Raw genomic sequence first — 57,671 nt, 5'->3', positions numbered from 1 at the left:
TTCTTCTTGGGCTTTGATTTTTGGTATGATCAACTTCATATCTGGTTATTTGACAATGATTATTGGCTGTTAAATCCTGAAACTCATAATCTAATTAGAATTTTTCCAGTACCTTTCTTTTACAATACCATTTTCAGGATTGTTTATCGAACAGTGGCTCACCTGGCAATTCTGTTATTAATCTCTTGGACTATTCCCAGAATCCCTGTCAATCCTTTGAATAAAGGCTAGTACTTCTGCTACACCTTGATACAGTTCTTCGGGAATTTCTTGGTAGAGGGATAGCTGGGATAAAGTATTAGCCAGTTCAGGGTCTTGGTAAATATAAATCCCCTCTTCTTCGGCTCGTCGAATTATTTCGTCGGCAACTAAACCTTGACCGGCAGCGATTAACTGAGGGGCTTGATTTTTATCTTGATCGTACTTTAATGCAGCAGCACGTTTGAAATGTTTGGGCTTGCGCGCCATTTTAACAACCTCCAAATTATCGTTATATTGGTTTATCGTTATAGTGTCTAATTGTCATATTTGGATATTGAAAGTCTGACAATTAGATTTTGTAATCTAGATTCCCTTCAGGTGTAAAAGGTGTCCGGGCCAATCTGGATTGTAGCTCAGGTGTTTCCATACGAGCTGTTTGTGTTTCCGCCCTGGCAACAGTTAATCCTGACTTATTTAACTGCTGTTTTAGCGAGGGCAGATGTTTTGATATCAACTTATTGGTATCTTCAATATGAGATGTGAACTGCAGTGACAATACCTTAGATTTAAAATGAATTCTGATCACAAGGGGTCCTAACTGTCTTGGGTTCAAACTTATTCCCAGGGTAATTTCGGAAGAGCCCTGTTTTGCATTGTATCCAGGTCCTTTTTGCTGTCGTTGGAAGCGGGAGATATAAAACTCACCAGGAGCCTTTTCACCATTTAATTGAAGTAAAAAGAAACCGAATAGGGGTTCTTGAATCAAATTGGGTTGACCAGATTCGTTTCTTATAGCGTTTATAGCCCTGGACATTCCCAGTAATGCCAAAAGATTGTTTTGATCCTGTCCTGATGACTCCAGTCTAAAGGGACTTAACTCCCTTGTTCCTGGGCTGGTTTCAGTGACTTGGACTTGGGGACCAGGATGGTTTTCACCGTTTTCCCCCTGGCCCCCCTGAACTGCTTGACCTTGAAGGTTTAAACTGCTTGACTGGTCTTGATTTGTTAAAAACAATTTAAACACATTGGTCAGGGAAGTTTTAATGCCCTGAGTATTAAGACCGCTACCCTGGCCTGGCAATCCGTGCTCACCCCAGTTCTGGGCTTGGGGTATCAGAAATACATCTCCTAAAGGAGAGGTAGATAATTCCTGGGAGTTTAAGGTAGCAGAGTTTAAAAAACTCTTGGCTGTAGCTACTGTACTATCATTAATAGGTAATTTATTTAAATGTAAAAAAACTATTTCTTCTAAATTATTTAGCGAAAAAGTACCGCTTCCAGCTGGCTGGTCCTGGGAAACAGTTGGGAAAAAGCTGGCCAATTCAGTAATCAAATTTGGGCTGGGTTTTTTACCCATGGATATCACGGTTTTAGCAATTTCTCTGTGAAGGGGAGTATCTGAAATTCTAGAGCCCTGTTCTTTAAAAAACCGATCCGTCTTAGCATTTAATTCTGCTTCTTCTTGGGACTCTAGGAGCTGGAGATAGGTCGTCCCCGAACTATCTATATAAACACGTCCTTTAATCCAGGTACCTTCAGATAATGGAATTTCTGACTTTACTTGAAATAGATTATTATTGAGATCTAAGATCACACGATCTCCTTGAGACTTGGCTACTCTGGCTTTGACAGTATTGCCAGGTTTGAAAATTTCTTTAATTTTATCTGCAATGGAGGTTAACTTAAGATTGTTTTGCCCTGTTAAAGGAGAAGAAGGGAAGAATTTGATCATACTTTATCACTCTCCAGTATTTGATACTAGGGAGTATTATTCTCTTTTTGTATGAAAATTCCTGTTGTCTGTGAAAATTAACAATGGCTTATTAGGGAGGGAGAAACCATGGAAAATCCTGAACAGGTTCATATTGATTACAACTTTAGAAAAGCGGGTTTTCAAGACCGTGATGAAATAATTACGATATGCGATGAAATGGGTAAAGATTATTTACCCAGGGTAATTGATAATTGGCTATCTATGGAAAAGGGTGGCTTATACCTGCTTGAAGACCAAGACCAAAATAACAACAATATTGTAGCTTTTTGCCAGATCAAATTTCACACTGAAGACCAGGCTTGGCTGGCAGGGATGAGAGTTAGACCTGATTATCAAAACTTGGGAGCAGGGAGTGTATTAACTGGAAAGTTGGCTCAAAAAGGTGGCGAAGAAGGCGCTTCTTTTGTTCGGCTAACTACTACTCTGGATAATTATCCAGCTCAAAAAGTTGGGGAAAAACACGGTTTTTATAAAAACTCTCGGTGGAGAATCTTTTTTCACGAAGAACTGCCTGCTGAAAATGTAATAAAAAGTGATGAACCTAGATCAAAAGAATCTAAATATAGACTAACATGGCAAGAATTCCCTTGTGTAAAAGACTGGTTTGAACAATGTGCTGCGGGTAAATTTGAGCTGGAGTTGGGTTATAACCGGAAATTTCTGTTCTTAACGGATTTTACTTTTGTAGGTTTGTCGAGCTCAGAAGTGCAAACTTTGGACGATAAAACCCGATACTTGTTATCAGTTTCAGGTGAGGACCGGATAAGTTTTCTTGGTGAAGAGACTTCAGATTCTGAGAACCGCCCAGTATTTGCTATAAACAAGATCCTATTCACTGATAATGAATTACAACAGGGGAAAGGAGACCGACTAGATTTTCCCGCTTTAATCCGTGCTTTACTTTTGGAATTGAAAGCACAAGGATACTGGGGCTATACCATAGCAATTCCGTATCAGCTCTGGGTAAAACATAAGGAGGAATTGACCAGGTTTATGCCAGAAGATGAGGGTGAGGCCTTTTATCTCATGGAACGATCCTTTAAATAAAATTTAATGAGATCCCGTGTGGTGATGTGAAAATGGAGCCTGAAGAAAAGCAAAGCAGTCCCGGTAATAGTTTAGAAGGGAGAATTGCCCCTGACAGAGAAAATATCTTAAGAAACCTGTGGAAACTCAGTTGGCCGGTAATGTTGGGGATGATGCTTCACTCCACCCTGGCAGTAGCCGATACTTTTTTCGTAGGTCGTTTGGGGGATTATGCCGTTGCAGCTATTTCCTTGTCGGGCAATATCTTTTGGCTATTGATCACAATATCTGAAGTCATTAATGTAGGTACAGTATCCATGGTAGCAAGATTTATCGGTGCCGAAGAACCAGGAAAGGTTAAAAATACCATTCTCCATTCAGGACTGTTTGCCTTGTTGTTATCTCTGTTGGTATCTTCTTTGTTAATCTACTTTTCGGCACCTTTTTTGAGTTTATTTACTCAAGATGAACAGATCCTGGCTTCTGGAACTGCCTATCTTAGAATCATGGCTGTGGGTATGTTCATTCTATTTTTGTATATTGTTATGAGTGCATCGTTTCAGGGTGCTGGAGATACTAAGACACCAATGAAGATGCTATTTTTTGCCAATGGCTTAAATATTATTCTTAATCCAGTTTTTATCCTGGGCCTGGGTCCTGCCCCGCGCTTAGAAGTCATGGGAGCCGGGGTAGCTACTTTGGTCTCCAATTCCCTGGCCCTGTTAATATTGGGGCGTTGGTTTTTCCGGACCAATAAGTTGCCGGCTATTAAGGTAAGTGATTTTCAGTTTAATAGGTCTATAGCAAGAAATATCATGGCTATCGGATTTCCGGCTGGAGTTCAAGCCATATCCAGACCATTGACGGGTATGATATTAATGTACATGGTCTCTATCTTTGGTGATGATGCCATTGCAGCTTTTGGCGTGGGTCAACGGGCCCTGTCTTATGCTTTTATAGTATCAGCAGGTCTAATGGTGGCCACTACTACCATGGTAGGACAGGGACTAGGTACAGGAGATCTGGACTATACTAGAAGTATATCTAGAAAAAGTATTATAATCGGATTTTTATTTCAAGGTGCTATAGCTTTGGTTTACTTTGTCCTGGCACGGCCGATTATGGATTTATTTATTACTGAATCCCAATTGGCTGTAGAGATGGGTGTCAACTATCTGCGAATTATTGCCCTGGGCCTTTTATTTGCAGGTCCAATCCGGGCTTTTGTAGGGACTTTTAAAGGAGCAGGTGACACGGTTCCGGGTATGGTGGCCGCCTTTATATCTAATTGGATAGTCAAACTTTCTCTGGCTTATCTAATGGCTTTCCATATGGAAATAGGAACTAATGGTATCTGGTGGGCTATTACTATTTCTATTGGAATAGAGATAGCAATTTTATATTACTGGTACCAAAAGGGGACCTGGCTGTATCGCAAGATACAGGTTCAGGAATAGGGTAAATAAGATAAAGAGGAGTTTTAACACAGATCAGGTTTAAGGAGAAAATTTAGATGACTTATAATCTGGAAATTGCTTTAAATAGTTTAATAGATCGATCAGGGGCAAAGCTAATTGGAAAGGGTTTTCTCGTGGGTGGCAGTCTTCGAGATCTCCTTAGCGGCAAAATCCCCGTTGATCTGGATCTTGTCTTTAATCGGGAGGACTTAGAGGTTATTGTAGAGAATTTACAGTTATCCCAAAGGAGATCTGATAAAGGGGATAAATTTATCATTCTGGATCAAGGCAGGCAAATATTCAGGTTCATACCTGCTGAACCGGAAACAAAGATTTTTGTCGATCTAATGCCTTTGAAGGGCAGGGACTTGCAAGAAGATTTGGGGTGTAGGGATTTTACCATCAATGCAATGGCTTTATCCCTCGACAAAATGATAGTAAAACCAAATCCGAAGCAAGGATCAGTAGACGAAGGGTCTGAACTCCTGTTTAAAATTCCTAATAGCACTAAAAAAATGGAACAGTTAATAATCGATCCCTTTCAGGGGAAATTAGACCTAAAACATAAGGTTGTCAGGCCAGTATCCCAACGTATTATGGAAAATGACCCCCTAAGATGTTTGAGAGCATTCAGATTTTTTGTCTTAGGCTATGACTTATCTAGGGAAATTTTAAACCTAATTGAAGAAGGTGAATATTCCTGGTCTGATATTTATGGCCAGATAGCCCAGGAAAGAATTTATCATGAAATGAAAGCTATTTGGGCTTCGAATAGTTCTTTACAGCGTCAGGCTCAGCTCCTTCAGTTAATGCAAGTACTGGGCTTTGATGAGCATATTAATTTCAGACAAAATAATCTAATTACGCTATCATCTATCTTGGAAATGTTGTTAGACAGCTGGTCCTGGTCCAAAACATACCCACAAATAAACAGATTTGAACTGGCTTTTTTATTATGGGACTTAGCAGGATTTAATTTTTATGAAGAATTGACTTTACCTAAATCCTTAAAGAGCTTACAAGAAGGAGTTTTAAGGGGAAGGCAGCAAATCCCTGTAAATGTCTGTTCTAAATGTCGCTACCGTTTTTATGCCCGAGAACTGGTTAAATTCAGGGATAGTACCTGGTTAAAATTAGAGTCTCTGGGATGGTTGTTGAATTTTGCCAGGACTCAAGTTCAGGAATTTAATAGTAGTTCCAATGTTGAATTTAATAATTCCAGGGATATGGAGGGAGTAATCAAGCTGAGCTTGAAGAAAGAAGCACAAATCATTCCTTTACTGATTACAAGATATAAGCAGATTAAGGAAAAGTATGATGGCAACTGGTTGTTAGAGCATAGCGGAAAAGACCCTGGCCCCTGGTTGAAACAAGCTCTTCAGGACTTGCACTATCAAAAATTGATTGGCGATGAATCGGGGGAATCAAATTATGAATAAAGCTATTGAAAATTTTACAGTATTAACAACGAAGTATAACAGAGCCGTGAATAAAATAACAGGAAAAAGTTTTATAATAAATTTTATGGCTAATTTCTGTTAACTGAGCAGTTAATATGGTAAGCTATAAGTGTTGCAGTTTAATCGGGGAGAGTGAGATGAATTGACATTAAATCGAGGCCAAGCTATAAAAGCAGCCGGTGCTATGACTATAGTATCATTACTGAGTAAGGTGTTTGGATTTCTCAGGGAAATGGCCCTGGCCAGAGAATTTGGAGCCACTTTTGAAACTGATGCTTTTTTAATTGCCATTATGATACCGCAGATACTATTTGCTTCCCTGGGAGCATCCATTGCTACGACATTTATACCACTCTATACTGAAGCCAGGTTAGACAACAAACATGAAGTGAACTCCTTTGTCAGTACTTTTTTCAAAATTATGGTGGGTTTAAGCAGTATCATTGTAACTGTGGCCCTGCTTTTTACTCCTCAGCTAATTTCCGTAATCAGTCCTGGTTTTACAGGGGAAGTGCGTGAATTATCTATTCTGCTAACTAGAATCATGCTTCCTGTAATAGTCTTTTTAGCTGCTGGTGGTGTCTTAAAGGGGATTTTACATTCACATAATGAATTCTTGATTCCCGTGTCCGTAGGTGTATTTCAAAATGTGATTATTATAGCCTTTATCTTGATATTAGGTCCAACTTACGGGATAGAAATGGTAACAGTGGGCAGTTTAATCGGTTTTTCCATGAACTTTTTTATCTTGTATCCGAAAGCTCGCAAATTAAAAGTGCCTTTAATTGATAAACTGAAACCTTTTCATCCCCTGGTTAAGCGAAGTTTTTACTTAATGCTTCCCATCCTTTTTGGTAATATGGTTCTTCAGTTAAATAAGTTGGTAGATAGAATGCTGGCTTCTAACTTGGAAGAGGGTAGTATATCTGCTTTAAACTATGCATCTAAGATATTTACATTACCTCACGGAATTTTTGTCATGGCAGTGGCAACTGTACTGTATCCATCTTTCAGCCAGTTTGCTGCCAAGGGTAATGTAAACAGGGTTAAAGAAACCATGGTAAGCGGTTTATCCAGTCTTGTCTTTTTAATTCTACCTATGATGATAGGTGCCCTGGTTTTAAGAGAGCCAATTATCAGGGTGTTATTTGAACGGGGAGAATTTGATGCAACAGCGACGGAGCGCACAGCCTTTGCTTTGTTTTTTTACTCTCTGGGAATGCTTTCAATATCATTAAGGGAAATTATCAATCGGGTGTTTTACTCTTATCAAGATACAAAAACTCCTATCAGGATTGCTACTATCTCGGTTTTTATCAATATCGGATTGAATTTTCTCTTAGTCGGCCCTTTGGGGCACGGAGGACTGGCCTTTGCTACCAGTATATCCATGACCATCGGAGTAGTTTTATTATTTATTAGTGTCCGGCGCTTCCTAGGACCCTTTGGTTTAAGGTCATTTACAGTAAATGGGCTCAAAATGTTACTGGCCGCGGGAACCATGGGAACTATTCTCTACGGAGTCAATTTAATTTTACCGGAAGGTACAGCAGCTATCTGGAGGCTTGTGATACCGACTATCTTTGGTGGCTCTGCTTATTTAGCGATCTGTAGGGCATTGCAAGTCGAAGAAATGGATATAGCCAAAGATATGTTGATAAAAGCTCTCAACCGATTCCGAAAATGACATTGATAAACATGATGGACATAATTAGAAATAAATGAACATAATTAGACAACACCGATGAATGATTCGAATAAGATAAGGACTTTTAATTTATAGAAAATTTATTTAAATGGGGCTTTAGTAGCATTAAAGCCCCATTTTCTTTTGGTAAAATATGTAGAAAAGAGTCTTATTTTTTCGGGGGTGGTAATGTGGTCTGGGGTTCAATTCCTGATAAAGATCGCAAAAGGCGAAGATTTTCTGATGGTATATCTGAAGAAGATGAGGTAATATCAGAAGAGGAGGAGCATCATCTAGGTGGTGATGATGCTTTTGATCGTTCAGTTAAAAATGTCGGGATAGATCTTGGTTACGGATATGTTAAATTTATCGATGGAAAAGAACCAAAAATGTTTCCCAGTGTGGTGGGTTACGGAAATTCACAAAAATATAAAAGTGCCCTTCAACTTGATTTAAATCCTTTAGATGATCTGCAAATTAAGATTGGTGACGAGCATTTTTTTATAGGTGATTTGGCTATCAGACAGAGTGAAGTGGCATCCCGAAGTTTAGGTAAAGATAGATCCCAGGATAAAAACGCCCGGGTGCTTATGTTAACTGCTCTCAGTTTATTGAGTAGTTGGGATAAGCAAGGATTTAACCTGGTTACTGGACTTCCTACCAACTTTTATGCTGCCTTTGCAGAGGAATGGGAATCAACTCTGAATGGTGAATTTAAAACCAAAATGAAAATAGGTGGAAAGACTCAGGAGCGATCATTTCAGATTGAAGAAGTCACTACCCTGCCACAACCTTTTGGAACTTTGTATGATCAGGTGTTGAACAGTGTGGGTAAGGTAGTTGATCGAGACTTGACTGATAGTAAAATTGGCATCGTAGATATCGGGTTTAAAACTACTGACCTGGCTGTTAGTGACGGTATGGAGTTTATTAATCCCCTGAGCTTTTCTACTACTACAGGTCTGAGCAATGTAAATCGGCTTGTGAACGAAAAACTCCGCCATGAATTTAAAATTGACCGGGAAGAGCATCAATTAGATGACTGTATTAACAGTCAAAAAATCATGGTGGCCGGTAAGTCGGAAGATATCTCATCATGGGTTAGAGAAGCCCTGCAAACTGTATCGGATAAAATAAGTGTAGAAATAGAATCAAAATGGGATTATAGGGATTTTGACACATTACTGTTAACTGGCGGTGGTGGAGAAATGCTGTATCCTTATCTAAAGGATAAGTTTCCCAACCTGGTTTTGGTTGAAGATCCTCAAACTGCCAATGTCAGAGGTTATCAAAAATTAGCTAATAATTTATTTAATGCTTAAATTCTTAAGCAGTATATTTCTTAATTAGCCATCTTTTATCAATTTCCGCCCCATCGTGCGTAATCACAGGGGCGGATTTTATTACGTAATTTTTTTCAAATTTCCATACAACTGACAGGAGATTAAACTCAACTTGTAGAATACACAAACGCGAAAGGTTTTGTGATATTTTTCTCAAGGAAGATTTAAAATTTGAAAAAAATTGGGGGGTTAACAAGTGACTGCGCTCTTTGAGCCCAAAAAAGTAAAAGATTTTCTTTTTAAGAATAGAATTATTATGCCGCCAATGGTGAGTGAGAAAGCAACTGAACAAGGACAAGTCACAGATAAAAATGTCGAATATTATTTAGACAGGGCAAAAGAGGGCCTGGCAGGGGTGATAGTGGAACCTGCATTTATTTCTGAAAATGGACGATGTAGTAGACATCAACTGTCAGCTGCTGATGACGATAAGGTTGAAGGTTTAAGTCGCTTGGCATCATCCATAAAAAACACTGGAGCCGTTGCCATACTCCAGCTAAATCATGGCGGAGCAAAGGCGTATTCCAAAGATAAAAGCGAACTTTTATCACCTTCTGGTGTACTAGCCCCTAATGTTACACAGGAAGTAACCCCCCGCCAGATGACTTTAGGGGAGATAGCCCAAGTTAAGGCAGATTTTATCAAAGCTACGGAACGGGCTATGGAGGCTGGTTTTGATGGTGTAGAAATTCATGGAGCCCATGGGTTTTTGTTAAATCAATTTAATTCACCTTTGACGAATTTTCGCCAGGATAAATACGGAGGTTCTCGAAAAAATCGAGCCCGACTCTCTCTGGAAGTAGCCAGTGATCTTAAAGAGGTTGTGGGAAATAAGTTACTCCTGTATCGTTTAGGCGCTACGGATGGATATGATAAAGGGTTGACTATGCCCGATGCCATTTGGATAGCAAAAGAGCTAGTCCGAAATGGTGTAGATATTATAGACGTTTCCGGTGGTCATGGGGGATATCGTGGTCACACAAGGAGTCAAGGCTACTTTGTTCCCATAGCTGTGGAAATTAAACAGAACCTGACTCAACCTGTCATGGTTGCAGGCGGCATCAGCAGCCCACAATATGCCAATGAGGTAATAGAAGAAGAAGGCCTTGATTTTGTAGGAGTGGGAAGAGCCCTGTTATCTAGGCCTGACTGGCCTTATATGGCTAAGCAAGAATTGATTAATCGTAAGTAAATAGATAGATATAGATAAGGTCCGCAGTAGGGCCTTTTTTTAAATGTAGGTGCTATTATATTTCAGTATTAATACAGTAAAGTCTTCATGTCAAATTTTCAATTGAACTAATTATGCAAGTTTTGGCATTGTTAAAGAGCACTAGTCCGGATAGATTTTTCTATTAATATAACTTATAGTATAATTAAGGTAAATTCAGCTATTTAAATGAGAAACTAATTCTCTACAATTTATTAAAATTGAGGTGTCAATCATGGGGTCAAGAAAAATTTATCTGGATAATAGTGCTACAACCAAAGTTGATAAAGAAGTGGCTGATGTTGTTTATAAAATAATGACAGAAGGGTATGGTAATCCTAGTTCTTTGCATGGTTTAGGTGTTACCGCTGAAGATAATATTACGAAAGTACGCTCTTTTTTAATGAAAGCTCTGAAAGCCTCACAGGGTGAGCTAATATTTACTTCTGGAGGTACCGAAGCTAACAATCTGGCTATTAGAGGTGTGGCTTATCGAGAAAACAGGCAAGGTAATCATCTGATAACTACAGAAGTGGAACATCCCTCGGTTTTAGAAGTTTTTAACAGTTTAGAAGATCAGGGATATCAAGTCACTTATCTGCCAGTTGATCATAAAGGTATAATTGACCTTTACCAATTGCAACAAGCTGTTAATGACGATACTATTTTAGTCAGTATTCAGGCCGTCAATAACGAAACGGGGACGATTCAACCGGTCAAAGAAGCAGCGAAACTGGTTAAGGACGTTTCGCATAAACCTGTATTTCATTGTGATGCCGTACAGGCAGTTGGTAAAATTGAGCTTGCTCCCGAGGACTGGGGAATTGATCTGTTGACTGTAAGTGCCCATAAATTTCATGGCCCCAAGGGTGTGGGTAGTCTGTATATTTCTCCTAGAACCAGATTAAAACCTTTGTTCTATGGTGGTGGTCAGGAACAGGACTTGCGACCAGGAACAGAAAATGTCCCTGGAATAACAGGTATGGGAAAAGCTCTGGAAAAAATGCTAAAGAACAGGGAACAATTTAAAGAACTCTATTCTTTGAAAAAACACTTATATGATAAAATCACCTTAAAACTAGGAAATGAAGTCATGCTGATAGGTCCTGAAATTCAGGAAGGTGTTCCCTATATCATGTCTCTGGCATTTTCTGGAGTCAAAGCGGAAGTTATGATTCACGCCCTGGAAAAAAGAGGTGTGTATGTATCCGCTGGGTCTGCCTGTACTTCTAATAAAGAAGGTGAAAGTCATGTGTTAAAAGCTATGAAAATTCCAGATGATTTTAGAGAAGGTACCATTAGATTGAGCTTTTCATATCATCATACCATGGATGAAATAGATTATGCGGCAGATCAGGTGATAGGAGTTTATCAAGAGTTAAAGCAATATGGCCGGAGGTGATAATATGTACAACTATTTACTGATTCGTTACGGTGAAATAGGCTTAAAGGGTAAAAACAGATCGTATTTTGAAAAGAGCTTGGTAAAAAATATGCAGTCAGCCTTAAAAGATTTAGAGATAGGTAAGATTAAATCTACCCAGGGACGCATGTATATACCTCTAAGTGGTAGTAGTGATGAATTGACTAGAGTTTTAGACAGGGTGACCAGGGTCTTTGGAATCGAAACCGTCAGCCCTGCCGTAAAAGTGGAGTCCGATTTGGAAGTCATCAAAAAGACGGCTTTACAAGTCTTTAAAAATCACATGGATAGTATAAGCCCACAAAATCAGGTTTCTTTTAAAGTGGATTGTCGCCGAGCTGATAAATTATTTTCCAAAAATTCCATGGAAATGAATCAGATTTTGGGTGCACACATACTGGACCATGTTCCAGGTCTGAAGGTAGATGTAAAGCAACCACAGATTCTTCTTCAGGTAGAAATTAGAGAAGATGGGACCTATATTTTTACGGAAAAAATTCCAGGACATGGTGGTCTACCTATTGGTACTACTGGTAAAGGAGTGTTAATGTTATCTGGAGGTATAGACAGTCCTGTTGCAGGATGGCTTGCCATGAAAAGAGGGATTCAAGTAGTTGGTCTTCATTTTCACAGTTACCCCTTTACCAGTCAGCGGGCTTTAAAAAAAGTTGAAGATATCTCCCAAGTTCTTTCACGTTACGGTACAGGTCCAACAGGTGGCTTTAAGTTGATTACCAATCACTTCACCGATATCCAAAAAGCCATTCAGAATTACTGCAGTGAAAGCATGTGGGTTACAGTAATGCGCAGATTCATGTTTTATATAGCTAATCGAATGGCTCAGAAAGAACAAGCAATGACAGTGGTCACGGGTGAAAATGTTGGGCAGGTAGCTAGCCAAACCCTTGAAAGTATGCATGCAGTCAGTCAAGATGTTGTAAACCTTCCCATTTTGCGTCCCCTGGCTGGATTGGATAAAAAAGAGATCATGAGCAAGGCTGAAACTATTGGCACCTACGATATATCTATCCGTCCTTATGAGGACTGCTGTACATTGTTTTTACCTAAAAATCCTAAAACTCGTCCTAGTCTGGAACAAACTAAGAGGGAAATAAGCAAACTGAACTTTGAGGAACTGGTGGAAGAATCCCTGGAGAAAACTGAAATTAAGTATTTTGAACCTTATCAGGACATTACAGAGGAAGAATTGACCTTTGATGTTTAAGTTCATCTGATGGGAGAGGAGTAGAATAGAAGGAGGGGACATATGAATCTAGATTATTTTGATTCCTTTTTTGTCGTAGTGGAAGAAGGCAGTATTACTAAAGCTGCTAACAAGCTACACATTAGTCAACCTGCCCTAAGTGCACAAATTAATTGTCTAGAAAAGTATTTTCAGGTTTCCCTGGTAGAAAGATCTTCTAAAGGGGTTAAATTGACACCTGCCGGGGAAACCCTCTATGAAGAAGGTAAAAGATTTACCAGTTTATTTAAGAGTATGAGTAATAAAATTAGGGAGCACGCCGGTGAAGGCACTAAAAAATTATATATTGGTGCTTCTTCCACTATAGGTAATCATGCTCTGCCCTGTAGTATATTTAACTTTAAAAAACGTTATCCTCAATATGACATCAAAATGAAGATAACTAATAGTGAAGAAGTAGCCAATTTGGTGATGGAAGATAAAGTTGGAATGGGAATAATTGAAGGTCCTGTAGACAAAGAACTACGGGAAGAATTCAAAATAAGTGGGATTCAAACTAAGCGGTTGTTGTACGATAGATTGAATGTACTAGCCCCCTATGGACCCCCCTGGGCCAAGCGGGATTTTATTACAATAGAAGAACTTTTTAATCAAGATTTAATTTTGAGAGAAAAAAGTTCCGGGATTAGAAAAACTATTGAACAAACACTAACTAATCAAGGTTTAGACCCATCTAGACTAAATATGAATATGGAGTTGAACAACTCTTGTGCTATTATCAATGCAGTTAAAACTGGAAAAGGCCTGTCCATCCTACCTAAAAATGCTTTTAAACAGGATTTGGTTTATGAAGCGTTATCTTCCCTTGTAGTAGAAGGGGTTGAGTTTTATCATCCTTACACACTTCTATATCATCCTTCCAGATTGAAAGATTTTCTTCACAGAGAATTTTTTGAACTACTGATTAATGAAGAATATTGCTTTTGTTAAAAAATATTGTTATTGGTCCAAAAAGCGTGAAGGTGGAAAATAGTCAAAAAGTTTGGTATTCTTTTCCATGAAGGGACTAATATTTACCAAAATATAAGGAGGTACTCTAATGAGTGTGAAAATTTTTGAAGAGATGGAGAAGCACGGTCATGAGCAGGTAATCTTTAATTACGACAAGACTACCGGGTTAAAAGCCATCATTGCAGTACATGATACTACTCTAGGTCCCGCTTTAGGTGGTTGCAGAATGCTTCCATACGAAACCGAGGAAGAAGCTCTAGACGATGTGTTACGCCTTTCCAAAGGGATGACTTATAAGTGCAGTATTTCCGAAGTAGATTACGGTGGTGGTAAAACTGTTATAATCGGCGACCCTGAAAAGGACAAGTCTGAAGGTATGTTTAGGGCCTTGGGGCGATTTGTTGGAACTATGAAAGGCCGCTACTATACCGGTACCGATGTTGGAACAGTACCCGATGATTTTGTGCACTCATATCGCGAATCGGATTATTTTGTGGGTTTACCTGAAGAGTTCGGAGGCAGTGGCAACTCAGCTATAAATACAGCTTTTGGAACTTTGATGGGCATTAAAGCCTGTGTTAAAGAACATTTTGGCCAGGTTAATCTAGAAGGAAAGAAAATTGCCATTCAGGGCTTGGGTAAGGTTGGTCAAAATTTGGTTGATTTCCTAATGGAAGAAGGAGCTCATATAATTGCCACTGACATCAGCAAAGATAATATTAATCAAGTCAAAGAGCGACATTCAAGTGTCGAAATGGTAGAACCTGATGCGATATACGAAGTTGACTGTGATATATTTAGCCCTAATGCTCTGGGAGCTGTCATCAATGATTTTACTGTGGAAAAATTAAAATGTTCAATTATAGCAGGGGCAGCCAATAACCAGTTAAAAGAAGAAAAACATGGCCGCATGTTGTTTGATAAAGGTATTCTTTATGCTCCAGATTATATTGTTAATGCTGGTGGGCTAATACAGGTTTCGGATGAGATTGGTGGTCATAATAAAGACAGGATCAGAAAAAAGACAGAACGTATTTATGATATTTTATTGCAGGTATTCAAAATCTCCCGGGAAGAAAACATCACTCCACAAGAAGCTTCCGATAAACTGGTTGAGGAGCGAATAGCAACAGTTAAAGGATTGCAATCTAATTACATGGGTTAATATAATTAGCGGTAAAATTTGGCTTGAAGGAGGGAGTTAATTTGAAAATACTAGTAATCAATCCGGGATCAACTTCTACGAAGATTGCCCTTTATGAAAAGGAGCAATCCAAACTGGAAAAGACTGTTCGTCATGATAGTGAGGAGCTAGAAAAATTTTCAGAATTGGCAGATCAGTTCGAATACCGTTTAGGTCATGTGAAAGAAGCCGTCCAAGAAGGAGGTTGGGAGCTTCATGAGCTAGATGCAGTAGTTGCCAGGGGAGGACTGTTAAAACCAGTCCCTGGAGGCACTTTTGAAATTAATGAAAAAATGGTTGACGATCTTAAAAAAGCCCGTTACGGTGAACATGCTTCCAATTTGGGTGCCATTATGGCTGACAGTTTAAGGGATGAACTCAATATACCTGCCTATATAGTAGATCCGGTAGCTGTGGATGAATTTGAAGAAGTAGCCCGCCTTTCGGGTTTGAAGGACCTGGAAAGGATAAGCCAATCCCATGCTCTTAATATGAAAGCTGTAGCTCGTGAAGTTGCAGAAAACATGGGTAAATCTTATTTTGATGTCAATTTGATTGTCTGTCACTTGGGCAGTGGTATTTCAGTAGCTCCTCATAAAAATGGAAAAATGATTGATGTAAACAATGCCAATAATGAAGGCCCCTTCGCTACAGAAAGAGCTGGTACTCTTCCTGCCTATAATTTAGTAAGACTCTGTTACTCAGGGCGCTACAGTGAAGAGGAAATGGTTAAAAAAGTGATCAAAGAAGGCGGAATTTACTCTTATATGGGGACAAAGGATGTCTCTAAAGTGGAAGAACAGGCAAAAAGTGGTGACGAGCGAGCCAAGCTGGTAATAGATGCCATGATTTATCAGATAAGTAAGGAAATCGGGGCTATGGCAACTGTTCTGGAAGGTCAGGTGGATGCTATAGTTATTACTGGTGGTATGGCAAACTCCAAGTACATTATTGGCAAAATTCAGAAAAGAGTGGACTTTATAGCTCCTGTGAAAATTGTTCCCGGTGAACGGGAATTAGAGGCTTTGGCCCTGGGGGCTTATCGAGTCCTGTCAGGAAAAGAACAGCCAAATATTTACTAATAAAAGTTAAATAAAAGTATATCCTGGAATGTAAAGGGGGAACACTATGTACAAGGATTTTTCAGAATTGCTGGCTAGTGCCAGAAAAATGAATCCTGTTAAATTGAGTGTGGCTGCAGCCGAAGATGAACATGTTTTAGAAGCGGTTAAACAAGCCATTAAGGATAATTTAAATTTAGAGTTTTCCCTGGTGGGTGATGGAGAAAAGATTGAAAAATTACGCCAAAAGATGGGGATGGATCAGCTTCAGGCTATTTCAGTTATAGATGCCAAAAATCCAAGACATGCAGCGGAGTTAGCTGTAAAAGAGGTGTCTCAAGGAGATGCCAACTACTTAATGAAAGGTTTAGTATCAACAAAAGACTTCTTAAAGGAGGTTCTGCACCAAGAATATGGTCTGAGAACCGGTAGAACTTTAAGTCATATAGGTGCTTTTGAAATTGAAACTTATCCCCGGGTCTTTTTCATGACTGATGGTGGTATTAACCCCAACCCCGCCTTAGAGGATAAAGAAGTGATTATTAAGAATTCTGTGGAATTTGTCAGAGCATTGGGGATAAAAGAACCTAAAGTTGCAGTCCTGGCAGCTGTTGAAACAGTAAATCCGAAAATGGAAGCTACCATTGATGGTGCCAATCTTGCAAAAATGCAGGAAAGAAGCCAGATTAAAGGTGCCTGGATAGATGGTCCTTTGGCACTGGACAATGCCATTGATGAAAATGCAGCCAAACACAAAGGGATTACTAGTCCTGTTGCCGGAAAAGCCGATATTTTACTGGTTCCTGATATAGAGAGTGGTAATTTATTAGGCAAATCTATCACCTTTTTGGGCGGTGGCACCATGGCAGGTATGGTTGTTGGTGCCCAGGTGCCCATTGTTTTGACCTCCAGGGCTGACAGTGTCAGAAGTAAAATGACATCTATGGCACTAGGGGCTCTTGCCAGCCAGGGGAATGCATAATATAATCTAACTAAAATAAGCTAGTCTACAAAGGTTACTAAAAGTTATTTAAAGTTACTTAATGTGTGAGTTCCTTGTTAGTTTCTTATAGGGAATTTTCGTACCAGGCTAGTCACGTGGAAGGTGGTAAAAAATGGCACGAAATTACAAAAGGAAAAAGAAAAAACTCAAACTCAAAAAGCTCCCCCTGGCGATTACGTCGCTGATTTTAGTCCTGCTGGTTACCGGCGGTTTATATGCCATATTAAGTGACGATGAGGCTGCAGAACCATCTATTCCGGAAAAAGAAGAAGAAAAGGAAAAGGAAGAGCCTGACCCTGAGTTGGAACTTGTAGAAGTTCCTCGTTGTGAATACTGTGGAGGAGAAATGGAAGACGAAGAAAAGGAGCTGTCACGACCGGTGACAGTAACCTATGGAAACACTGCCAATGAGCGACCCCAGTCCGGGATAAATTCTGCTTGTATAATGTATGAAGCTCCGGCAGAAGGTAGTCTAACTAGGCTTCAGGCTGTATTCAAACATCAGCACTCGGAAAAAATAGGCCCGATTCGCTCGGCTAGGTACTATCTCGTCACTTTGGCTCTAGAACATGATGCTTTGTACGCCCATATCCAGGGCTATCAGCCGGTGATGAACAAAATCAGGGACAAAAATGTTGCTACTCTAAATGAATATGGTGATGCGAGTTATTTTTGGCGCTCAGAGGATCGCCGGGCTCCTTTTAATGCTTATACAAATATAGAAAATTTATTGGAAGCGGCCGAATCTAGAGGATACCGCCCTGAGGGCCAGCGGGACAATTTTATTACATACAACGAAGAGTTTTCCAAAGAATTTATAAATCATGCTATAGCAGTTACAGAAAAGGATGACGAAAAGGACCATACCGATATAAAAACCAGTTTTATAGCTACTGAAGCGGGTCAAGCAGAGGTGGAATCTGCAGAAGAAATAACAATCAATTACGGTAGGGGTAATCTTGTGGAATATCAGTATAACGAAGAAGATCGAAATTATCAGCGGTATATCAATGAAGACCCCCATGTTGACCAGGCAGATGAAGAGCAAATTACTGCTCAGGATCTGATAATCCAATATGTGGATTCTAGAGTAATAGACGATCAAGGAAGACGCAGGCTAGGAATGATAGGAGAAGGAGAGGCCAAATATCTAGCAGATGGTAAAGTTGTGCCCTTGACTTGGGAAAAGGATGACCACGACGAACCCACCGAATTTTATCACGCGGAAACGGAAGAACCTCTGGAATTACGTCCTGGTTTAACCTGGATAAATATTGTACCCTACGGGACAGAAATTAGTTATTAGTAATGGCTGTGTATTATGCAAAACAGCAGCAGAAAGCCCACTGTTTGACTGTGGGAATATATCAAAGTTAAATGCTTATAACTGTTATAAAAAAAGCCCCGGCTGGTAGTCTAGACAGAGTACAATCAAGACTTAGCCCGGGGCTTTTTATAGTTAATTAGTTAATTAGTTAAGATTTTTTTGGTCAGTTCAAATCATTAATCAACTGGAATTTTTCGTTCCGGATGATAAGGGTGGAATAAAGCTTCTTCCATAGAACCCTGCTTTTTAAACCGGACACTTGCCTGATGAAGGAAGCGTTTACCCATGTGATAGCGCAAATCTATAAATATCACCAAATGTTTGTCATCAGGAGTACGCTTGTGCTTGACCAGATAATAAGGTGTAAATTCGCGAAATAATTTTCCGATTTTACTGTTTAATGCCTTATTAACAAATAGTTTGTCCATTTCTTTTTCGATTTTTTTAGAAAGTTTCTCTTTTATCCAAAAAACTCGTCTAAATATTGGGGCTTGTCCGATATAGACACTGTGACTTGTTTCGGCAATAAAATCCCAGTGAAATAAACTGGTAGACGCCGGTAATACTACTAGGCGCTGCAAGTCCCCTGCTGAAAAATTAGCCTTGAGATAACGAGTGAAATTTACTCTGGAAATATACCTGGCAAACAGGTATACTGCCATAAGGCCTAGGGCTATCCAACCAAGATTGGAATATATTACATATCCGGGGTACGCAGCGTGGCCCGTGTAACCCGAGAAATCAATGGCATAACTGTAAGAAAATGAAAATATCATTATTAAAGATAGGGCAACAAGTATAGGTTCAATTACAACCAGAAGATTACCGGAATACATTTTTGATGACAAGGGCCAAAACAACTTGACTCCGTAAGAATTACACCAGTCCAAAAATAAATGGGTGGAAACTCCCAGCATTCCATATGCCCAAAGAATAAAGAAACTATGAGCAAAGATAAAACTAAAAATCATAGCCGTCAGGGCGGATAAAAATAATCCTCCTAGGATTGAATGGCTTACTCCCCTGTGATTTTTTAGATAAGGAATATGGCCAAAAATTTGAAAAATTGCATCTCCATCGGGAATTAAGGCGCCTACTGAGGCTACCAGTAGTTCGGGATTATCTAATGAAAGCCCTTTATCAGATACAGCAGTATATATGCCTGTGTTAACTACTAAATGAGTTACTGGATCCACCTGCATCACCTCCTCTAAAGCAATATAATTATACCATGAAATGTCTGAAATGGAAGCGGCAATTTATGTAATAGTACAAAAAATTTGACAAGCATTGTCATTTTTATCGAATTTAAGTGCAAATTTATGTCAATTTCCTTGTTTACTGATTATGTATTTATGATATAATTTTTTAGATAGGAACAAATATAAAACGGGAGATAAATAAATTTACCTATAAAGAAAGTACAGGATTCTTTATGAAGGAGAGGAAGAAACCATGAACAGAGACAGAAAGTTTGAGAATCAAGAGACTGATCAAAAATTTAGCCAAGACAATAACAAAGTTGACTATACCTTTATGTACCGTCACGAGGTAGATAAATTAATTGAAAAACTTTTAAAACAGGAACACGACATGGAGGAGTTACAAGCAGTAGCTAAACGCATGCATAAAATGGAAGAACACGTTTATCGAGTGATATCTGAACGCTTCAGAAAAGCAGAAGCTCAAGAAGCCAATGTCCTTAGTCAAGTGTTAATGATGATGGAAAATAAACAGGAATTAGGGGACAATTTATTTGGGATGTTATTTGACCCACAAATTCCAGACCGCAACAAAAATTATTTGTTAAAGGTTATGGACTTTTTAGGTTTTCGCCCCGAAGTGTTTTCATACAATGAGGTCTTTAATGACCCGGAAAGAGCTATTCGAGAAGCGCGTCAAACTTTGATTAGGCAGATAGGTGAGAATTCACAAATTATTCCTCAGGTATTATCAGAAATGATAGAACTATCACCGGCAACCCAGGATACTTTAATGGAAGATTTAGCCAGGGAAGAAGATACCGAACTAGTGCCTTTTTTAGAATCCATTGCCTATCTGGATGAAAGGGATCTAGCTTTAAAGGCAGTTAAAATCCTGGGAGAGCAGGAAACACCAGAAGGAAAAGCAGCCCTACGCCAGTTGGGAAATGATATGGACAGACAGTTCTTACACCAGGAAATCCATCGAGAAATCAATCGTTTGACCATGAAGGGAATTGAAGACCTGATAGATTATAGATCCTTCTTTGATAAAGAACTGGCTAAACTTGGGGAATTTTATGAAGGTGCCGTTTCTCAAATAGACGGACATGGTAACCGGATAGTAACCTTTGCCAGGCGTTGGGGAAAAAGTGGCCAAGGTGTTGTAGTAGTCAACTTTATGCTCAACTTGGATGAAGGTGTTAGAGATTGCTGGGGATATCACAAGATGTCCATTGAAGAATATAGGGGCCTGATTAAAGAATATCGGGAAGATGGGACTATCATGTCTATAGACTCTGATTATGCCCGGTCTATCTTTTGTGATGCCCTTTATGCCAATCATATCAAGGGTAATCAGCGACCCCCGGAATTTGCTTTCTGGCGTCACTTCATGACTCCGGAATGGCTTAAAGAAGAAAGCTATACACCTTATCTGGAAGACGATATTGTTAAAGAAGTACTAGCGGGTAGCAAATCGCCAAGGGAAAAAGATTTATGGCAGCTTCACAATCAATCGGAATTCCAAGAATGGTTTCTACATCATCCCTACATCTACGAGCTCATGGATGATTTTATCCTGAGGCAAAAGGAAAAAGACGGGACTTTCGTGCCTATTGCTACTCAGGAGGGAGTAGAGACTATCTATTCGAAAATAATTGAAGAGCTAATAGCTCCTAACTTGGAATATTACAAGAAAGCCCTCTTAATGGCTGCCGATTTCAACAAAAAGCGGGGCAGGGCCAAGGTCTATCGAACTGCTGTCCTGGCTATCATGCGGATGGGAGACGGCGATTTGGAAACACTGAAAAAACATCCTTTCTTTATTGGGCTTGGTAAGCGCAGTTTAAACGTGGCAGCAACTAATTTAAAAAGAGGTTTGGACTTAAGAAAAAATCCGGAAGACTTTGATCTATAGGCCCTAAATGGGGCCTATTTTTTTAGATCTGGTATCAGACCTTTAGCTTTGTAATATTTTGTTTTGACATCATGACATTTGTCATGATTAAATATATTTAGGATATCGAAATAATTTTTTGAAACGGGCGGGTTCTATATGGCTAAGTCTACCATGACAAGAAGAGAACGTATTTTAGAGGGCAATCTTTTACACAGTGTCTGTTATTTGGCCTGGCCCATTGTCTTGCAGTCGCTACTTCATGTGACCATGGGCATGGCAGATCTGCGCATGGTAAATCACCTGGGTCATGAAGCTATTGCTGCAGTGGGCATTGGCCGACAGGTAATTATGATTATCCTGGTAATGGTTTTGGCTATTCAGGCAGGAGCCGTTGCTGTTGTCGCCCGAAAACTAGGCGAGAAAAATTATGAACATGCAGAAAGTGCTGCTGGGCAAGCAATGACCCTGGTATTATTATTTGCCCTTGTTATGACTCCAGTTGGGATTCTTAGTTCTCGTTTGCTTCTGACATTAATGGGAGCCAAACCAGGAGTTATGGCCCTGGGAGTTCCTTATATGCAAGTGTTCTTTCTGGGGATAGTTTTCTTCATGGGAAACTTTATGTGTAAAGCAATTTTTCACGGATTGGGAGACACTAGAACTCCTCTTTACATTAATATAGCCGTTAATGGGATAAATCTGATAGGTAACTTTTTCTTGATATACGGATTATGGTTTTTCCCAGAACTGGGTGTGATTGGTGCAGCTGTAGCAAGCGCATTCAGCAGGTTAGTTGGTACAGTTCTGGGTATTGTTGTTTTAAATAAAGGACACTATGCTATCAGAATACGTCTGAGCCATGTATTGAAATTTTCTTTCGAGGAAATTAAGGAAATACTGCGTATTGGGATGCCTACCGCTTTTCAGGGTATGAGCCGCAATATCAGTACTTTACTTCTTGTCAGCATGATCACAAGGACTGCAGCCGGTGGTTTTGCTGCAGCCGCTTTTCCAGTGGGTATGAAAGTAAATCAATTTGCTATTATGCCGGGTATTGCCATAGGTCAGGCAACTACTACCATGGTTGGTATGAACTTAGGTAATGAAAACCCTAAAAGGGCGGAGCAATGTGGTTGGACTGCAAGTAGGGTTGGCAGCATTTTAATGTCTGCCATTGCCCTGATTAATTTTATTTTTGCTCCTCAAATCATGAGTTTTTTTGCAGAAGAATCTGAAGTTATAGAGATCGGCACTGCTTTTATTAGAATCATTGCCGTGGCAGAACCTTTCCATGCTTTGGGTGTGATTTTATCCAAAGGTATGCAAGGAGCGGGTTATACCCTAGTGCCCTTTTATTTGACTGTGATTTCTTGGTTGGGAATTCGAGTTCCCTTGGCTTATCTTTTGGCCTTTCCTTTAAACCTTCAGTCAACTGGTGTCTGGATAAGCATGAATGCTACCTTTATCCTACAGGCCGTCTTGGTAGCAACAGCTTTTAAGCGAGGTACCTGGAAAGAGGCCAAATTAAAAGCCTATTCTACAGGCTCCTGATTTTACGGCTCATAAATAACTTAAAATGATACCCCTGGCTTTTTTTCGGAAAATTTGATATAATTACCAGTGAAATAAATTCGGGTCTATAATAAGTTTACAGATGTCTAGTAAAGAAGTTACAAAACTACGGGGTATTTTTTTTACCTACTCAGGGTCGAATTTTGGACTACGGGGCAAACATTGACCCGCAAGTTATTAAAAAGTCTTTGTAAGGATATAATAATTTTGAGGAGGGATTAACATGACTGTGAGAGTAGCCATTAATGGTTTTGGAAGAATTGGACGTCATTGCCTGCGAAATAGTTTGAATAACAAGCAGGTAGAAGTAGTGGCAGTAAATGACCTGGCAGATATCAATACTCTCAGCCACTTATTCAAGTACGATTCCCTGTACGGCCCATTCCAAGGGGAATTAAAGACTGAGGGTGATGAACTTGTCGTCGACGGAAATAGGGTGAAAGTATTAAATGAAAAGGAACCTGAAAAATTGCCTTGGGATCAGCTGGATGTGGATATAGTTTTGGAAGCTACAGGGATTTTCAGAGATCGGGATGGAGCTAAACGTCATCTAGACGCTGGGGCTGATAGAGTTATTATTACTGCACCAGCCAAAAATGAAGATATTACAATTGTAATGGGAGTTAACGAAAATGATTATAATCCCAATGAGCATCGAATTATATCCAAAGCCAGTTGTACCACAAATTGCGTAGCTCCAGTTGTCAAGGTGCTTGATGAAGCTTTCGGCATTGAAAAAGCTTTAATGACTACTGTCCACTCTTATACTAACGATCAACAGCTTTTAGATTTACCACATAAGGATTTACGTCGAGGAAGAGCGGCGGCTGAATCTATTATCCCAACAACTACTGGTGCTGCAAAGGCAGTGTCCTCAGTGCTTCCTCAATTAGAAGGAAAAATCGATGGTTATGCCATGAGGGTTCCCACACCTACTGTGAGTATTGTTGATTTGGCTTGTACTGTAAATAAAGACACAGTAACTCGGGATCAAGTCAATGAGAAATTTAAAGAGGCTAGTGAGGAAGAATTAGATGGCATCTTGGGGTATAGTGATGAACCCTTAGTATCTATGGATTATAAGGGAAGTACTGAATCTGCGGTAGTAGATGCCATTTCGACTATGGTTGTTCAGGACAACATGGTTAAAGCTGTGGCCTGGTATGATAATGAATGGGCTTATGCCCGACGAGTAATTGACTTAGCCGCATATATTGGAAACAACAGTTAATAAACATCAGATAAGTCAGTTTGTAAGCCATTCCGGATTCAATTTTACTTCCGGGATGGCTTTTTTTTGGTTTTAGACTGTATTAAAGTTGGATGTTGTCCAGCGCCAATTTTTATTACATAAACTACAGGATGAATAGCTTCTATAGTTAAGTTAGATAATAATTGTGAATAATAAAGATACTCAAATTGAAACTAAATTGAAATGTACTGTCAATTAAAACAGGAGGTTATAAACCATGAAAACCCCCACAAAAAAAGTTGACCCCGAGAGTATCATCCCCCAATTCATTCCCAACAGAGTTTATATAGAACAAGGAGCTCTAGAATATCCGATTGGCAAGGGGATCAAGGAAAAGTTTGACAAGGAAGGAGTTCCTATTAAAATTATTAAAACTCATCAAAGGGTGACTGGAATACCGGGTGATACCAGGGAGGAGGGTTATCGGGAGGCTAAACGGACTCTGGTAGTAGGTGTTAGAAAATCTAAGGACTTTCAAACTTGTAAACCCTCGGCTCATTATCAGCTGCCACTGTCCACTAGCTGTCCCGGCCTATGCAAGTACTGCTACTTAAATACCACCCTGGGAAAGAAACCATATCTCAGGGTTTATGTCAATATTGACGACATTTTAGCTAAAGCAAAGAATTATATTGATAAAGGTGCCCCAGAGGAGACGGTTTTTGAGGGAGCTGCTACTTCCGATCCATTACCTGTCGAGGGTTTGACTGGTAATTTGCGAAAAAGTATAGAATTTTTTGCCCGTGAAGACCTGGGGAGATTTCGTTTTGTTACTAAATTTACCAATGTGGATTCACTCCTGGACTTAGAACATAATAAAAAGACTAGAATAAGGTTTAGTTTGAATACTGATCGGGTTATAAAAGAATACGAACAAGGAACACCGGGTTTGTATCAAAGGATAGAAGCTGCTGGTAAAGTTTACCGGGCTGGATATCCCATTGGTTTTATCATTGCCCCAATAATGTTAACTCCTGGCTATCGCAAAGAGTATAGACATCTTTTGGAGAATTTGCGGGAAGAATTATTAAAATCTGGATTAGATGCTCAAAGTGAAATACCCTTTGAATTGATAACACACAGGTTTACTGCAAGAGCCAAACAAAATATCGAAGAGATTTTTCCTCATCACGGTTTACCTATGGACGAATCAAAACGTCGATTTAAATACGGTCAATTTGGATATGGTAAATACGTCTATCATAAGGAAGATATGGAAGATTTACAAAGATTTTTCAATGACGAAATTAAGAAACTGTTTCCCGGTGGGGAAATTGTTTATTTTGTTTAAACTATAGAATGTGATATTATGTAATCAGTATCAATCAGTATTGTGAATTTAAGATACTAATGACTTTTCAAAAGGAGGAATTTAGGTGTCAGAAAAGGTGGAGCTGTTTACAACACCTACATGCCCGGCGTGTAAACAGGTGAAATCATACCTGGAAGAACAGGGCGTGGATTATGTGGAACATGATATATCTCAAGATGATGAAGCCCGTAAAAGAATGGCTGAAGAAACAGGGCAGATGGTAGTACCTATTGCCAAGATAGGTGATGACTATATAGTGGGTTTTGATAAGGAAGAATACGACCGTTTGCTGCAGCTTTAACTTGGCTGCAGCTTTAGTAAAATTACCTATTTAGTATTAAAAAGCTGTGATAGATTTATCATGAAAATCAGGGGTGATATTCACATGAAATTATTAAGGGTAGACTTGACGAAGAGAGAGATTAACACTGAAGAAATTACAGGAGAAGATGCACTTCTAGGTGGCAGAGGAATGGTGGCTAAAATCCTGTCACAGGAAGTTGATCCGGCTATTGACCCCCTAAGTGAAGAAAACAAGCTTGTAATAGCAGGTGGCATTTTTGCTGGCACCAAGTTAACCAGCAGTGGGCGTTTATCCATTGGTGCTAAAAGTCCCTTAACGGGAGGGATCAAGGAAAGTAATGCCGGTGGCACCAGTGCTGATCGGCTAGCACGGCTAGGTTATCGAGGAATAATTTTGGAAGGACAAGCCCAGGATCAGCTGATTATGGTGATTAATGACAAAGGTGTTTCTTTTGAAGCGGCCGATGAACTGCAAGGTCTAGGAAACTACGAAACAGCTAAACAACTACTGGACAAATATCCTGGTGCCGGATTAATATCTGTTGGTCCTGCAGCAGAATACGGGGTACTTTCAGCCTGTGTATCTAATACTGATTGTGACGAAGCTCCCAGCCGAGTTAACGGACGTGGAGGTATGGGTGCTGTCATGGGACTAAAAGGAATTAAAGCTATAGTTTTAGATGATTCACAAAGTGATGAACTGGCGTTACGCAAAAAAGAGCAATATCAGGAAATGGCCAAAGATTTTTCTAGAATTGTAGCAAATGCCGATACTACAGCTAATTATCGCAAATACGGAACTTCTGCTCTGGTTAAAGTGACCGATGGCTTGGGAGCTCTTCCTACAAAAAACTTTTCTAGAGGTAGCTTTGAGGGAAGTGACAATATTTCAGGTCAGAAAATGTATGAAGAAATTATTAATCGCGGTGGTGAAGGTAAAACTTCCCATAGCTGTATGGATACCTGTGTAATTCGGTGTTCCAATATTTTCCCCGATGAGGAAGGTAATACCTTAGTGGCCCCTTTAGAATATGAAACCATTGGTCTTGTGGGCTCAAACCTGGGAATTGATTCCCTGGATCAGATAGCCAGGATTAATTATAAGTGCAATGATGTGGGAGTAGATACCATTGAGTTTGGAGCAACTATGGGTGTTGCCATGGAAGAAGGATTATGTGAATTCGGTGATTTTGAAAGTGTTATGGACATGCTCAATGAAATTCAAGAAAATACTCTTTTAGGAAGATTAATTGCTTCAGGTGCCAAGGTTTTTGGAAAAGTATTGGGGGCCAAGCGAGTCCCTGTCGTTAAAGGGCAAGGCTTACCCGCTTATGACCCCCGTAGTATTAAAGGTTTAGGGGTTACTTACGCAACCAGCCCAATGGGTGCTGACCACACAGCGGGAAATACTGTCAGAGCGCCATTAAAACATTCTAAAAAGGAAGGCCAGGTAGAAGCTTCTAAAAGCTTGCAACCCTTTGTAGCTGCCATGGATACTCTGGGCATGTGTGTATTCTTGGCACCATCAATTGGCAAAAAAAGGCATCTATTAGCTGACTTGGTAAATGCTAGACTGGACTTTGATATTACAGAAGATGATTTAATGGAATTGGGACGAAAAGTTCTTGCATGGGAAAAAAGGTTTAATGAACAAGCTGGCATTACAAAAGCCTATGACGATTTACCTGAGTTTTTTAGAAAAGAAGAAAATCCCGACTCCGGGGCTAGTTTCGATATAGATAAAGATGAATTACAGAGAGTATTTGATGATTTCCCTGATTTTTCTTAATTTAGATTTTCATACATCCTGGGCATGGTTTCTGGGTAAACTTAAGTTTATCGGGTTGTTCCCAGTTCCATGCCCGGTATTGTTCACCTTGGATTTTTTTACGGCTTCTTCTGTAGATATTACTTCAAGGCCATAGATCCAGTTGCAGCTTTTAAGGATGAATTAGTTTTACATGTCTAGAAGGATTCCAGTCAAATCCAGTGTATTAAGGTGTATCCAATTAGAAAATTTTATATAAAGGGACTTTGAAATTTTATAAAAATATGTTATTATATAAATCGGCAGGGGAGAAAAACTGCCTTGATCTTAGAACAACTTATAGTTGTCAGAAGGTAGGGGAGTAGCTCAATTTGGCAGAGCAGCGGCCTCCAAAGCCGAAGGTTGCGGGTTCGAGTCCTGTCTCCCCTGCCAATTTTTAAGCTTTTCTTGTTATATAATTCACATAAATGATTGGTGCTCAAAATAGCCAGAAAAAAGCCTATGTATAGACATAGTTTTTATAGGTTATAATATTTAAAAAAGTCAAACAATTTTTAAAAAACTGTTTACAAACTACTTAATAAAGGTTATAATGGAAAGTGAAATGAGTGAAACGATTCACTTTATAATAGAAAAGTGAAAGCATAGAACAAACAAGTGAACTAGAAGGTCTATATAAATCAATTTCAAGGAGGGATGGACCATGGAACATAGGCATTGGCAATTACTTAAAAAGGAACGTGAAGCGCTATACGAGCAATTCCTGTCTGCGACAGGAGAAGCTAAGAGTGATTTACTTGTAAAAATTATGGAGTTAGATGAGGAAATGGAGGCGTTGGAAAGAGATCAACAATCTCCAGTGATTCCACATAAATCGAAAAATTATTTTAAGGATTCTGCTGGTTAATGTCTCATGGCGTTGATGGCGTTGATCAAGACTTTTTTTATTTTTTAACTGTATATTTTGAGCTCGTTGCAGAAAGTAAACAGCCCTAACCAAAGCTGTTAAGCCAAGGTCAGGGCTGTTTTTTATGTGTTCATGGAGATGTGTTTACTGTTTCTGGATGGGGTGTATTGTAGAGTTAGGTAGTAGATTTAGAGTTAATTCATTTCCATAGAGTCACCAGGTTCAAGGACAAAGCATTCGCTATTTGTTTTTTCCTGGATATCTTTTTTGAATTGCTCGTCATCAGCGGGGATTAAAGGCCAAGTATTATAGTGGACTGGCATGACTGCCTTTGGTTTTAGATATTGTGTTGCCATGACAGCTTCCTCGGCTCCCATGGTAAAGTTTCCACCTATGGGAAGGATGGCTATATCTATTTCTTCTAATTCGGATATTAATTTCATATCACTAAATAGCCCGGTATCTCCTGCGTGATAAACTTTCTTTCCATGAAAATCTACTACAAAGCCACATGCTAACCCACCATCAATACCAGAGCCGTGTAGTGCTGGTGTTACCCGAACTTTACCGAAATCGAACTCTTTAGTTCCACCTATGTGCATAGGATGGGCTTTTACCCCCTTTTGTTCAGCGGCTCCTGCAATTTCAGCCGTAGAAATAAGTAATGAATCATTATCCTTGGCAATTTCTAGGGCATCTCCTTTATGATCGTCATGATAGTGTGTTAATAGAATGTAATTCGGGGAAACATCGGATGATGAAATTTTAGCTACTGGATTGTCATCGATAAAGGGATCAAAGATTATTTTGTCATCACCTTCTGACAACTGTACACAACCGTGACCGATAAATTCTAATTTCACATGGATCCCTCCTTTGTTAATTTGCAAATTACTCCCTGTAATATTATACCATAGCCGGTAGTGATTTAAAATTTTCATTTTAAGGTGTTTTTTTGCTATAATATCAATAATGATAAAATCAACTTTTGATGACGTACAATATTTTGTGTAAAGGTTGACTAAAACAAAAAAAGTAGGGTATCCTCGGAATTTGGAGAAAAAACCCAAGCCGTTTTTACGGCTAGAAAGGAGGATACCCTACGTTGAGTAGTGTACCAAATTCCGAGCAAAAAAATCAACTAGAAGAAATCATGAAAAGTTTTGTTCAGGAATTTCTTCAAGAAAAAATTGAACTCATCATGCGTGAAGAAATTAGAAACTTTTTAAAAGAGCAAGACGAAAAGAATTATCGAAACGGCTATTACACACGTTCTCTAGACACCTTGTTTGGCCAAATCGAAGATCTTAATGTACCAAGGGATCGAAATGGTGATTTTCAAACCCAGCTAATAGAACCGTATCAAAAGCGTGATTGCTGGCTTGAAGAAGCTATCATCAGGATGTACCAAAAAGGTATGAGCACTCGTGATGTAGCAAAGTTCATTGAGACCCTTTTAGGCGATTCTTATTCGCCTAGTACGGTAAGTAATATTACTGAAGTAGCTTTAGAAGATATTCAAGAGTTTCAAAACAGGCCACTCAAAAAGCGTTATAGTGTTCTCTACCTGGATGGCATGAACATCAAGCTGCGGCGTGATTCAGTAGAAAATGAGTCTGTTTACATAGCTTGTGGTGTCGATGAAGAGGGGTACAGGGAAATACTAGGTTTCTACGTTGGTGGTAGAGAAAACGCCTTGGGTTGGCAAGAACTATTAAATGACCTGCACTCTCGTGGTGTACAGGAAGTATTGCTAGGTGTGTTTGACGGACTTCCTGGTTTGGCTGATGCTTTCAAGAAGGTGTTTCCTAAAGCTGATGTCCAGCAGTGCGTCATTCACCAGGTTAGAAATACTTTGAATGCCGTAAGAAAAAAAGACCAGTATGAAGTTGCTGAAGACCTAAAGCCTATATATAAGTCTTTTTCTAAAGAAGAGGCTCACCACCATTTCGAAAAATTTAAAGAAAAATGGGGTTCAAGGTATCCCCGTGTTGTAGATTCCTGGGAAAAGAATTTGCCTAATTTATTAACTTTCTTGGATTATCCATCTGATATTCGAGCTGTTATCTACACTACAAACTGGATCGAGAGAACTATTAAGGAAATTAGAAAACGTCTAAAGACTATGAACAGTTTAACTAGCCCAAAGGCTGCCGAAAAAGTGATCTTCTTTGCTATTCAGGACATCAATGTTCGATGGGCTAATAAAAAACTTCGTGGTTTCAAACAATGCCAGCACAAGCTACAAGAAATGTTTGAGCTAAGATACGACTGTTAAGACTTTTCCGAGGGCCCTACGCCCTTTACACAAAATTCTTGACACTACCCAACTTTTACAGCAAGATCATATCAAAAACCATATTCAACCACATATCACGTATTTAAACACCATGTTATAGTTATGTGTTAAAATTAGTTTTATTAAAATGACTGAGGTGTCCTATGGATGATTTATAATTTTATTGATTCTTTAATAGAAGGAAAATTTCAGAAAAGATTGAACAGGTTTGTTTGTAATGTAGAAGTTAATGGTGAAAGTCGGCTATGCCATGTACCCAATTCGGGAAGGATGAAGGAACTGTTACTGCCTGAAACGCCCGTTCTACTGCAGAAAAAGCAGGGGAAACAGCGTAAAACAGATTTTGATTTAGCCCTGGTTCTATATGAAGGACACTGGGTTTCAGTGGATAGCAGACTTCCCAACAAACTTTTTGAGATTTTGGTAAAGAAATCTTTGCTACCTGAAACTTCTGTAGCTTATGGAGCCGAATTCCTGCGCCGTGAACCCAGTTATGGTAGGGGCAGGTTTGATATGGAACTAATGTCAACAAATAGTGATAGAATTTTAATTGAATTGAAGTCAGTAACACTTGTCCAGAATAACTTGGCACTTTTTCCCGATGCTCCGACAGATCGAGGGAGGCGACATCTAGAAGAATTAACTGATTCTTTGCGGGAAGGTTATCAGCCGGCAGTTATTTTTTTAGTGCAAAGGGACGATGCCTTGTGTTTTGCCCCTAACTGGGAAATGGATGAAGCTTTTTCGAAAGCTTTGGTACAGGCGCAAGAGCAGGGAGTAGCTGTTGAAAGCTACGCTTTTAAGGTGACTCCTGAAGGTTTAAATTATTGTCAGCGACTGCCTGTAACAACACAACGGGAGGTTGAATAAAAATGACCTTTTCAAAGGATAATGCCTCTGGCTTGAACAGACAGAAAAATAATTTGAGGGAGCAAGATGAACAACAAGAACGAGGTTTAAAAATCCTGTTTACCGCAAATTTAAAGGAACACCATTATAAAAATATAACAGCTAGTTTCCCTTCCATAGAGCTGGTGGCCAGTGCCGAAAAAGAAGTAATTGATAAAGAGATTAAAGATACTGATATATTAGTGGCCTGGGGACGGTTTATCTCCAAAGAATTACTACAAAAAGCTACCAAATTAGAATGGATTCACGCCTTGAGTACAGGTGTGGATGAATTTTTAATCCCGGAAGTAATTGATTCTTCTGTAATACTTACTAATTCCCGGGGAATTCACCGGGAACAAATGTCAGAGCATGTGTTCTCTTTTTTACTGGCTTTTGTCAGGCGCCAGTTTGATTATCATAATCAGAAACAGGACAGTCAGTGGCAGTCCCTGGAAATGTCTACTCTGGCCAATAGGACTATTGGAATCCTGGGGCTAGGAGCCCTGGGAGAAGAAATAGCCAGAAAAGCCAAAGCTTTTGATATGAAAGTACTGGCAACTAAAGAAACTCCCAGGATTTTTCCTCATGTTGACGAAATTTATTCTTCAGATGAACTTGATAAAATTTTGCCGGAAGTTGACTATCTGGTACTAACAGTTCCTCTAACGGAAAAAACCAAAAATATGATTGGGGAACATGAATTGAGACAGATGAAAGAAACAGCTTTCTTGGTAAACGTTGCCCGGGGAGAAGTAGTTGACGAACAAGCTCTATATCGAGCTCTTAAAAAACGTTGGTTGGCAGGAGCTGGCCTGGATGTGTTTTCTCAAGAACCGCTACCTGGCGAATCACCATTATGGAATCTGGATAACTGCTACATAACCCCTCATGTGGGTGGGGCATCTCCCGATTATGTAAAAAAAGCTGTAGAGCTATTTAAGCGGAATCTTACCGCTTATTTAGGCGGAAATGTTCTACCGACAGAAGTTGATAAGACTAGAGGTTATTAAACTAGGACTAGAGGATATTAATTGGAACCAGCTTGGAGAAAGGGGATAAGATATGAACTTCAATCTCACTAGTAAAATCAAGACAGGCCGGGTTATCTTATTTGTCATTATATTGCTGGCCTGTTATTTAATGGCAGGAGAAATTATGTATGCTTTGGCTGATAACCGGCCTGGATATTCACAAGATTACTACCAGACAATTATAAATTACTTTCCCAGACAAAGGGCAGAAGCCATGTACAGGCGGGCAGGCTTCTTAAAGGATCAGGCTTTTAGTGATCAGCTGTTTGTTATGCCAGGTAGAAGCGGTAGCCCGGGAGGAGATGCCGCTTTAAAAGATCCTGTTTTAGAGGAAGGAAAGGATCCTCTGAAAGAAGCTCGAGAGTTATTATTAGAATTGCAGTCTAGCTTTCCTTCACATGATGAAGCGGGTAGGGCATCGTACCTCTTAGCTAGGATTGCACTTAAAGAGGGCGACCTGGAAGAAGCAGTAAATCATGGGTCAGAATACTTGGATACCAGAGAGGGCTTTTCCCTGCAGGGACATGCTTTACTTCTTCATACTTATTTGGAAAAAGAAAATCACAATGAAGCTGCCAACTTATACGAAAAATCCCTAGAACATGAAAAAAGAGACCCGGTAGATTCTCACCTGGGGATATTATATAGTGATAGATTGGTGAGCTTAGGCAAATATCAGAAAGCGGCAACGGTGTTAGAATCAGAACTGAAATTTTTGCAGAATTGGCATGAGGAATATAAAGAAGAGCGAGCCCACCTGACTGATACTGATCCATATCAGGCAGATTTGAATGTGTACAGGTATAAAGCAACTGTTAAGGCCAGGCTAGAAGGTTTGGAACAACTATTGGCCCAAAATCAGGGGGACGGTGACAGTGATGATGAAATTACTGGCTCTACATTGAAAGGGCAATTGAACTTGGACCACGGGGCCCTTGATCAGGATACGAAGCAGGAAATATTACAGGAACTAGAAGTCTATTTGATTCGCCCTTATCATCAGGTTAGATCCTTTGAAATGATCGATAAAGCTCCTAAAACCCTAGTAGATGAACAAGGGAATTTTCAATTTGACAATCTCCCCCCTGGTAGATATGGAGTCGCTATTCAGGGGAAATCCCAGGAACTTTCGGACTTTTATTTACAAGAGCTAGTGCCTCCCTTTGTGGAATTGGGTTTAGCTGAGCACGATCAAAGTAGTCAAGATGATCAAAATGGTCAAAGAGAGGAAAGAGAGTATCAAATCAAATTGACTGAACCAATAGACTTAAAAGAACCCGAGATTTCTAATGGCAAATTTAATTTGGAATGGGAAGAGGTATCAGAGGCTGCTTATTATAATTTTGGATTTGGAGAAGTCTTTAGAAATGAAAAGGATGAAATTACGACAATTAGGTCAAGAAATATGATGAGGGGTTTAGAAGACAATTCCCTGTCTGTAGCCTTAGAGGAATTACAGCAGCAAGCCCCTGGCTTTAGCAGCTTCCGAGGTCATATTACACCCGGTAGTGTATTGGGGCTTCCTTATGCAGGGGGAGAGTTTATGCCTATTGTGTCGGCATATGATGAGGATGGGAACTTACTAAGTAATAGTACAGCTTATAGAAACTATGCCGGTGAAGATAGTCTGGCTCTATACTCCGTGTCTGATGAGGAGATAGAAATGCATCAAGGTCTTCAGGAGACTAGGGACATGATGTTTAACCGTGAACACATAGATGCCATTCACAGTTTAGAGAATTCCTATGAAAAATATCGTGAAGACCTGAAGGAAGATGAAGAAATTCATTACCTATTATCTTTAGCCAGGGTATACCATCATGGAACCAATCCCTTTGGAAGAAATAAAGATTTAGATCTATCCTTGGAATACCAAGAACAACTGGAAAATATGCTGGATGATCAGGATATTTATGATCGCCTACTTAGTAGAGTACAATTTTTTCAAGGAATGACTCTGCTACAAAAACGAGAGTATCAGCAGGTAATTGAATTAATTGAGGAGGATTTTTCGGACAGTATCGAAGAATTTAAAGATGAGAAGATAGAAAGGTTTATCATGACTGATGCCGGTGAACTACTGGCTCATTCTTATCTATTAGAAGGAAATCCCCATGATAGTTGGGAAGCGTATCAACATGTCATGGAATTAGCCAATCGTCCTCGCCAATACAAAGAGGAAATCTTGTTAATAAACCTGGTATTACTTGAAGATTTCGATACTATTCATAAACTGTTTAACCGGGACACAAATCTTAGAGATGAATATTTATATGCCCTTGAAGACATGGAGTCTTCACCGCCATCTGAAGATCAAGAGTTCTATGAAGAGTATTTTAAACCGACTTTAACCAAGCTGATCGAAGGTCAAGAAGTAGATAGCAGTGAACGTAGGGATGCAGAAGAGTTAATTAGAGAAATTTCATATGAATATCCTGATCGTCAGGGAGAACTATATTTTTTAACACGACTGTACTATGATATGAGATAGAAGAATACATCTAACACTCTCGAACAGTCGTATTAGAGCTTTATAATCAACTATTCATCATTATTAAATCTGAACGAAGGAGGTTTTATTTTGAAGGATATTAATGAAATCAAAGAACTGATTCCCCATCGCTATCCCATCTTAATGGTAGATAGATTGGAAGAATTGGAACCAGGACATAGGGCTAAAGGTGTTAAAAACGTATCTGCTAACGAACCTTTTTTACAGGGACATTTCCCAGATCGTCCTTTGATGCCTGGAGTTTTACAAATAGAAGCCATGGCCCAGGTAGGGGCCTGTGCTCTGATGAGCCTTCCAGAAAACGAAGGAAAACTTGCCGTTTTCGGTGGTGTGGATAAAGTTAAATTTAAAAGACAAGTACAACCAGGGGATGTGCTCAGTATAGAGGTTGAGCTAACCCGGGTTAAAGGTAGTATCGGAAAAGGTGAAGGAAAGGTATATGTAGGAGATGAACTAGCGGCCCAAGGTCAGCTCACTTTTGCTCTTGTGGAAAAATAAGACGGGCTCGGCGAATAGCATCGTCACCAAATTTTTCTCGCATTTCATCAAGGGTCCATTGTAGCTGCTGTTCTTTTTCGTACTGTTCATTAGACATATCAAGGGAAAGCTGTTGCTGAGTAGATGAAACCAGGTTGCTGACAGTTACTCCTAATAGTCTGATTTCATCACTAGGTTTTAAATTCATATTTTGAAGCAGTTCCTGGGCATGGGCATATATCTCTTTATCTTGATCTGTTTCCGGAACTGTTTTCTGTTTGGTCCAAGTTTTAAATCTGGAATCCCTAATTTTAACTGTAACAGTTTTCCCTTTGTAACCTGCTTTTCGCAGGCGAGCTCCTACTTGTTCAGAGAACTTCAGTAGATGGGGAATTAACTGATTATACTGACTCCCCGCAGTCAGGTCCTGGGCAAAGGTTTTTTCCTGCCCGATGGATTTAGGAGGTTCTTCTGGTACTACCTCCCGGTCGTCATATCCCTTGGCTAAAAGCAGGGTGTCTTCAGTGATATTAAAGGATTTGGCCAGGCTGTTTATATTTTGAGCCTTTGCAAGCATTTGCTGTAGTTCACCTATTGTATGATAGCCCCGGCTTTTTATCCGAGCAGTGGTTTTTTCACCCACTCCCCAAAGTTTATCTACTGGCAGGGGTGCTAGAAAGTCCTGTTCCTTACCTGTTGGAACATGAGTGAGTCCTGCCGGTTTTTTAAGATCAGAAGCGACTTTTGCGATGAATTTATTTGTAGCTACTCCAATGGAACAGGTGAGTTGAAGTTGGTCGCTAATCTGTGTTTGGATTTTCTCTGCAATGTTTACAGCATCACCAAATAAATTGAGAGAACCTGTTACGTCAAGAAAGGCCTCATCTAGTGATAAGGGCTCAACTAGTGGAGTAAATTCAAGAAAAATTTTTTTTATTTCCTGGGAGACCCGTCGATATTTATCCATATCAGGTCTCAGATATACACCATGGGGGCATAATCTTTGAGCCCGATACATAGGCATAGCTGAGTGAAGGCCGTATTTTCTAGCTTTATAACAGCATGTGGAGACAACACCTCTTCGGCTACCACCGATAATAACGGGTTTGTCTTCTAGCTCTGGGTTGTCTCTCTTTTCCACTGAAGCGTAAAAAGCGTCCATATCAATATGTAGGATCTGTCTGTAATTATTTTTGTTACGGTCGTATTTACTGGTAGTCATGCATTATCCTCCTAAGACTAATTGTTTTAGTATCTGTATTTATTACTTGTATTTGGATATTATTCACCATAATTAATTGATTTCCTTCTCATTTTAGGTCAATTTTTTGAACCAGTCGTCATGCATCCTCGTGACCTTAGTCATGGGCGGTTAATGGTCTATAAAATTGACATAAATATGTTAATTTTATAGAATAAATATAACTTTGTTGATTTTTGGAAATCAGGAGGTGAGAAATAATGAGCAAAAAATTAGTGACGTCGGAATCTGTTACCGAAGGCCATCCTGATAAGATTGCCGATCAAATATCCGATGCCATATTAGATGCCATGCTTGAAAAAGATCCATCCGCTAGAGTGGCTGCTGAAACTACTGTGACCACAGGTTTGGTCCTGGTTACAGGTGAAATCACCACAAAGTGTTATGTAGACATTCCTAAACTGGTTAGAGAAACTGTACAAAATATTGGTTATACCAGGGCAAAGTACGGCTTTGATGGTGAAACTTGTGCTGTGCTAACTTCCATTGACGAGCAGTCCCCTGATATTGCCCAGGGAGTAGATCAAGCTTTGGAAAAAAGGCAAGAAGAAATCACCGATGATGAAATTAATGCTATCGGTGCCGGGGATCAGGGAATGATGTTTGGTTATGCTACTAATGAAACTGAAGAGTACCTACCCTTACCCATTGCTTTGGCTCACAAGATTACTCGTCGTTTAGCAGCTGTCAGAAAAGATGGAACTTTACCCTATCTACGTCCAGACGGAAAAAGTCAGGTGACAGTAGAGTACAGAAATAATGAACCTTACAGGGTGAATAAAGTAGTAGTATCATCCCAGCATAGTCCTAAAGTGACGGTAGACCAATTGGAACAAGAAATTATTGATAATGTGGTAAAAGAAATCATTCCATCTAAATTCTTAGATGAGACTACCGAATATTTAATTAATCCCACGGGGCGTTTCGTTGTAGGAGGACCTCAGGGAGATGCCGGGGCCACTGGTAGAAAGGTGATTGTAGATACATATGGTGGTGTTGCACGCCACGGTGGTGGTGCATTCTCCGGCAAAGATCCTACAAAAGTTGATCGTTCTGCCGCTTACGCTGCCAGATATATAGCCAAAAATGTAGTTGCTGCAGGCCTGGCAGATAAATGTGAACTCCAAGTAGCTTATGCCATCGGTGTTGCTAATCCTGTCAGTGTTATGGTTGAAACTTATGGAACAGCTAAGATTCCAGAAGACCAGATCGAAGAACTAGTTAATAAACACTTTGATCTCAGGCCCGGTGCTATTATCAGGGATTTGAATCTATTAAAACCAATATACCGGCAGGTAGCCTGTTACGGCCATATGGGAAGAACTGATATTGAGTTGCCTTGGGAACGAACTGATAAAGCAGAAATCTTAAAAACAGAAGCCGGGATTTAATTTTACGAAAAAGGGCTGAGCACAGTCAAAATGTGTTTCAGCCCTTTTTTGTTAATACGAAAAACTATCTTTATTTTTTCATAAACTTTTAAGTTCAAAAATATATTGTAAATAGTCATCCCAATACTTTTTGCATAATAGTGATTAATAGTGATTAATAGTGATAAATGACCATATTATAAATGGAGAGGGGACTATTGCTTAGGTGGGTGAGGTGAATGGAACTGTTAAATAAAACAATTGACCAATACTTGGAATTGATTTCTGCCGACAATGAAACGGCTGCCGGAGGGAGCACCCTTGCTGTTTCTGCAGCTATGGGATCTCATTTAGTAATCATGTATTGTAATATTTCCATGGGCAAAAAATCTATTAGAAAAAATTCTGCTAATTATTACTTATTAGAGGAGTGCCGGGAAAAGGCCAAAATTTTAGGTGATGATTTTCGCAGATTCATCGAACGGGATGTAGAGGTGGTAAAACGCTATTTCGAACACAGAGATGAAGATACAGCAAAAGAATTAACCCTAATACCTTTTATGACTGCTCAGAGGGCTAAAGAGCTACTTAGAGTGATTGAAAAAGTTAAAGGGCAGGGGTACAATCCCCTTGAGCCGGATTTAATGGCTGGTGCGCACCATGCACAAAATGCGCTCTATGGTAGTCTAATCAATGTACATCAAAATCTGGATCTAATTAAAGATAAGAACTTCTATCGAATGATAAAAGTTGAAGCTGCTAATCTGGAGCAAACAAGTAAAGAGTTAATTGATAAAATTAATCACAATGAAGTGACAGCATATGATGGCTGAAAGGCTGGCCAAGGGTGCCGCCATATTAATGGCAGCCGGGGTGGTCAGCAAGCTTCTAGGAGCTTTTTACAGGATACCCCTTTCTCGGATTATAGAAGCTGAGGGCATGGGCCTTTACGAAATGGCCTATCCCATTTACAGCCTACTTCTAATAATGGCTGTTTCAGGTGTTCCTATTGCCGTTAGCAAGCTAGTTTCCGAACAAATCGCCCAAGGTAAAGAAAAAGAAAGACTGAGAGTTTTTGCGGTCTCATTAGTTTTTTTATTCATCACTGGTTCTTTCTTTTCCGGTCTTATGTATTTTTTGGCCGAACCCATTAGTTATGGATTTCTCGGAGATTATCGAGTAATTTATTCTCTCAGGGCTATTTCTCCGGCCATCTTGATTGTGTCATTAATGGCAGCTTTTCGCGGCTATTTTCAAGGTCTTAGAATAATGAGTGCCACAGCTATTTCCCAGGTTACGGAGCAATTTGTCAGGGTAATAACAATGCTAGCTCTGGCTTATGTTTTGGTTGAAAGAGGAATCGCTTATGGAGCAGCAGGAGCTACCTTTGGTGCTGTTACCGGTGGGTTGTCAGGTCTAATAATAATGTTATTATTAATACCCCTGTACGGTGTTGGTCCGGGATTGTTGAACTTTTTTAAGGCTATCCTGTCAACTCTTAATTTGGTCCGTTCAGTTCCCTTAGTTATTCGGCTGCTATCCATAGCCATCCCCGTTTCTTTAGGAGCCCTGGTTATGCCTGTCATGCAGACATTAGATGCCATGATAATTCCACAAAGGTTGCAGGTAGCGGGTTTTAGTCCATCAGAAGCCACCCATTTATACGGTTACTTATCAGGAATGGCCCTTAGGCTGGTGAGCTTGCCTACGACTTTATCCCTGGCTCTTGGATATAGTCTTGTCCCAGCATTAGCCGAGAGTACTGCCCTGAAAAAGTTTGATTTGGTTAGAAGTCAACTGGGAAAAGCTATCAGACTGACCTTTATTTTCTCGATTCCTTCATCAGTGGGTCTATTTGTTATGGCCGAGCGCTTAACTTTATTATTGTTTGGCTATGAAGGAGCAGGGGATCCCCTGAGATTTTTGGCAGCGGGAACAATTTTTCTATCTTTTCAGCAGGTAAGTGCTTCAGCTCTGCAGGGTACCGGTTATCCGGTACTTCCGGTAAAAAACCTGTGTTACGGAGCCTTGGTTAATTTAGTCATAAATTATTATTTAACGGCTATTCCCCAAATTGGAATAATTGGTGGGGCTATCGGTACTTGTACCGGGTTTTTGGTGGCTTCTATATTTAATTTTAAAGACATTAAAGGTAAAATAGGCTTGTCAAATACACAACTTGGTTTAATCAGAAAGCCGTTATTATCTGCTGTGGCCATGGGAGCCATTATTACTTATTTTCAGCCCATTTTGGATAATTTAGCTCCTAACTTTAGTGTAGGCACTGTTATGGGAATGGCACTTGGTGCTGTGAGTTATGGGATAATTTTAATCACATGTGGCGGTATTTCCACTGATGACTTGGAGAGTATCCCTAAGATTGGTCCAGGAATAGCAGGTTTTATTAAGAAAATCGGTCTTGGTTCTTAAGGATGGTTTTTATACCATTAAAAATTCCTTGAGCCATAATAGTTTTAAAACCATCATCTCTCATCCACCCTTCTTCTAATCTACTTGTAATGTTACTAATTTCTACCATGAGACTTTTATCGGGATGAATTTGCATTAGTGGGTCTGTGGTTTTGAAAACTCCACCATTAGGAAAAATTAATTTTTGAAACAGGGCTCTTTGCATGAGTTCAGCCCTTTGTTGTCTGTTACTACTTATACCTGTAAATCCTGTCCTTGGCCCAATTATTCTCCCCATGGGATCCTCTCCCGTATGTAATGAGATTAGCAAATCAGGTGAGATACTTTTCACCTGATTTATTTTTCTTTGAAGGGGTACTTGCTTATCCTGGTTGCGTAGGAGGACAACTTGCCCCTGATATGCTTCGAGTAGTGTCTTAGCTCTTCTGGCCAGGTCTAGAGTAACTTCTTTTTCCTGTAGAGATGTAGGGCTGATACTGCCACTGTCATTCCCACCATGAGCTGGGTCTATTACAATCAATTTGTCTTGTATAATTTTCCTTAAAGGATTCCTATCTAAAGTTAAAATTATTTGATTAGGACAAGCTTTGTTAATATTCACCTTGATAGGAGTTTGATGTTCTAGAATAATTTTTAAGGAAATCTTACCTTCCCACTCTTGTTTCAGGTGGACTTCTTTAATTAGGCCATCTCTAGGTGCCAAAGTTGTAGGAGGCATATTAAGATGGATATCTGAGAAAGTACAGAGATATCTTAGAGAATCCAAGGATTCTATTTCAGGAGTAGCTGAAAAGGGATAACAATCCACTCCTATGAGAGAAAAAAAATCTCCATCTTTTTCTTCAATTTTTGTCCATAGATTAGTAATCCAGTTTTTCCTTTGATCACAGTTCATAAAATCACCTCAATATGCCCTTCCGGGTTAACAGGGGGTAATAGATATATTATGTTAAAACAAGAGGTATTGTTAAATTTTTGGAAAAATTTTAGTTCAACAAAGGAGTTTACTATATTTTTATAGAATAGGTAATTAGCACTAGAGTAGACATAATTAAACAAATTGTTGCATGAGTATAGTTTTTAGTTAAAATTGTGACAGAACTAATCACACTGGGGGATTTAGATATGGCTGATGACAACCATTTCGCTCCGAGCGAAAAAGTGGATGTAAAAGTTGTAGATGACATCCTAGAAAAGACTATCGACAATATTCAAAACGGTAAAGTACAAATCTTTGAAATTGCCGAATCGGCTCGAACTGAATATGATCAGATGCAACAAGAACTAAAAGAGATAAAAAACAAGGTCAGAGAAGTGATTCAAGAAGTGGACAACCTGGAAAAAAAGTGCCATCAGGCCAAAGTCCACTTGGCAGATGTCAGTAAGCACTTCGATACTTATTCTGAAGAAGATATTAAAGAAGCCTACGAACAAGCCAGTGATTTGCGTGCACGTTTGACAATAATGAAGGAACGGGAACAGCAGCTTAGAAACCATAGGGACAGTACTGAACGTAGACTTAAGAACCTGAAAAAAACCATAGAGAAAGCCGAGAACATCGTTAATCAAATGGGAGTAATAGAAAATTACTTATCTCAGGGGCTGGGCGGATTACAAGAAACCTTGGAAGACCTGGAAAAGAGAAAAGCTATTGGCCTGAAAATTATCAGAGCTCAAGAGGAAGAACGTAGGAGAGTTGCTCGGGAAATACACGATGGCCCTGCTCAGAACTTAGCTAATATGGTGCTCAGAACAGAATATTGTGAAAAACTGATTGATGCTAACTCTGGAACTGATGAAATCAAAGAAGAATTAGGAGAACTCAAACAGCAGGTACGAACTAACTTAAAGGATGTCAGAAAAATTATTTTTGATCTTAGGCCTATGACATTGGATGATTTAGGACTAGTACCTGCCATACGCAAGTTGATTCAAGGAGTGGAAGAGGAAAGCAATATTGAGGGTGAATTAAAAACTTTTGGAGAAGAAAAACGCCTGAACCGGTATATTGAAATTGCCTTGTTTAGGACTGTACAGGAAGCTCTGAATAATATCAAAAAGCATTCAGGGGCTAAGCGTTTTTGGGTTAAAACAGATTTTAGCAATGATACTATTCATATTATTATTCGCGATGATGGTAAAGGTTTTAATCCTGAAGACAAGTTGCAAGATAGTGAGGATGATAGTGATAGTGAACATTTTGGTATATCAAATATGAAAGAAAGAGTAGAAAGCCTCGGTGGTGAGATTAATTTTAGTTCCAAACCAAAGCAAGGAACTAAAATTTCTATTAAAGTACCAGTCTTTGTTAACTAATTATCTAAAGGAAAGGGGGGGGGGAATATGAAAACCATGGATGAAAATAAAACAATCCGCATTCTTTTAGCTGATGACCATGCACTGTTTAGGCAAGGACTTAAAAAAATACTCGACATGGAAGAAGATTTGGCAGTATGTGGTGAAGCACAAAATGGAGAAGAAGTGGTAGATAAAGTTAAACTACTAAAACCTAATATAATTTTAATGGATATTAATATGCCTTTATTAAATGGAGTGGAAGCTACTAAATACGTAAAAGAAGTTTCTCCTGAAACTAAAGTGATTGCACTGACCATTCACGAAGATGAAGAATATCTCTTCGAAATAGTCAAAGAGGGAGCTGCAGGGTTCTTGTTAAAAGATGTGGAAACACCTACCCTTGTACAAGCCATTCAGGAAGTTAATAAAGGTAATTCTTTTATCCATCCTACTATTACCCACAAGCTCCTTGGCGAATTTAATCGCCTGGCACAGAATTCTCCCAGAAATATTAAATCCGATGAAGCAGTGCAATCAGAATTAACTGGTAGGGAGAAAGAGATTTTAGAGTTAATGGCCCAGGGATACACCAATAAAGAAATATCCAAAGAACTATACATATCAGAGAAGACAGTCAAGAACCATGTATCAAATATTTTACGGAAAATGGATGTAACAGATCGAACACAAGCAGTTATAACTGCTCTAAAATGTGGTGTAGTGCAAATTTAGTAAGCTTAATCAAAATGATTTATCACCCCGGCGATATTAGAAACATATAATGAACTATCAAAGAAGAGGAGAAAACGCTGGGGGTGAAAGATTGGAATTTGTTCTGTGGTTTTTGGCTGCTTATGGGTTTCTAAATTTAATATATAATATATGGTGCGATATAACTTCTCGGCGTGCGTGGACCTTTGTAGTCTTTGTGTCAGATCCTGACAAAGCCGAAGGTGAATTGCGGTCCTTTTTGGCAGAATGCCCGGGCTATAAAAGTCTACCTCACAAGGTAGTGTTGATTTGGAATTATCAAGATAATCAGCTCAGGGATCAACTTCAGAGAGAGTTCCCGGGTGTGGAGTTTGTAGAGTACCTTGGCGATAGAACCCTGGACGAAGTCTTTCATGACAATGATCCTGGCAGAATAGTCGTACTAGAGTGCTAGGACGGTGGACTCATATAATTTTTGACAATAGGTAACATAAATGATGTAGCACTAAGTCAAATTAAGGTGAAAATAGATTTATTATGAGGACTTTTGCAATGAGTATCGACAAAAATATTTAAGCCCTATTACAGGGATAACAATAAGACCCCCCGCTTGATGGCGGGGGTTTAATTATTGTGTAGAATGTAGTCAAACCTTATAGGGATTAGCCCCCCGTATTAAGACCCCAAATTTTAGAGAAGTGTTGAGGACAGGAGACTTGATGTGACTGATTGAGTCACAAATTGCAGAATCCTAAAAGAAAGGAGGTGCTTTGGACATGCTAACTCATTTAAAAAGATTATGGACTGAAGAAGATGGACAGGGCATGGTTGAATATGGACTTATTTTAGCATTAGTTGCAGTAGTTGTGATTGGAGCTTTGAGCTTTCTAGGAGACAATGTAGCAGGTATCTTTGAACACATTACAGATGAAGTTGGAGATGAAACTGGTGAAGACTTTGGTGGAGATGGAAATGACGATGGTTAATTTCAAAATTTGTTGCCCTACCTGGTCCAGGGTAGGGCATATTCTTCTATATGTAGGTTAAACATGACTTATTTTATTATATCAAATTCAGCGATATTTGTTAAGCTTTGAGAAAGGAGCCCTGCCATGCCGAAAGTAGTTGAAAACAAGATGGTGAAACTTTACAGAAGTGAAGATGGACAGGGTATGGTGGAGTACTCACTGGTGATAGTTTTGGTAGCAATTGTAGTAATTGGGGGGCTCATAACTTTAGGGGAAGAGCTAACAGCTTTGTATCAAGAACTGTCAGCTAGATTAAGTGATATTGGCAATTAGATTTGAATTTGTTTTAAATTTTAATAAGGGGGAAGGGCAATGAGCTTACCGTTTAATCTGGAATTAATCGATCTTATATTAATTGTAGTTATGGCATTAGCCCTTTATTTTGACATTAAAGAATTTAGAATACCTAATAAAATAACATTAAGTGCCATAGTAATCGGTTTGTGTTCTGGTCTTATAGGAAATGGAGTTTCCGGTTTATATACTAGTTTCTTGGGAGCTATTGTAGGCCTTGCCCTTCTCCTAATACCTTTTTTCTTAGGTGGAATGGGAGCTGGTGATGTCAAGTTGCTAACAGCCATTGGTGCTATCAAAGGGGTTGAATTCGTCCTGTATACTGCAGCGGCCATGGCAATCATCGGCGGCTTGATAGCTTTATATTATTATCTAATTTTGAAGCAAAGAAAAATGTTTTTTCCTTATGGAATTGCCATAGTCTTTGGTGCCCTAGTATCACTGAGTATCTTATAGAGGGGAGGGGCAGGAGAAATGCTGGATCAGATGAATAGAATATTGCACCGTGAGAGAGGGCAGGCTTTGGTTGAACTGGCTTTTGTCCTGCCCGTCCTACTCTTACTGGTTTTTGGAATTATTGAATTTGGGAGTATATTTCACGCCCAGTTAACTTTAAATAATGCTTCCAGGGAAGGAGCCCGTCACGGGGTATTAATAGCTGCAAATAATGAAGAATTTGAAGATGAAGTTAGAGAGGTAATTATTGATCGTTCTAGTTCGTTAAACAATGAAAATTTAGTAATTAATTTAACTCCTGATTCTGAAGCCGATGAGATCAGAAGAGGTGATGATATGGAAGTTAAGCTGGAATATCAGAAGAAATTATTAACCCCAATTATCTCTACTATTATATCTAATTCTGATGGGCACATATCTTTGAGTTCGCGAACTGTCATGCGCATAGAGTAGTAGAATCCAAAGTAAAGTTAAAGGGTAGGGGTATGAATGCTGCGGTGTGACCGTGCTTTGAAGGGAGTGACTCACGGTGTGGATTGTAAAGTTATTGAAAGATGAAGAAGGTAGTTCTGTGGTAATTGTAGCTTTAATGCTGACAGTTTTAATGTCCTTTACAGCCCTGGTAGTTGATGTGGGACTTATGTATGCCGAGAGATCCAGATTGGTGTCAGCGGCAGAAGCCAGTGCTTTGGCCGGTGCTTCCAATTTTCCCTACCGAGATGATGGTGAATACAGGGAAGAAGATTATGACTATGCCCGACAGGCCGCTGAAAAAATAGCAGAGGAAAATGGCCTAGAGGATTATCAAATTAGATTACTACCAGAAGATGCTCAACAAAAGGAAAAAATCGAAGTGACGGCTAGTGAAGAGGTGGAGTTTTCCTTTGCCCGGGTTATGGGTTTTCAGGAAGGGGATGTTACAGGTCAGGCTGCTGCTAAAAGCGTTCCCTTAGCTGGTTTTACTGGAGTTGTACCTCTTGGTATACCCGAACAAGACTTTGAAGGTTACGGCATGTATGATCTGAAAGTTCCGGCCGGTCAGGGCGATGAGGGTAATTACCAACCATTGAGACTGGATGAAGAGGATAGTGGAGCCTCAGTTTATCGAGAAAAACTGGAAGAAGGACACGATGAAATGTTATTTGTCGGGGACATTTTAGAAACTGAACGCGGTAACATGGCCAGACAAACTAGAGATGGCTTAGAAGAGAGGTTTGAAGAGGATGAGCGGGAGGTAGTGATTCCTATCGTGACTGATCCCGAGGACAATGAAGTAGAAATAGTAGGTTTTGGAGCATTTTATTTGGCTGATATAGAAGACGGACCAGAAGGACATATAATTTATAAAGGAATTTTCCAGGAGAAAGTTGCTGATGGAGAGCTTGATGAAGATTTAGAAGATTATGGGCTAAGAGGTACAAAGCTTGTCAGATAAAGGAGTGACGTAGATTGAAAAAACTCAAAAAATACCGTGGACTATTAGTATCACTTATTTTGGCAATTGTTACTGTACTGATTATCCATCAGTACATTTCTTCTCTAGAAACAGCTTATGAAGGTACTGGACCTAGAGAGATAGATGGCGAAGATCAAGTAGCTGTTGTAGTGGCTACAAGCAATTTAGACACAGGGACAATTCTGACTCAGGATCATTTAGATACCAGAAAAGTTCCAGAGCAAACTGCTCATCCTCAAGCTGTAACGGATAAAGAAGAAATAACTGGAGAAGTATTGAAACAAGATGTGGTTGAGCACGAAGTTCTAATGTCTAGTAGGGTTCTTGGTGAAGAAGAAGCTAATAAATTATCAGAAGTAATACCTGAAAACAAGAGGGCTATGTCAGTTGCCGTGGATCAAGTTTCTGGTGTTGCCGGTTTTATTCAGGCTGGAGATTATGTGGATGTAGTAGCAACAAAGGATGAAGAAGATAGAGAAGGACAAGAGCCTTCCCAAGATAGTAGTTCAGAAATTATCCTAGATAACTTACAAGTCTTAGCTGTTGGTGATAGAATCCTGTATTCAAGACAAGAATTGGTCCAAGAAGTTTCAACTGTAACCCTGGCCGTTAATCGTAATGAAGCTACTGAACTTACCCATGCTGAAGAAGAACATGTGATCAGGTTGCTATTACAGCCTATTACCGAGAATTAAAGGGAGGGGTAGAAATGAAACGTAAGATAGATATTTTAATAGCCGATGATATTTCAGAAACCAGAGAAAATATCAAGCGATTTTTAGGATTTGAGCGGGATATTCAAATAGTGGGAGAAGCAGCCAATGGCGAACAGGCTATTAGCATGGCGGAAAAGATGAAACCGGACATAATCCTAATAGATATTAATATGCCTTTAGTTGACGGTATTAGCGCAATCGAAAGTTTGTCATTAAAAGCCCCTCAGGTAGCCCCTATAGTTATATCTGTACAAGGTGAGGCAGAATACTTTAAAAAAGCCATGAGGGCTGGAGCGAGAGATTACCTGGTGAAACCATTTTCCGGAGATGAATTGATTTCTACAATTAAGGAAGTTGTTCAAAAAGAAGAGGAAGTCAGAGAAAAACAAATGAATGAAGCTCTACTTAGGTCAGGAATCAAGCACAAGCCCAGGATTTTTTCTGTATTTAGTGCAAAAGGTGGGACCGGGAAAACTACTTTAGCGGCAAATTTAGCCAGCTGCTTATCCAAATTTCATGATAAAAAGACTGTTATAGTTGATTTGGACCTGCAGTTTGGCGATATTCCCATAATGTTCAATATCACCCCACAACAGACTATCACAGATCTGCTTTCCAATATTAATGAACTGGATAGTGAAACCCTGGAGAATGTCTTAATTCATCACGAGGAAACGGGTGTTAAGCTTTTGTGCCCACCTAAAAACCCTGAAGAAGCAGAATATGTATCTGATGAACACGTGGAAGAAATCCTGAGAGTGTTGACGGAAACTTATGAATATATTTTAGTTGATACGCCACCAGCTTTTTCGGGGCATGTTTTATCGGCACTAGATCAGTCCCATAAGATATTTTTGGTTACTACTCTGGATTTACCCTCAATAAAAAATGCAAAAAACTCAATTAATATAATGGACAACCTGGGCTATCCTGAAGACAAAGTTAACCTTGTAGTCAATAAAGAGGATAAGTACTATCAGGTGGGGAAGCAAGACTTACAGGACGCACTGAATCGGGGTATATTTTATCGCATGCCTAATAAAGAAAAACCCATTGTAGAGGCTATTAACAGGGGCGTGCCCGTAATTTTAGAGCCTTCTGTCAATGGTGTAGTAAGTGAATTCAGGAAGTTTTCCAATAAGGTTATTGAACATGAAAAAAGGGTTGAATAAAACTTGGTGGGTCTCGGATCTGGGATAAGGGGGGTGACTTTATGAGCAACAAGCTAGAAAAATTAAGACAAAGACAAGCAGCTTTACTGAAACAGGCTAGAGAAATTTGGGATAAGCAATTTACTGAAAATAGAGAGTTAACTGAACAGGAATATAAACAGTACCAAAAATTGATGAAAGATATTAGCAAATTAAAGGATAAAATAAACGAAGAGCTGCGACTAAAAGAGTTGGAAGAAAATTTAAATTCTTCTGAACAAGCGAACTTAAATGCAGAGGGTAAACAGGAAGTGAACTTGGAATCAGAAGGTGAACAGCCAGTTAGTTCGGAGCCAGCTAGTTCGGAGACAGAAAGTGAACAGCAATTAAACTCGGAGACAAAAAGTGAACATGATAATAGTGAACAAGCCGAAGGTCAGGAAACTACCGACAAGGTTGAAAATGAAGATGAAACTAAAACTGAAACTGTTAACAATCAAAGTCAAACTGATGATAGCAATACTCATGATAGTGCTTATGATAATGATCAAGACCCGAAACAGAAATGGATAGTAGGAATGGAAGAGAAAAACCAAAGTCAGCATGAATCGAGGAACCAAAAAGCTGATGTTCAATTAGGAGAAGTGTTACCACCAGAAAATACTGAAACTGAAAATAATGAAAATGGTCGAGGAAAAGCCTCATTACTATCAAGGCTGAATAAACGCAAGCAAGAAGCTGCCCTCATGGAATCAGCCAAGGGTTCTAATAAAAGCAATCAACCGAATAATCAAACAACTTCTCAACCTAAATCTGGAAAGAATGGTAGGGCTAAAGCTAACGGGCAAGTTGAAGATAAGGACGATTTTAGAGAACTAAAAAGTAGACTCCATAGGGCTTTAATTGATGAAATTGACAAGGATATATTGCAAGAATCTAACTCAGAGGATGAAGAATTAGAACTAAAATCAGAAATCGAAGAAACGGTGGAAAATCTATTAGATCAAGAAGAAAAACCTTTATCTTCAACTGATCGTGACAAAATCAAAGCGGAAATCCTAAACGAAACTTTGGGATTCGGACCTATTACTCCTCTAATTGAAGATGAAAATGTTAGTGAAATAATGGTAAATGGACATGATCAGGTTTATGTCGAGGAAAATGGCAAATTAAAGTTAACCGATATTAAATTTCGAGATGAACAGCATGTTATTCATGTGATTGAAAAAATTGTCGCTCCACTGGGACGAAGAATAGATGAAAGTTCTCCCATGGTTGATGCCAGGCTACCTGACGGATCTAGGGTAAACGCCATTATCCCACCATTATCTTTGACAGGTCCGGTAATTACTATCAGAAAATTTTCCGAAGATCCCTTAACAGCCAAGGATTTAATTAGTTTTGGAACTATGACTACTGAAATCTCAGACTTTTTGAAGAAATGTGTTAAGAATAGATTGAATGTGGTAGTCAGTGGTGGTACAGGAAGTGGAAAGACAACAACTTTAAACGTACTGTCATCTTTTATCCCACAAGATGAGCGGATTGTAACTATTGAGGATGCTGCCGAATTAACGCTACACCAGGATCATGTGGTAACTTTAGAAACCAAGCCACCTAATATGGAAGGTAAGGGAGCCATTACAATGAGAGAACTGGTGCGTAATTCCCTGCGCATGAGACCTGACCGTATTGTAGTAGGAGAGGTCCGGGGAGGAGAGGCCCTAGACATGCTCCAAGCCATGAACACAGGTCATGATGGTTCTCTGACAACAGGTCACGCCAATTCCCCTAGAGATATGCTGTCTCGCCTGGAAACTATGGTTTTAATGGCAGGTATGGACCTACCAATCAGGGCAATAAGAGAACAAATTGCTTCAGCCATTGATTTAGTTGTCCAGCAGAGTCGATTAGAGGATGGTTCAAGAAAAATAACGCAAGTTAGTGAAGTTCAGGGTATGGAAGGAGATGTTATTACAATGCAAGACTTATTCACCTATAAACGCCAGGGTCGGGATTCCAAAAATAAAATTACTGGTAAACACGAGTCAACGGGCTTTACTCATGCTTTTTTAGAAAAAATGGAGATGAACTAATGAAAGGGGAATCTTTCATGCTCTATACGGTACTTATATTTTTGTTTGTGTTTTTACTCTATTATCATATTTATTTGGTAGTTAGTAAGCCAAAACGCGATCTTAAGAAAAGATTGGAAGCTTATACTCAAGATTCATCCAGAGATGCCATTGATGAGTTAGAAACTGGACCTATTAGGCCAACTGAACGAAACTTGCGTCTAAACTTGCGCGATCTCGGTAGATTTCTAACTAGGATAGATAGGCTCAAGGGTTTCAGAGAGCATTTGGATGATGAGCTAATAAAAAGCGGTATTTTACTTCGAGGAGAAGAATTTATTGTCATTATGCTCTTGTCAGGCTTTACCTTAGGTGCAACAACTTTAGTATTGGGTTTTTCAGTTATACTGTCGGTTTTAGCTGTAATTATCGGAGTCTATGTTCCATTACTATTACTGCGTATGAAGAAGCAAAATCGCCAAAAACAATTCAATGAACAATTAGGGGAAGTCCTGACAACTATGGCCAATGCCATTAGGTCTGGTCACAGCCTGTTGAAAGCCATGGAGACCGTTGCAAGGGATACTGCCACTCCAGCTTCTGACGAGTTTTCCTATGCGGTCAAAGAAATGCAGTTGGGGATTTCCACCAATGAAGCTTTGAATAATATGGTAGATAGAGTTGACTCAGAAGATTTGGAATTGGTTGTGACGGCTATTTTAATACAACGCCAGGTAGGAGGTAATCTAGCCGAAGTTTTATTGCAGATACTATCAGGGATCGGCTAAGAATTTACGGTGAAATCAAGACTTTAACTGCCCAGGGAAGGTTGTCGGGAATCATTATTGGATTATTACCTGTTGCTTTGGGAATATTTTTTTACATTGTCAATCCAGACTATATCATGGACCTGTTTCAAGACCCTATAGGATTAATGCTAGTCGTCATGGGAGTATTTAGCCAAATTATAGGAGTGTTTTTTATTAAAAAGGTAGTTGATATTGAAGTATAAGTAAAAGTTTTGAGGATTAACCAGTTAAGGGAGTGAATACTATGCCAGGTACACTAATGCTTTATCTCACTATTACGGCTTGTATGACAGGTATCTTTTTAAATATGTATCAATTTTTGTTTAGAAAACGTATTGAAACAAAAAATCGGCTTTCTAAGTTAAATGAGTTAACAGATGGAAGTGCGGGTTCAGGTTTTGAGCACACTCCCAGGACACCACTGCAAAAAGCCTTAGCCCTTCCTGTTCATCGGCGGGTGGTTTTGCCCTTATTTCATAAGTTAACTGCCTTCCTAGAAAAACTATTACCTCATAAAGTCTTTACTGGCTTTAAGAAGGATATAATATCGGCCGGATTATCCCAACATTTAAATGCCACTGAACTATTAGCTGCCTATTTTTTGATTATTTGTCTCGGATTAGTAATGGCAGTATTTTTTGTAACCTTTCTTTCAACCCCTGTATGGACCGGAATGGTTTTAGTTATACTCGGTTTTATAGGTCCGAAATTGTGGCTTTCCAGTAAAGTTAATACAAGAAAAAATGAGATTCAAAGAGCCCTTCCAGAATTTTTAGATCTGCTCACAGTTAGTGTAGAAGCAGGATTAGGTTTTGAATCTTCACTAAAAAAGGTAGCAGAGGAAGGAACTGGCCCCCTGGCTGTAGAAATAAAAAGAGTAACCCAGGAAATTAGTATGGGAAAAAGTCGTAAAGAAGCCCTGATTGATCTGAAAGAGCGCATTGACCTCCAAGATCTATCAACTTTTATTAATGCTATTATCCAAGCGGAACAATTGGGTGTCGGTATTAGCCGAGTTTTAAAAGTGGAATCAAAAGAGTTTCGCAGAAAGAGGAGACAGAGAGCAGAAGAACAGGCTATGAAAGCCCCTGTCAAGCTCTTGATTCCCCTGATTTTATTTATTTTCCCTACTATTTTTATTATTTTACTCGGACCTGCAGCACTTAGGATTATGGATAATTTAATAGGAACTTTTTAATTAAATAATCTGTTTGAGTTACTTGTTTAGATAAAATTTTATAATTTATCATATACTATATTTATATTAGAAACTTAGAAGCCAAGGGGGAAAATGAGTCAGTGTTGATTGTAAAGAGAACAGGTCAGGTGTTAGCTTCAGAAGTAATAAAAGCGGATACTTTTTCTAAAAGATTTGTAGGCCTCATGGGCAAAATATCTATGTCTTCCCGTGAGGCCTTAATAATAGAGCCCTGTAACCAGGTTCATACATTCTTTGTATTTTTCCCTTTGGACTTGTTGTTCATAGATAGTAATAATGTCATTATAAAAGATTTAAGAAATGTTCCACCTTTTAGAATCACCCCCAAAGTGGCTAAAGCCAGCCGGGTAGTGGAACTTAGAGGTGGTAGTTTAGATGAATTGGATATCTCCAGTGGAGATCGATTGATTATTAAAAGATAGGCTTACTGTATTAAAGTTGAATATTGATATTTGTTAAATTCAATTTCACGTAAAAATACTTTGATTTGGTACATAATATCATAAAATGAAATGGTAAAAAATTTAAAAAATTAACCAAAATTGAAGGGATTTTTATTAATAATATCTAAAATATTATTTAAATTCACAAATTAATCATAAAATTTAAGGATTTAAAGTAATGGGTTTTTAAAAATTATAGTATATTCATACCTAAAGCTATATTAGGGATTGATAGGGAATGAGTAAGTAAGTTTCTAAGTTCGGGTATAATACGGGGGTGGGTAAAATTCTGGAGAAACGACTTAATCAAGGGGTAGCACTGGCCTCTAGCCTGGTACTTTTGACTTTGTTATGGATAACTTTAGTCAATGCCGGTTATCGCGAAAATGTGTTTACTTACGAGTTTATCGTTTTACTTGCTTTAACAATAGTAATGGAAAGAATTCGAATTCCGGCAGGTAGAATTAGTCTATCTCTTAATTTTGCACTAGTATTTTCGGCATTAGTCATATTAGGTTTTTATCCTTCTATTTGGATTGCCACTGTGGGAATTGCCTTTCATTCCGCAGTTTTTTCAAATAGACCAGGAAGTGTAGCGCTTTTTAACGGAGCTATGTTTGGAGTTACATTTTATGTGGCAGGCTTGGCTTATCAGCAGGCTGGAGGTGTAGTAGGTTTAGGTGAAATGACTGGCCCATTGCCAGTAATTATTTATGGACTGGTCAGTCTAGCGGTTAATCATACAATTTTAACCACTTATATCAAATTTGTTGTAAGTTATCGGGAATACAGCTTTTCAGATGTGTTAAAAAACGTTGGGTGGGATGTGGTTACATACGGAGTTAGTTTACCTGTAGCTGTGTTGATGATAATGTTGTACAATAATATTGGTATTTTAGGTATTGTAGTCATGGTTATGGCACTAGGACTTAACAGTTATATTTTTCGCCTGTACAAAAAGCTTGATCAGTTTCATCAAGAACTTCATTCATTACAAAAAACTTCTGTTAACTTAATTGAGAGTATGGAACTGGATGATGTTTTACAGGCTATCACCAGAGCTAGTAAAACCATGTTTGATACTAAAAAATGTGGGATTTGGATTTACGATGACAAGCAGGGATTTAAACTTACCTTAATTAACGGGGAATCTCCAGAGCGCACTATTATCCTAGCTGAAGGTGAGGGTATCACTGGAAAAGTTAGTCACCGCAAGACCCCCTTATTTATCAATAACATTAATCATCCAGAATGGCAGGAGGCTGCCAGTGCAGAAGGATTATACGATAAAGAGGAATCAATTCTGGTAACTCCCTTAATTTGTCAAAACAAAATTATTGGGGCTCTGTCTTTAACCAGAAATAATTTTATAGAGCATTTGGAAAAGGATGAACTTATCCAACTGACAGAAATTTTTTCTGCTCAGGTAGCTTCTGCTCTTTCCAATGCTCTGCATCATCAGAAAGTGGAGGATTTAGCAGTGACTGACGAGAAGACCAATTTGTATAATTATAGGTACTTTTATAAACAGCTAGAACAGGCAATTTACGATTATCCAGAACGATCTTTGACCATGTTGATGATAGACATTGATGACTTCAAACTTTATAATGATAGATTCGGACACCCGGCAGGGGATGAAGTCTTAGAAATTATATCCAAATTATTAAAAGATAATATTCGGGACAGGGACATTGCTTGTCGCTATGGTGGAGAGGAGTTTAGTGTTTTATTATTGGGAGCACGAGGAATAGAAGCGGAAAAAATTGCCGAGCGAATTCGCAGTGCCATAGCAAATTATCCTTTCCCAGGGGATGAGAAAACTCCCAAAGTCAAATTAACAGTCAGTATTGGTGGGGCTGAATATCCCCAGGATGGCACTAGCTCTATGGATTTGATGAGAAAATCTGATCAGGCTCTGTACTTAGGGTCCAAAAAGCAAGGTAAAAACAGGGTCAGCATGTTTAAAAAAATAACTGAACTTCATTCAGTACAGGACGATGAAAAAAAAATTGTGGGATTCCCCAATAGAGGGGTGGATGGAAATGGCTCAAATCGAGGGGATAATTAAACGAGTAACATATCATAATCCGGAAAATATGTTTACAGTAGCCAAACTGGTCACTCAAGAGACGAGAAATGAAATTACTATAGTAGGCAATATGCCTCATTTGACTCCAGGAGAACGCTTGGACCTTTCCGGAGAATATGTTGATCATAAAAAATTCGGGAAACAGTTCCAGGTTGATAGCTATGAAATAAAATTACCTGTAACAGTAGATGGATTAATTAAATTTCTCAGTTCGGGGATGATTAAAGGGATTGGCCCCAAAACAGCGGAAAGTCTGGTGGAGCACTTCGGTAAAGAAGTGCTCCAAGTTATTGAAAATACACCGGAAAAGTTACAGGAAGTACCCGGAATCGGCAAGGAAAAAGCAGCTCAGATATCCAGGGGATTCCAAGAGCACAAGCAGATTAAAGATATTATGGTATTTTTACAGGAATTTGGAGTAAGTCCTGCTTTTGCTCTGAAAATTTACCGCCGTTTCGGTGACAATACAATTCAAAAGGTATCTGAAAATCCATATTCACTTGCTAGAGAGGTCTTTGGGATTGGATTTAAAACTGCTGATAAAATAGCCCGGGAAATGGGTGTTTCAGTAGACTCCGAGGAGCGAGCCAAGGCTGCTGTAGTCTACCTATTAGAAGAGAAATCTCAAGATGGTAATACTTTTTTGAAAAGAGAAGAATTAATAGAAGCATTAAAGGAATTGGAAGTAGAGAATGTCAATTTAAATTCTGTGCTGGAAGAATTAGTCGAAGAAAAAGAAATAGTGGTTGAAAATATCCCTGAAGCAGGTGAGCTGATTTATCCGGCTCCCTTCTTTTTTGCTGAACAGGGAATTGCCAGTAGATTAAAAAGGTTAAAAGATGGAGTGGACAGGGAACTATTTCCTAGGATCCAGAAAATAGCAGAAAAGTATTTGGAAGAGCAGGCAAATTTAGTTCTTTCTCCGGAACAGCATCAGGTGATAAAGCAGGTGCCTGAAACAGGTTTGATGGTGGTCACAGGTGGACCTGGTACAGGTAAAACAACAGTGATCAAGTGCTTGATGGATATATTTCAAAAAGCCGGACAGAAAGTTATGCTCGCTGCTCCTACGGGTAGAGCTGCCAAGCGTATGAGTGAAGCCACAGGTGATGAAGCTAAAACTATTCACCGGTTGCTTGAATTTACCTATGATAAGGAAGAGGGAATGAAATTTCAGCGCAATCAAGACCGTCCACTGAAAGGTGATCTATTAATTGTGGACGAGGCATCCATGATAGATACGATTTTAATGAACAATCTGTTAAAGGCAATATCACCTGGGACTCGACTGGTCCTGGTAGGGGATACTGATCAACTACCCTCAGTTGGGGCTGGCAATGTCCTTCAGGATATCATCGAATCAGGACGGATACCTTTGGTCAGGTTAAAGAGAGTTTTTCGCCAGGCCAGAGAAAGTATGGTTGTGGTCAACGCTCATAGAATAAATGAGGGGAAGTTTCCCATTTTGAATGCCAAGGGAAAGGACTTTTATTTTTTACCCAGAGAAGAACCTGAAGATGTTGTTAAGACAATTATTTCACTGTGTGCCAAGCGCTTGCCTAACTACAACGGTTATCACCCTGTAAACGATATTCAGGTTCTGTCTCCCATGAGAAGGACAGTAACGGGGGTAGAAAATTTGAATCAATCTCTTCAAAAAGTTCTCAATCCTCCGCAAAAAAATAAGGCTGAAATTAACTTTGGTGGTGCTTGTTATCGAACAGGGGATAAAGTCATGCAGGTCAAAAACGATTATGAAAAGAATGTTTTTAATGGAGATACAGGAATTGTAACCAAGGTGGATGCGGAAGAAAATGTAGTTAACGTTAGATATGGGCATGGTGAAGAGATAGCCTATGAAGGCAGGGAACTAGACGCTTTAGTCCACGCCTATTGCATTAGTGTGCACAAGAGTCAGGGAAGTGAATACCCGGTGGTTGTTTTGCCAGTGACAACACAGCATTACATCATGTTACAGAGAAATCTACTGTACACAGCTGTTACTAGAGCTAAATCTCTAGTAGTTTTGGTCGGGACCAAAAAATCAATTGGGATAGCAATTTCAA

The 57,671-nt window shown here is 39.2% G+C and carries 52 protein-coding genes and 1 tRNA gene (2 of these 53 running past the window's edge); 47 read left to right on the top strand and 6 right to left on the bottom strand.

Annotated elements, in window-relative coordinates; all coding sequences use genetic code 11:
- Positions 1-231, top strand: partial view of a DUF1461 domain-containing protein gene (locus NTHER_RS11985; protein ID WP_012448777.1) — the final stretch only. It extends 510 nt beyond the left edge of the window; only the last 231 of its 741 coding nucleotides appear in the window; its start codon lies beyond the left edge, outside the window; it ends in the stop codon at positions 229-231.
- Here NTHER_RS11985 and NTHER_RS11980 read toward each other — a convergent pair.
- The gene (locus tag NTHER_RS11980) at positions 178-468 is read right to left on the bottom strand and encodes an EscU/YscU/HrcU family type III secretion system export apparatus switch protein (protein ID WP_012448776.1); all 291 of its coding nucleotides are present in this window, start codon (positions 466-468) and stop codon (positions 178-180) included. The genes NTHER_RS11985 and NTHER_RS11980 overlap by 54 nt on opposite strands.
- Positions 469-550: 82 nt before the next feature.
- A complete protein-coding gene (locus tag NTHER_RS11975) occupies positions 551-1,933 on the bottom strand; it encodes a flagellar hook-length control protein FliK (protein WP_012448775.1) in 1,383 nt (460 codons plus the stop codon).
- Positions 1,934-2,041: 108 nt separating this feature from the next.
- On the opposite strand from NTHER_RS11975, the gene NTHER_RS11970 reads away from it, so the two are divergent.
- The 13 genes from NTHER_RS11970 (at position 2,042) to NTHER_RS11905 (ending at position 18,349) form a co-directional block, all read left to right on the top strand.
- On the top strand, positions 2,042-3,022 hold the full coding sequence (locus tag NTHER_RS11970) for a GNAT family N-acetyltransferase (RefSeq protein ID WP_012448774.1): 981 nt from the start codon (positions 2,042-2,044) through the stop codon (positions 3,020-3,022).
- 32 nt (positions 3,023-3,054) lie between these two features.
- Positions 3,055-4,458 carry an MATE family efflux transporter gene (locus NTHER_RS11965; protein ID WP_012448773.1) on the top strand — a complete coding sequence of 468 codons (1,404 nt, stop codon included), beginning with the start codon at positions 3,055-3,057 and terminating at the stop codon, positions 4,456-4,458.
- 56 nt (positions 4,459-4,514) lie between these two features.
- A complete protein-coding gene (locus tag NTHER_RS11960; protein ID WP_012448772.1) occupies positions 4,515-5,897 on the top strand; it encodes a tRNA nucleotidyltransferase/poly(A) polymerase family protein in 1,383 nt (460 codons plus the stop codon).
- Positions 5,898-6,060: 163 nt separating this feature from the next.
- Positions 6,061-7,605 (top strand): murein biosynthesis integral membrane protein MurJ, encoded by a 1,545-nt coding sequence (murJ, locus tag NTHER_RS11955; protein WP_012448770.1) that lies wholly within the window; start codon positions 6,061-6,063, stop codon positions 7,603-7,605.
- Between the two features lie 191 nt (positions 7,606-7,796).
- Positions 7,797-8,927, top strand: coding sequence for a ParM/StbA family protein (locus tag NTHER_RS11950; RefSeq protein WP_012448769.1), 1,131 nt, complete (start codon positions 7,797-7,799; stop codon positions 8,925-8,927).
- Between the two features lie 217 nt (positions 8,928-9,144).
- A complete protein-coding gene (locus tag NTHER_RS11940; RefSeq protein WP_012448768.1) occupies positions 9,145-10,140 on the top strand; it encodes an oxidoreductase in 996 nt (331 codons plus the stop codon).
- A 253-nt stretch (positions 10,141-10,393) separates the two neighbouring features.
- Complete coding sequence (locus tag NTHER_RS11935) at positions 10,394-11,560, top strand: cysteine desulfurase family protein (protein ID WP_012448767.1); 1,167 nt, start codon at positions 10,394-10,396, stop codon at positions 11,558-11,560.
- Between the two features lie 4 nt (positions 11,561-11,564).
- A complete protein-coding gene (gene thiI / locus NTHER_RS11930; RefSeq protein WP_012448766.1) occupies positions 11,565-12,806 on the top strand; it encodes a tRNA uracil 4-sulfurtransferase ThiI in 1,242 nt (413 codons plus the stop codon).
- 42 nt (positions 12,807-12,848) lie between these two features.
- Positions 12,849-13,775, top strand: a complete 927-nt coding sequence (locus NTHER_RS11925) for a LysR family transcriptional regulator (RefSeq protein WP_012448765.1) — start codon at positions 12,849-12,851, stop codon at positions 13,773-13,775.
- A gap of 109 nt (positions 13,776-13,884) precedes the next feature.
- Positions 13,885-14,961: a Leu/Phe/Val dehydrogenase gene (locus NTHER_RS11920; protein WP_012448764.1), complete on the top strand. Its 1,077-nt coding sequence runs from the start codon at positions 13,885-13,887 to the stop codon at positions 14,959-14,961.
- Between the two features lie 41 nt (positions 14,962-15,002).
- A complete protein-coding gene (gene buk, locus NTHER_RS11915) occupies positions 15,003-16,061 on the top strand; it encodes a butyrate kinase (RefSeq protein WP_012448763.1) in 1,059 nt (352 codons plus the stop codon).
- A 46-nt stretch (positions 16,062-16,107) separates the two neighbouring features.
- Complete coding sequence (locus NTHER_RS11910) at positions 16,108-17,022, top strand: bifunctional enoyl-CoA hydratase/phosphate acetyltransferase (protein WP_012448762.1); 915 nt, start codon at positions 16,108-16,110, stop codon at positions 17,020-17,022.
- A gap of 133 nt (positions 17,023-17,155) precedes the next feature.
- The gene (locus NTHER_RS11905) at positions 17,156-18,349 is read left to right on the top strand and encodes a DUF3048 domain-containing protein (protein WP_012448761.1); all 1,194 of its coding nucleotides are present in this window, start codon (positions 17,156-17,158) and stop codon (positions 18,347-18,349) included.
- Positions 18,350-18,546: 197 nt separating this feature from the next.
- Here NTHER_RS11905 and NTHER_RS11900 read toward each other — a convergent pair whose 3' ends face one another.
- The gene (locus NTHER_RS11900) at positions 18,547-19,566 is read right to left on the bottom strand and encodes a metal-dependent hydrolase (protein ID WP_041367147.1); all 1,020 of its coding nucleotides are present in this window, start codon (positions 19,564-19,566) and stop codon (positions 18,547-18,549) included.
- Between the two features lie 259 nt (positions 19,567-19,825).
- Here NTHER_RS11900 and NTHER_RS11895 point away from each other — a divergent pair, with 259 nt between their 5' ends.
- From NTHER_RS11895 to NTHER_RS11860, 8 genes are all read left to right on the top strand, one after another.
- Positions 19,826-21,490, top strand: coding sequence for a hypothetical protein (locus tag NTHER_RS11895; RefSeq protein WP_012448759.1), 1,665 nt, complete (start codon positions 19,826-19,828; stop codon positions 21,488-21,490).
- Positions 21,491-21,628: 138 nt separating this feature from the next.
- A complete protein-coding gene (locus NTHER_RS11890) occupies positions 21,629-23,023 on the top strand; it encodes an MATE family efflux transporter (RefSeq protein WP_012448758.1) in 1,395 nt (464 codons plus the stop codon).
- Between the two features lie 244 nt (positions 23,024-23,267).
- Positions 23,268-24,275, top strand: coding sequence for a type I glyceraldehyde-3-phosphate dehydrogenase (gene gap / locus NTHER_RS11885; RefSeq protein WP_012448757.1), 1,008 nt, complete (start codon positions 23,268-23,270; stop codon positions 24,273-24,275).
- Between the two features lie 238 nt (positions 24,276-24,513).
- Positions 24,514-25,587 (top strand): spore photoproduct lyase, encoded by a 1,074-nt coding sequence (gene splB / locus NTHER_RS11880; RefSeq protein ID WP_012448756.1) that lies wholly within the window; start codon positions 24,514-24,516, stop codon positions 25,585-25,587.
- An 85-nt stretch (positions 25,588-25,672) separates the two neighbouring features.
- On the top strand, positions 25,673-25,909 hold the full coding sequence (locus tag NTHER_RS11875) for a glutaredoxin family protein (protein WP_012448755.1): 237 nt from the start codon (positions 25,673-25,675) through the stop codon (positions 25,907-25,909).
- 84 nt (positions 25,910-25,993) lie between these two features.
- On the top strand, positions 25,994-27,700 hold the full coding sequence (locus tag NTHER_RS11870) for an aldehyde ferredoxin oxidoreductase C-terminal domain-containing protein (RefSeq protein ID WP_012448754.1): 1,707 nt from the start codon (positions 25,994-25,996) through the stop codon (positions 27,698-27,700).
- A gap of 334 nt (positions 27,701-28,034) precedes the next feature.
- Positions 28,035-28,111: transfer RNA gene (locus tag NTHER_RS11865), tRNA-Trp, on the top strand.
- Positions 28,112-28,382: 271 nt separating this feature from the next.
- Complete coding sequence (locus NTHER_RS11860; protein ID WP_012448753.1) at positions 28,383-28,586, top strand: hypothetical protein; 204 nt, start codon at positions 28,383-28,385, stop codon at positions 28,584-28,586.
- 194 nt (positions 28,587-28,780) lie between these two features.
- On the opposite strand, the gene NTHER_RS11855 is transcribed toward NTHER_RS11860, so the two are convergent.
- Positions 28,781-29,449, bottom strand: coding sequence for a metal-dependent hydrolase (locus tag NTHER_RS11855; protein ID WP_012448752.1), 669 nt, complete (start codon positions 29,447-29,449; stop codon positions 28,781-28,783).
- A 242-nt stretch (positions 29,450-29,691) separates the two neighbouring features.
- On the opposite strand from NTHER_RS11855, the gene NTHER_RS11850 reads away from it, so the two are divergent.
- The 5 genes from NTHER_RS11850 to fabZ all read left to right on the top strand — a co-directional run bounded on the left by NTHER_RS11850 (position 29,692) and on the right by fabZ (position 35,817).
- On the top strand, positions 29,692-30,864 hold the full coding sequence (locus tag NTHER_RS11850; RefSeq protein WP_012448751.1) for an IS256 family transposase: 1,173 nt from the start codon (positions 29,692-29,694) through the stop codon (positions 30,862-30,864).
- Positions 30,865-31,032: 168 nt separating this feature from the next.
- Entirely contained in the window at positions 31,033-31,755 is a 723-nt protein-coding gene (sfsA, locus tag NTHER_RS11845) for a DNA/RNA nuclease SfsA (protein ID WP_012448750.1), read from the top strand.
- Positions 31,756-31,757: 2 nt separating this feature from the next.
- Positions 31,758-32,786 carry a D-2-hydroxyacid dehydrogenase gene (locus NTHER_RS11840; RefSeq protein ID WP_012448749.1) on the top strand — a complete coding sequence of 343 codons (1,029 nt, stop codon included), beginning with the start codon at positions 31,758-31,760 and terminating at the stop codon, positions 32,784-32,786.
- A 52-nt stretch (positions 32,787-32,838) separates the two neighbouring features.
- The gene (locus NTHER_RS11835; RefSeq protein WP_041367144.1) at positions 32,839-35,298 is read left to right on the top strand and encodes a tetratricopeptide repeat protein; all 2,460 of its coding nucleotides are present in this window, start codon (positions 32,839-32,841) and stop codon (positions 35,296-35,298) included.
- A 90-nt stretch (positions 35,299-35,388) separates the two neighbouring features.
- The gene (gene fabZ / locus NTHER_RS11830) at positions 35,389-35,817 is read left to right on the top strand and encodes a 3-hydroxyacyl-ACP dehydratase FabZ (RefSeq protein WP_012448747.1); all 429 of its coding nucleotides are present in this window, start codon (positions 35,389-35,391) and stop codon (positions 35,815-35,817) included.
- Here the strand turns inward: fabZ and NTHER_RS11825 are convergent.
- Positions 35,792-37,018 (bottom strand): DNA polymerase IV, encoded by a 1,227-nt coding sequence (locus NTHER_RS11825; protein WP_012448746.1) that lies wholly within the window; start codon positions 37,016-37,018, stop codon positions 35,792-35,794. The genes fabZ and NTHER_RS11825 overlap by 26 nt on opposite strands.
- A gap of 239 nt (positions 37,019-37,257) precedes the next feature.
- Here NTHER_RS11825 and metK point away from each other — a divergent pair, with 239 nt between their 5' ends.
- The 3 genes from metK to NTHER_RS11810 all read left to right on the top strand — a co-directional run bounded on the left by metK (position 37,258) and on the right by NTHER_RS11810 (position 40,857).
- Positions 37,258-38,448 carry a methionine adenosyltransferase gene (gene metK, locus NTHER_RS11820; protein ID WP_012448745.1) on the top strand — a complete coding sequence of 397 codons (1,191 nt, stop codon included), beginning with the start codon at positions 37,258-37,260 and terminating at the stop codon, positions 38,446-38,448.
- 218 nt (positions 38,449-38,666) lie between these two features.
- Positions 38,667-39,260: a cyclodeaminase/cyclohydrolase family protein gene (locus tag NTHER_RS11815; protein WP_012448744.1), complete on the top strand. Its 594-nt coding sequence runs from the start codon at positions 38,667-38,669 to the stop codon at positions 39,258-39,260.
- Entirely contained in the window at positions 39,250-40,857 is a 1,608-nt protein-coding gene (locus tag NTHER_RS11810; protein ID WP_052291981.1) for a putative polysaccharide biosynthesis protein, read from the top strand. The genes NTHER_RS11815 and NTHER_RS11810 overlap by 11 nt, the downstream gene beginning before the upstream one ends.
- On the opposite strand, the gene NTHER_RS15370 is transcribed toward NTHER_RS11810, so the two are convergent.
- A complete protein-coding gene (locus tag NTHER_RS15370) occupies positions 40,832-41,752 on the bottom strand; it encodes an N-acetylmuramoyl-L-alanine amidase family protein (RefSeq protein ID WP_012448742.1) in 921 nt (306 codons plus the stop codon). The two genes, NTHER_RS11810 and NTHER_RS15370, sit on opposite strands and share 26 nt — an antisense overlap.
- A 230-nt stretch (positions 41,753-41,982) precedes the next feature.
- On the opposite strand from NTHER_RS15370, the gene NTHER_RS11800 reads away from it, so the two are divergent.
- The 17 genes from NTHER_RS11800 to recD2 all read left to right on the top strand — a co-directional run.
- The gene (locus tag NTHER_RS11800; protein WP_012448741.1) at positions 41,983-43,173 is read left to right on the top strand and encodes a sensor histidine kinase; all 1,191 of its coding nucleotides are present in this window, start codon (positions 41,983-41,985) and stop codon (positions 43,171-43,173) included.
- A 27-nt stretch (positions 43,174-43,200) separates the two neighbouring features.
- On the top strand, positions 43,201-43,887 hold the full coding sequence (locus tag NTHER_RS11795; RefSeq protein WP_012448740.1) for a response regulator: 687 nt from the start codon (positions 43,201-43,203) through the stop codon (positions 43,885-43,887).
- Positions 43,888-43,978: 91 nt separating this feature from the next.
- Positions 43,979-44,320 carry a hypothetical protein gene (locus NTHER_RS11790; protein WP_041367141.1) on the top strand — a complete coding sequence of 114 codons (342 nt, stop codon included), beginning with the start codon at positions 43,979-43,981 and terminating at the stop codon, positions 44,318-44,320.
- 322 nt (positions 44,321-44,642) lie between these two features.
- Positions 44,643-44,852: a Flp family type IVb pilin gene (locus NTHER_RS11785; protein ID WP_012448738.1), complete on the top strand. Its 210-nt coding sequence runs from the start codon at positions 44,643-44,645 to the stop codon at positions 44,850-44,852.
- 126 nt (positions 44,853-44,978) lie between these two features.
- On the top strand, positions 44,979-45,167 hold the full coding sequence (locus NTHER_RS11780; protein ID WP_012448737.1) for a Flp family type IVb pilin: 189 nt from the start codon (positions 44,979-44,981) through the stop codon (positions 45,165-45,167).
- A 39-nt stretch (positions 45,168-45,206) separates the two neighbouring features.
- Positions 45,207-45,644 (top strand): A24 family peptidase, encoded by a 438-nt coding sequence (locus tag NTHER_RS11775; protein ID WP_012448736.1) that lies wholly within the window; start codon positions 45,207-45,209, stop codon positions 45,642-45,644.
- Positions 45,645-45,662: 18 nt separating this feature from the next.
- Positions 45,663-46,097: a TadE/TadG family type IV pilus assembly protein gene (locus NTHER_RS11770; protein ID WP_012448735.1), complete on the top strand. Its 435-nt coding sequence runs from the start codon at positions 45,663-45,665 to the stop codon at positions 46,095-46,097.
- Between the two features lie 76 nt (positions 46,098-46,173).
- Positions 46,174-47,079, top strand: a complete 906-nt coding sequence (locus NTHER_RS11765) for a pilus assembly protein TadG-related protein (RefSeq protein ID WP_012448734.1) — start codon at positions 46,174-46,176, stop codon at positions 47,077-47,079.
- A 14-nt stretch (positions 47,080-47,093) separates the two neighbouring features.
- Positions 47,094-47,795, top strand: a complete 702-nt coding sequence (gene cpaB, locus NTHER_RS11760) for a Flp pilus assembly protein CpaB (protein WP_012448733.1) — start codon at positions 47,094-47,096, stop codon at positions 47,793-47,795.
- Between the two features lie 14 nt (positions 47,796-47,809).
- Positions 47,810-48,988: a CpaE/TadZ family protein gene (locus tag NTHER_RS11755; RefSeq protein WP_012448732.1), complete on the top strand. Its 1,179-nt coding sequence runs from the start codon at positions 47,810-47,812 to the stop codon at positions 48,986-48,988.
- A gap of 725 nt (positions 48,989-49,713) precedes the next feature.
- On the top strand, positions 49,714-51,063 hold the full coding sequence (locus NTHER_RS11750; protein ID WP_052292015.1) for a TadA family conjugal transfer-associated ATPase: 1,350 nt from the start codon (positions 49,714-49,716) through the stop codon (positions 51,061-51,063).
- Positions 51,063-51,830 carry a type II secretion system F family protein gene (locus tag NTHER_RS11745; protein WP_052291980.1) on the top strand — a complete coding sequence of 256 codons (768 nt, stop codon included), beginning with the start codon at positions 51,063-51,065 and terminating at the stop codon, positions 51,828-51,830. The genes NTHER_RS11750 and NTHER_RS11745 overlap by 1 nt, the downstream gene beginning before the upstream one ends.
- Before the next feature lie 41 nt (positions 51,831-51,871).
- Positions 51,872-52,054, top strand: coding sequence for a type II secretion system F family protein (locus NTHER_RS15365; RefSeq protein ID WP_052291979.1), 183 nt, complete (start codon positions 51,872-51,874; stop codon positions 52,052-52,054).
- 41 nt (positions 52,055-52,095) lie between these two features.
- Positions 52,096-53,049: a type II secretion system F family protein gene (locus NTHER_RS11740; protein WP_012448730.1), complete on the top strand. Its 954-nt coding sequence runs from the start codon at positions 52,096-52,098 to the stop codon at positions 53,047-53,049.
- Positions 53,050-53,150: 101 nt separating this feature from the next.
- Positions 53,151-53,492, top strand: a complete 342-nt coding sequence (locus NTHER_RS11735; protein ID WP_012448729.1) for a DUF192 domain-containing protein — start codon at positions 53,151-53,153, stop codon at positions 53,490-53,492.
- A 298-nt stretch (positions 53,493-53,790) separates the two neighbouring features.
- Positions 53,791-55,584 (top strand): sensor domain-containing diguanylate cyclase, encoded by a 1,794-nt coding sequence (locus NTHER_RS11730; RefSeq protein WP_012448728.1) that lies wholly within the window; start codon positions 53,791-53,793, stop codon positions 55,582-55,584.
- Positions 55,559-57,671, top strand: partial view of an SF1B family DNA helicase RecD2 gene (gene recD2, locus NTHER_RS11725; protein WP_041367139.1) — the 5' portion only. It continues 62 nt past the right edge of the window; the window shows 2,113 of its 2,175 coding nt (coding positions 1-2,113); the start codon lies at positions 55,559-55,561; the stop codon falls past the right edge of the window. The genes NTHER_RS11730 and recD2 overlap by 26 nt, the downstream gene beginning before the upstream one ends.

Origin of the sequence: Natranaerobius thermophilus JW/NM-WN-LF (assembly GCF_000020005.1) — a bacterium.
In the GTDB taxonomy this organism is placed as follows: Bacteria; Bacillota; Natranaerobiia; order Natranaerobiales; family Natranaerobiaceae; genus Natranaerobius; species Natranaerobius thermophilus.
This window is presented reverse-complemented; position numbering and strand designations above follow the sequence as displayed.

What these genes read in the sequence shown, in the direction of transcription:
- NTHER_RS11980 (WP_012448776.1), bottom strand. Translation starts at nt 468, where the DNA reads ATGGCGCGCAAGCCCAAACATTTCAAACGTGCTGCTGCATTAAAGTAC.
- NTHER_RS11975 (WP_012448775.1), bottom strand. Translation starts at nt 1,933, where the DNA reads ATGATCAAATTCTTCCCTTCTTCTCCTTTAACAGGGCAAAACAATCTT.
- NTHER_RS11970 (WP_012448774.1), top strand. Translation starts at nt 2,042, where the DNA reads ATGGAAAATCCTGAACAGGTTCATATTGATTACAACTTTAGAAAAGCG.
- NTHER_RS11965 (WP_012448773.1), top strand. Translation starts at nt 3,055, where the DNA reads ATGGAGCCTGAAGAAAAGCAAAGCAGTCCCGGTAATAGTTTAGAAGGG.
- NTHER_RS11960 (WP_012448772.1), top strand. Translation starts at nt 4,515, where the DNA reads ATGACTTATAATCTGGAAATTGCTTTAAATAGTTTAATAGATCGATCA.
- NTHER_RS11935 (WP_012448767.1), top strand. Translation starts at nt 10,394, where the DNA reads ATGGGGTCAAGAAAAATTTATCTGGATAATAGTGCTACAACCAAAGTT.
- thiI (WP_012448766.1), top strand. Translation starts at nt 11,565, where the DNA reads ATGTACAACTATTTACTGATTCGTTACGGTGAAATAGGCTTAAAGGGT.
- NTHER_RS11925 (WP_012448765.1), top strand. Translation starts at nt 12,849, where the DNA reads ATGAATCTAGATTATTTTGATTCCTTTTTTGTCGTAGTGGAAGAAGGC.
- NTHER_RS11920 (WP_012448764.1), top strand. Translation starts at nt 13,885, where the DNA reads ATGAGTGTGAAAATTTTTGAAGAGATGGAGAAGCACGGTCATGAGCAG.
- NTHER_RS11910 (WP_012448762.1), top strand. Translation starts at nt 16,108, where the DNA reads ATGTACAAGGATTTTTCAGAATTGCTGGCTAGTGCCAGAAAAATGAAT.
- NTHER_RS11905 (WP_012448761.1), top strand. Translation starts at nt 17,156, where the DNA reads ATGGCACGAAATTACAAAAGGAAAAAGAAAAAACTCAAACTCAAAAAG.
- NTHER_RS11895 (WP_012448759.1), top strand. Translation starts at nt 19,826, where the DNA reads ATGAACAGAGACAGAAAGTTTGAGAATCAAGAGACTGATCAAAAATTT.
- NTHER_RS11890 (WP_012448758.1), top strand. Translation starts at nt 21,629, where the DNA reads ATGGCTAAGTCTACCATGACAAGAAGAGAACGTATTTTAGAGGGCAAT.
- gap (WP_012448757.1), top strand. Translation starts at nt 23,268, where the DNA reads ATGACTGTGAGAGTAGCCATTAATGGTTTTGGAAGAATTGGACGTCAT.
- splB (WP_012448756.1), top strand. Translation starts at nt 24,514, where the DNA reads ATGAAAACCCCCACAAAAAAAGTTGACCCCGAGAGTATCATCCCCCAA.
- NTHER_RS11870 (WP_012448754.1), top strand. Translation starts at nt 25,994, where the DNA reads ATGAAATTATTAAGGGTAGACTTGACGAAGAGAGAGATTAACACTGAA.
- NTHER_RS11860 (WP_012448753.1), top strand. Translation starts at nt 28,383, where the DNA reads ATGGAACATAGGCATTGGCAATTACTTAAAAAGGAACGTGAAGCGCTA.
- sfsA (WP_012448750.1), top strand. Translation starts at nt 31,033, where the DNA reads ATGATTTATAATTTTATTGATTCTTTAATAGAAGGAAAATTTCAGAAA.
- NTHER_RS11840 (WP_012448749.1), top strand. Translation starts at nt 31,758, where the DNA reads ATGACCTTTTCAAAGGATAATGCCTCTGGCTTGAACAGACAGAAAAAT.
- NTHER_RS11835 (WP_041367144.1), top strand. Translation starts at nt 32,839, where the DNA reads ATGAACTTCAATCTCACTAGTAAAATCAAGACAGGCCGGGTTATCTTA.
- NTHER_RS11825 (WP_012448746.1), bottom strand. Translation starts at nt 37,018, where the DNA reads ATGACTACCAGTAAATACGACCGTAACAAAAATAATTACAGACAGATC.
- metK (WP_012448745.1), top strand. Translation starts at nt 37,258, where the DNA reads ATGAGCAAAAAATTAGTGACGTCGGAATCTGTTACCGAAGGCCATCCT.
- NTHER_RS11815 (WP_012448744.1), top strand. Translation starts at nt 38,667, where the DNA reads ATGGAACTGTTAAATAAAACAATTGACCAATACTTGGAATTGATTTCT.
- NTHER_RS11810 (WP_052291981.1), top strand. Translation starts at nt 39,250, where the DNA reads ATGATGGCTGAAAGGCTGGCCAAGGGTGCCGCCATATTAATGGCAGCC.
- NTHER_RS15370 (WP_012448742.1), bottom strand. Translation starts at nt 41,752, where the DNA reads ATGAACTGTGATCAAAGGAAAAACTGGATTACTAATCTATGGACAAAA.
- NTHER_RS11800 (WP_012448741.1), top strand. Translation starts at nt 41,983, where the DNA reads ATGGCTGATGACAACCATTTCGCTCCGAGCGAAAAAGTGGATGTAAAA.
- NTHER_RS11795 (WP_012448740.1), top strand. Translation starts at nt 43,201, where the DNA reads ATGAAAACCATGGATGAAAATAAAACAATCCGCATTCTTTTAGCTGAT.
- NTHER_RS11785 (WP_012448738.1), top strand. Translation starts at nt 44,643, where the DNA reads ATGCTAACTCATTTAAAAAGATTATGGACTGAAGAAGATGGACAGGGC.
- NTHER_RS11780 (WP_012448737.1), top strand. Translation starts at nt 44,979, where the DNA reads ATGCCGAAAGTAGTTGAAAACAAGATGGTGAAACTTTACAGAAGTGAA.
- NTHER_RS11775 (WP_012448736.1), top strand. Translation starts at nt 45,207, where the DNA reads ATGAGCTTACCGTTTAATCTGGAATTAATCGATCTTATATTAATTGTA.
- NTHER_RS11770 (WP_012448735.1), top strand. Translation starts at nt 45,663, where the DNA reads ATGCTGGATCAGATGAATAGAATATTGCACCGTGAGAGAGGGCAGGCT.
- NTHER_RS11755 (WP_012448732.1), top strand. Translation starts at nt 47,810, where the DNA reads ATGAAACGTAAGATAGATATTTTAATAGCCGATGATATTTCAGAAACC.
- NTHER_RS11750 (WP_052292015.1), top strand. Translation starts at nt 49,714, where the DNA reads ATGGAATCAGCCAAGGGTTCTAATAAAAGCAATCAACCGAATAATCAA.
- NTHER_RS11745 (WP_052291980.1), top strand. Translation starts at nt 51,063, where the DNA reads ATGAAAGGGGAATCTTTCATGCTCTATACGGTACTTATATTTTTGTTT.
- NTHER_RS11740 (WP_012448730.1), top strand. Translation starts at nt 52,096, where the DNA reads ATGCCAGGTACACTAATGCTTTATCTCACTATTACGGCTTGTATGACA.